Origin of the sequence: Streptomyces sp. NPDC048291 (assembly GCF_043201715.1) — a bacterium.
Lineage (GTDB): Bacteria > Actinomycetota > Actinomycetes > Streptomycetales > Streptomycetaceae > Streptomyces.
Genome location: NZ_JBICZC010000002.1, coordinates 603476 through 647640 on the forward strand (window position 1 = coordinate 603476; position 44165 = coordinate 647640).

General features: G+C 69.9%; 43 protein-coding genes and 2 pseudogenes (1 of these 45 cut by a window edge). 24 read left to right on the forward strand and 21 right to left on the reverse strand.

The features are described from left to right. Together ACGF5O_RS06995 and ACGF5O_RS07000 are read right to left on the reverse strand one after the other, a co-directional pair. A protein-coding gene (locus ACGF5O_RS06995) for a hypothetical protein (protein ID WP_393808850.1) crosses the window boundary here: on the reverse strand, nucleotides 1-335 show its 5' portion. The gene continues 700 nt to the left of window position 1, outside the view; only the first 335 of its 1035 coding nucleotides appear in the window; the start codon lies at nucleotides 333-335; the stop codon falls past the left edge of the window. A gap of 353 nt (nucleotides 336-688) precedes the next feature. Beyond that, nucleotides 689-1744 carry an ROK family protein gene (locus ACGF5O_RS07000; RefSeq protein WP_393808851.1) on the reverse strand — a complete coding sequence of 352 codons (1056 nt, stop codon included), beginning with the start codon at nucleotides 1742-1744 and terminating at the stop codon, nucleotides 689-691. 195 nt (nucleotides 1745-1939) lie between these two features. On the opposite strand from ACGF5O_RS07000, the gene ACGF5O_RS07005 reads away from it, so the two are divergent. Then, the gene (locus ACGF5O_RS07005) at nucleotides 1940-3019 is read left to right on the forward strand and encodes a Gfo/Idh/MocA family oxidoreductase (protein ID WP_393808852.1); all 1080 of its coding nucleotides are present in this window, start codon (nucleotides 1940-1942) and stop codon (nucleotides 3017-3019) included. After that, nucleotides 3019-3519, forward strand: a complete 501-nt coding sequence (locus tag ACGF5O_RS07010; protein ID WP_393808853.1) for a heme-degrading domain-containing protein — start codon at nucleotides 3019-3021, stop codon at nucleotides 3517-3519. The genes ACGF5O_RS07005 and ACGF5O_RS07010 overlap by 1 nt, the downstream gene beginning before the upstream one ends. Before the next feature lie 138 nt (nucleotides 3520-3657). Here ACGF5O_RS07010 and ACGF5O_RS07015 read toward each other — a convergent pair whose 3' ends face one another. The 6 genes and pseudogenes from ACGF5O_RS07015 to ACGF5O_RS07040 form a co-directional block, all read right to left on the reverse strand. Then, nucleotides 3658-4515 carry a fumarylacetoacetate hydrolase family protein gene (locus ACGF5O_RS07015; protein WP_393808854.1) on the reverse strand — a complete coding sequence of 286 codons (858 nt, stop codon included), beginning with the start codon at nucleotides 4513-4515 and terminating at the stop codon, nucleotides 3658-3660. A 133-nt stretch (nucleotides 4516-4648) separates the two neighbouring features. Next, nucleotides 4649-5380: a YidC/Oxa1 family membrane protein insertase gene (locus ACGF5O_RS07020; protein WP_393808855.1), complete on the reverse strand. Its 732-nt coding sequence runs from the start codon at nucleotides 5378-5380 to the stop codon at nucleotides 4649-4651. Between the two features lie 120 nt (nucleotides 5381-5500). After that, nucleotides 5501-5824, reverse strand: a complete 324-nt coding sequence (locus tag ACGF5O_RS07025) for a DUF6412 domain-containing protein (RefSeq protein ID WP_393808856.1) — start codon at nucleotides 5822-5824, stop codon at nucleotides 5501-5503. Nucleotides 5825-5882: 58 nt separating this feature from the next. Then, nucleotides 5883-6290: pseudogene (locus ACGF5O_RS07030) on the reverse strand (winged helix-turn-helix transcriptional regulator); the annotation flags it as partial. An 83-nt stretch (nucleotides 6291-6373) separates the two neighbouring features. Continuing rightward, nucleotides 6374-6658: a hypothetical protein gene (locus tag ACGF5O_RS07035; RefSeq protein WP_393808857.1), complete on the reverse strand. Its 285-nt coding sequence runs from the start codon at nucleotides 6656-6658 to the stop codon at nucleotides 6374-6376. A 189-nt stretch (nucleotides 6659-6847) separates the two neighbouring features. Further along, nucleotides 6848-7609 carry a class E sortase gene (locus ACGF5O_RS07040; protein ID WP_393808858.1) on the reverse strand — a complete coding sequence of 254 codons (762 nt, stop codon included), beginning with the start codon at nucleotides 7607-7609 and terminating at the stop codon, nucleotides 6848-6850. A 290-nt stretch (nucleotides 7610-7899) separates the two neighbouring features. On the opposite strand from ACGF5O_RS07040, the gene ACGF5O_RS07045 reads away from it, so the two are divergent. Then, the gene (locus ACGF5O_RS07045) at nucleotides 7900-9372 is read left to right on the forward strand and encodes a beta-1,6-galactanase (RefSeq protein ID WP_362586589.1); all 1473 of its coding nucleotides are present in this window, start codon (nucleotides 7900-7902) and stop codon (nucleotides 9370-9372) included. 133 nt (nucleotides 9373-9505) lie between these two features. Here ACGF5O_RS07045 and ACGF5O_RS07050 read toward each other — a convergent pair whose 3' ends face one another. Next, nucleotides 9506-9796: a DUF1905 domain-containing protein gene (locus tag ACGF5O_RS07050; protein ID WP_393808859.1), complete on the reverse strand. Its 291-nt coding sequence runs from the start codon at nucleotides 9794-9796 to the stop codon at nucleotides 9506-9508. Between the two features lie 95 nt (nucleotides 9797-9891). Between ACGF5O_RS07050 and ACGF5O_RS07055 the strand changes: the two genes are divergently transcribed. The 4 genes from ACGF5O_RS07055 (at nucleotide 9892) to ACGF5O_RS07070 (ending at nucleotide 13368) form a co-directional block, all read left to right on the forward strand. Further along, a complete protein-coding gene (locus tag ACGF5O_RS07055; RefSeq protein WP_393808860.1) occupies nucleotides 9892-10911 on the forward strand; it encodes a hypothetical protein in 1020 nt (339 codons plus the stop codon). Between the two features lie 126 nt (nucleotides 10912-11037). Next, a complete protein-coding gene (locus ACGF5O_RS07060; protein ID WP_393808861.1) occupies nucleotides 11038-11343 on the forward strand; it encodes a hypothetical protein in 306 nt (101 codons plus the stop codon). Between the two features lie 444 nt (nucleotides 11344-11787). Further along, entirely contained in the window at nucleotides 11788-12195 is a 408-nt protein-coding gene (locus ACGF5O_RS07065) for a very short patch repair endonuclease (protein ID WP_393808984.1), read from the forward strand. Between the two features lie 48 nt (nucleotides 12196-12243). Beyond that, the gene (locus tag ACGF5O_RS07070; protein ID WP_393808862.1) at nucleotides 12244-13368 is read left to right on the forward strand and encodes a hypothetical protein; all 1125 of its coding nucleotides are present in this window, start codon (nucleotides 12244-12246) and stop codon (nucleotides 13366-13368) included. On the opposite strand, the gene ACGF5O_RS07075 is transcribed toward ACGF5O_RS07070, so the two are convergent. After that, nucleotides 13365-14216 (reverse strand): DUF6602 domain-containing protein, encoded by an 852-nt coding sequence (locus tag ACGF5O_RS07075; RefSeq protein WP_393808863.1) that lies wholly within the window; start codon nucleotides 14214-14216, stop codon nucleotides 13365-13367. The two genes, ACGF5O_RS07070 and ACGF5O_RS07075, sit on opposite strands and share 4 nt — an antisense overlap. 123 nt (nucleotides 14217-14339) lie before the next feature. Between ACGF5O_RS07075 and ACGF5O_RS07080 the strand changes: the two genes are divergently transcribed. After that, a complete protein-coding gene (locus tag ACGF5O_RS07080) occupies nucleotides 14340-17498 on the forward strand; it encodes a DUF3427 domain-containing protein (protein ID WP_393808864.1) in 3159 nt (1052 codons plus the stop codon). Between the two features lie 4 nt (nucleotides 17499-17502). On the opposite strand, the gene ACGF5O_RS07085 is transcribed toward ACGF5O_RS07080, so the two are convergent. Further along, nucleotides 17503-18165, reverse strand: coding sequence for an ATP-binding protein (locus ACGF5O_RS07085; RefSeq protein WP_393808865.1), 663 nt, complete (start codon nucleotides 18163-18165; stop codon nucleotides 17503-17505). Nucleotides 18166-18363: 198 nt separating this feature from the next. Here ACGF5O_RS07085 and ACGF5O_RS07090 point away from each other — a divergent pair, with 198 nt between their 5' ends. The 3 genes from ACGF5O_RS07090 to ACGF5O_RS07100 all read left to right on the forward strand — a co-directional run bounded on the left by ACGF5O_RS07090 (nucleotide 18364) and on the right by ACGF5O_RS07100 (nucleotide 22333). Continuing rightward, a complete protein-coding gene (locus ACGF5O_RS07090) occupies nucleotides 18364-19212 on the forward strand; it encodes a helix-turn-helix domain-containing protein (RefSeq protein ID WP_393808866.1) in 849 nt (282 codons plus the stop codon). A gap of 32 nt (nucleotides 19213-19244) precedes the next feature. Further along, entirely contained in the window at nucleotides 19245-19424 is a 180-nt protein-coding gene (locus tag ACGF5O_RS07095) for a DUF397 domain-containing protein (RefSeq protein ID WP_393808985.1), read from the forward strand. A 986-nt stretch (nucleotides 19425-20410) separates the two neighbouring features. Then, nucleotides 20411-22333 carry an N-acetylmuramoyl-L-alanine amidase gene (locus ACGF5O_RS07100; RefSeq protein WP_393808867.1) on the forward strand — a complete coding sequence of 641 codons (1923 nt, stop codon included), beginning with the start codon at nucleotides 20411-20413 and terminating at the stop codon, nucleotides 22331-22333. Nucleotides 22334-22411: 78 nt separating this feature from the next. On the opposite strand, the gene ACGF5O_RS07105 is transcribed toward ACGF5O_RS07100, so the two are convergent. Next, nucleotides 22412-23116 carry a Clp protease N-terminal domain-containing protein gene (locus ACGF5O_RS07105; RefSeq protein WP_393808868.1) on the reverse strand — a complete coding sequence of 235 codons (705 nt, stop codon included), beginning with the start codon at nucleotides 23114-23116 and terminating at the stop codon, nucleotides 22412-22414. Between the two features lie 93 nt (nucleotides 23117-23209). Between ACGF5O_RS07105 and ACGF5O_RS07110 the strand changes: the two genes are divergently transcribed. Further along, nucleotides 23210-24379: a serine hydrolase domain-containing protein gene (locus ACGF5O_RS07110; protein ID WP_393808869.1), complete on the forward strand. Its 1170-nt coding sequence runs from the start codon at nucleotides 23210-23212 to the stop codon at nucleotides 24377-24379. A gap of 88 nt (nucleotides 24380-24467) precedes the next feature. On the opposite strand, the gene ACGF5O_RS07115 is transcribed toward ACGF5O_RS07110, so the two are convergent. Beyond that, nucleotides 24468-25334, reverse strand: coding sequence for an SDR family oxidoreductase (locus ACGF5O_RS07115; RefSeq protein WP_393808870.1), 867 nt, complete (start codon nucleotides 25332-25334; stop codon nucleotides 24468-24470). Between the two features lie 157 nt (nucleotides 25335-25491). Here ACGF5O_RS07115 and ACGF5O_RS07120 point away from each other — a divergent pair, with 157 nt between their 5' ends. The 4 genes from ACGF5O_RS07120 (at nucleotide 25492) to ACGF5O_RS07135 (ending at nucleotide 28378) form a co-directional block, all read left to right on the forward strand. Then, a complete protein-coding gene (locus ACGF5O_RS07120) occupies nucleotides 25492-26031 on the forward strand; it encodes a TetR/AcrR family transcriptional regulator (protein ID WP_393808986.1) in 540 nt (179 codons plus the stop codon). A 119-nt stretch (nucleotides 26032-26150) separates the two neighbouring features. Beyond that, a complete protein-coding gene (locus ACGF5O_RS07125) occupies nucleotides 26151-26672 on the forward strand; it encodes a SigE family RNA polymerase sigma factor (protein ID WP_393808871.1) in 522 nt (173 codons plus the stop codon). A gap of 29 nt (nucleotides 26673-26701) precedes the next feature. Further along, a complete protein-coding gene (locus ACGF5O_RS07130) occupies nucleotides 26702-28003 on the forward strand; it encodes a hypothetical protein (protein ID WP_393808872.1) in 1302 nt (433 codons plus the stop codon). A gap of 72 nt (nucleotides 28004-28075) precedes the next feature. Continuing rightward, nucleotides 28076-28378, forward strand: a complete 303-nt coding sequence (locus tag ACGF5O_RS07135) for a hypothetical protein (RefSeq protein ID WP_393808873.1) — start codon at nucleotides 28076-28078, stop codon at nucleotides 28376-28378. A gap of 81 nt (nucleotides 28379-28459) precedes the next feature. On the opposite strand, the gene ACGF5O_RS07140 is transcribed toward ACGF5O_RS07135, so the two are convergent. Then, nucleotides 28460-29119 carry a response regulator gene (locus ACGF5O_RS07140; protein ID WP_393808874.1) on the reverse strand — a complete coding sequence of 220 codons (660 nt, stop codon included), beginning with the start codon at nucleotides 29117-29119 and terminating at the stop codon, nucleotides 28460-28462. Further along, nucleotides 29116-30300 carry a sensor histidine kinase gene (locus ACGF5O_RS07145; RefSeq protein ID WP_393808875.1) on the reverse strand — a complete coding sequence of 395 codons (1185 nt, stop codon included), beginning with the start codon at nucleotides 30298-30300 and terminating at the stop codon, nucleotides 29116-29118. The genes ACGF5O_RS07140 and ACGF5O_RS07145 overlap by 4 nt, the downstream gene beginning before the upstream one ends. Before the next feature lie 306 nt (nucleotides 30301-30606). Between ACGF5O_RS07145 and ACGF5O_RS07150 the strand changes: the two genes are divergently transcribed. Beyond that, entirely contained in the window at nucleotides 30607-31107 is a 501-nt protein-coding gene (locus ACGF5O_RS07150; protein WP_393808876.1) for a hypothetical protein, read from the forward strand. Nucleotides 31108-31136: 29 nt separating this feature from the next. On the opposite strand, the gene ACGF5O_RS07155 is transcribed toward ACGF5O_RS07150, so the two are convergent. Continuing rightward, nucleotides 31137-32093 (reverse strand): GlxA family transcriptional regulator, encoded by a 957-nt coding sequence (locus ACGF5O_RS07155; protein ID WP_393808877.1) that lies wholly within the window; start codon nucleotides 32091-32093, stop codon nucleotides 31137-31139. Between the two features lie 155 nt (nucleotides 32094-32248). Here ACGF5O_RS07155 and ACGF5O_RS07160 point away from each other — a divergent pair, with 155 nt between their 5' ends. The 5 genes from ACGF5O_RS07160 to ACGF5O_RS07180 all read left to right on the forward strand — a co-directional run bounded on the left by ACGF5O_RS07160 (nucleotide 32249) and on the right by ACGF5O_RS07180 (nucleotide 36898). Beyond that, on the forward strand, nucleotides 32249-32707 hold the full coding sequence (locus ACGF5O_RS07160) for a hypothetical protein (protein WP_393808878.1): 459 nt from the start codon (nucleotides 32249-32251) through the stop codon (nucleotides 32705-32707). A gap of 68 nt (nucleotides 32708-32775) precedes the next feature. Next, entirely contained in the window at nucleotides 32776-34293 is a 1518-nt protein-coding gene (locus ACGF5O_RS07165; RefSeq protein WP_393808879.1) for an alginate lyase family protein, read from the forward strand. Nucleotides 34294-34497: 204 nt separating this feature from the next. After that, nucleotides 34498-35028: a hypothetical protein gene (locus ACGF5O_RS07170; protein WP_393808880.1), complete on the forward strand. Its 531-nt coding sequence runs from the start codon at nucleotides 34498-34500 to the stop codon at nucleotides 35026-35028. Nucleotides 35029-35129: 101 nt separating this feature from the next. Continuing rightward, complete coding sequence (locus ACGF5O_RS07175; protein ID WP_393808987.1) at nucleotides 35130-36236, forward strand: sensor histidine kinase; 1107 nt, start codon at nucleotides 35130-35132, stop codon at nucleotides 36234-36236. Then, complete coding sequence (locus tag ACGF5O_RS07180) at nucleotides 36233-36898, forward strand: response regulator (RefSeq protein WP_393808881.1); 666 nt, start codon at nucleotides 36233-36235, stop codon at nucleotides 36896-36898. The genes ACGF5O_RS07175 and ACGF5O_RS07180 overlap by 4 nt, the downstream gene beginning before the upstream one ends. An 11-nt stretch (nucleotides 36899-36909) precedes the next feature. Here the strand turns inward: ACGF5O_RS07180 and ACGF5O_RS07185 are convergent, their stop codons facing one another. The 3 genes from ACGF5O_RS07185 to ACGF5O_RS07195 all read right to left on the reverse strand — a co-directional run bounded on the left by ACGF5O_RS07185 (nucleotide 36910) and on the right by ACGF5O_RS07195 (nucleotide 38391). Then, the gene (locus ACGF5O_RS07185) at nucleotides 36910-37059 is read right to left on the reverse strand and encodes a hypothetical protein (protein WP_393808882.1); all 150 of its coding nucleotides are present in this window, start codon (nucleotides 37057-37059) and stop codon (nucleotides 36910-36912) included. A gap of 41 nt (nucleotides 37060-37100) precedes the next feature. Continuing rightward, on the reverse strand, nucleotides 37101-37496 hold the full coding sequence (locus ACGF5O_RS07190; RefSeq protein WP_393808883.1) for an acetyl-CoA synthetase: 396 nt from the start codon (nucleotides 37494-37496) through the stop codon (nucleotides 37101-37103). Between the two features lie 274 nt (nucleotides 37497-37770). Then, the gene (locus tag ACGF5O_RS07195; RefSeq protein ID WP_393808884.1) at nucleotides 37771-38391 is read right to left on the reverse strand and encodes a DedA family protein; all 621 of its coding nucleotides are present in this window, start codon (nucleotides 38389-38391) and stop codon (nucleotides 37771-37773) included. A 204-nt stretch (nucleotides 38392-38595) separates the two neighbouring features. Here ACGF5O_RS07195 and ctaD point away from each other — a divergent pair, with 204 nt between their 5' ends. Then, nucleotides 38596-40290, forward strand: a complete 1695-nt coding sequence (ctaD, locus tag ACGF5O_RS07200; protein ID WP_393808885.1) for a cytochrome c oxidase subunit I — start codon at nucleotides 38596-38598, stop codon at nucleotides 40288-40290. Next, nucleotides 40287-40673, forward strand: coding sequence for a cytochrome C oxidase subunit I (locus ACGF5O_RS07205; protein WP_393808886.1), 387 nt, complete (start codon nucleotides 40287-40289; stop codon nucleotides 40671-40673). The genes ctaD and ACGF5O_RS07205 overlap by 4 nt, the downstream gene beginning before the upstream one ends. A gap of 77 nt (nucleotides 40674-40750) precedes the next feature. Here ACGF5O_RS07205 and ACGF5O_RS07210 read toward each other — a convergent pair. Together ACGF5O_RS07210 and ACGF5O_RS07215 are read right to left on the reverse strand one after the other, a co-directional pair. Next, a pseudogene (locus ACGF5O_RS07210) lies at nucleotides 40751-42261 on the reverse strand (MFS transporter). A gap of 61 nt (nucleotides 42262-42322) precedes the next feature. Beyond that, nucleotides 42323-43642 (reverse strand): DUF445 domain-containing protein, encoded by a 1320-nt coding sequence (locus tag ACGF5O_RS07215; protein ID WP_393808988.1) that lies wholly within the window; start codon nucleotides 43640-43642, stop codon nucleotides 42323-42325. Between the last annotated feature and the right edge of the window lie 523 nt (nucleotides 43643-44165).

Here is a 44165-nt window from a genome sequence, read left to right on the forward strand (position 1 = left end):
GGCCGGGTGCGCGGACCGTCGTAGAACTCCAGCTCGGTCTGGGACGGCTTGAGGGCCTTCTTGTCGTCGACGAGGACGACGACCGGGTGGATGGCGGCGCAGGTGCGGCCGGTGGTGTTGGTGAGGTCGAGGTACCAGGTGCCGAAGCCGCCGCCGGGCTCGTAGGACGAGGGGCCGTCGTGGAGGCGGGTGGTGAGGGGGAAGCCCTGCTGGTCGGCGCCCGCGCAGGACGCCTCGGCGACGGCGGGGGCGGCCGTCGCCAGTGGGGCGGGGACGAGTACGGCGGCTGCGGCGGCCAGGCAGAGGGACAGGGGAGTGCTCAGTCGCATGCGCATGGACAGGTGACTCTGCCGCCCGGAAGCGGGGTCCGCCGAACGCCACTCCGCGCCCGAACCAATAGTCCGCCCGATCAGCCGTCGCCCCGCACCCCGCACCCCGCACCCCGCACCCCGCACCCCGCACCCCGCACCCGGTTCACCGTCGCCTGCGCGCCGAACCCACCGCTCCTCCTCGCCCCGTCGCTCTTCCTCACCCCGCCGCGGCGGCGATCAACCACGACGGTGGATTTCGGCGGTGCCGGACGGCCGGTGGGCACCTGCGGGCCGGTGGGGGCTGGTCGCGCAGTTCCCCGCGCCCCTGGGGGGACTGCGCCACCTGCGCTCACAACGCACCCCGTCCCTCTCCCTCGTCAGCCGTCGGCGCGACCGAACAGCGGGGCGAGGAGCAGTTGGGCCGCGCCCTCCGCGACGCCCCGGCCACCGCCGGGAGCGAGGCGGACGGGGACGGCCGTGCGCAGGCTGCCCTCCCGCCGGGTGTGGGCGTCGAGGACGGCGGCGACCCCCCGTACGAAGGGCTCGGGCGCGGCGGCGATCGTGCGGCCGCCGAGCAGCACGAGGTCGATGTCGAGCAGGCCGGCCAGGTTCGCGGCGCCGACGCCGAGGACGCGCGCCGCCTCGGCCACGTCGCCGCGGGCCACCGCCGCCAGGCACAGCGCCTCGATGCAGCCGCGGTTGCCGCAGTGGCAGGGCGGCCCGTCGAGCTGGACGACCTGGTGCCCGAACTCCCCGGCCCCGGTCCGCGCCCCCCGGTGCACGGTGTCGCCGATCACCAGGCCGGCGCCCAGCCCCGTACCGAGGAGCAGGCAGGCGAAGGAGCCGCCCTCGCCGCCGACGGCGAGTCCGAGGGCCGCCGCGTTGCTGTCCTTGTCGACGACGACCGGCACGCCGAGCCGCTCCGCGAGCGCGTCCCGCAGCGGGAAGCCGTCCCACTCGGGGAACCCGGTGACCCGGTGCAGCACCCCGTGGCTGTGGTCGAGCGGCCCCGGCGCCCCGACCCCGACCCCGAGCAGGGTGTCGCCGCCGCGCTCGGCCAGTTCCCCGGCCAGCTCCACGACCGCGCCGAGGACGGCGTCCGACCCGGCCCCCAGGTCCACCGCCTCCTGCCGCTCCGCGACCACCGTGCCGTCGAGGTCGACGAGCACCGCCCGCAGTTCGTCCCGGTCGAGCTGGATCCCCACCGCGTGCCCGGCATCCGGCACCAGCCGCAGCACGGTGGCCGGCTTGCCGCCGGTGGACGCGCGCCGCCCGGCCTCCACGGCGAGGCCGTCCTCCCGCAGCCGGGCGGTGATCTTGCTGACCGCCTGCGGGGTGAGCCCGGTCCGCTCGGCCAGTTCGAGCCGGCTGATGCCGTCCTCCCCCGCCGTACGCAGCAGGTCCAGCACCAGCGCGCTGTTGTGGCTGCGCATGGCCGGCAGGTTCGCCCCGACCGCCCCCGGCCGACCGCCGCCCGCACCGGGCCGACCGCCGGCCACACCCGGCCGACCGCCGGCCACACCCGCGCGCCCGTCGGCCACACCCGGCCGCCCGCTCCTCGTCCTGTTCACGCCACTCATTCTCCCTCCCACTTGCACTTTGGCAACAGCGTTGCCAAAGTAGGACGCATGACAGCTGCTGCCACTCCCCTCCGCGTCGGCCTCATCGGCTACGGCCTCGCGGGATCCGTCTTCCACGCCCCCCTGATCGCCGCCGCCGAGGGCCTCGCCCTGGACACGGTGGTCACCTCGAACCCCGAGCGGCAGGCGCAGGCCGAGGCGGAGTTCCCGGACGTCCGGACGGTCGCCACCCCCGAGGAGCTGTTCGACCGGACCGCCGAGCTCGACCTGGTCGTCATCGCGTCCCCGAACCGGACGCACGTCCCGCTGGCGACGACCGCACTCAAGGCGGGCCTCCCGGTCGTGGTCGACAAGCCGGTCGCCGGCACCGCGGCCGAGGCGCGCGAGCTGGCCGCCCTCGCCGAGGAGCGCGGTCTGCTGCTCTCGGTCTTCCAGAACCGCCGCTGGGACAACGACTTCCTGACGCTCCGCAAGCTGCTGGCGGACGGCGAGCTCGGCGACGCCTGGCGCTTCGAGTCCCGCTTCGAGCGCTGGCGTCCGCAGCCCAAGGGCGGCTGGCGCGAGTCCGGCGACCCGGCAGAGATCGGAGGTCTCCTCTACGACCTCGGCAGCCACGTCGTCGACCAGGCCCTGGTCCTCTTCGGCCCCGCCACCGCGGTGTACGCCGAGGCGGTGATCCGCCGGGCCGGCGCCGAGACGGACGACGACACCTTCATCGCCGTCACGCACGCGAACGGCGTCCGCTCCCACCTCTACGCCTCGGCGACGACGGCCCAACTCGGCCCGCGCTTCAGGGTGCTGGGCTCGAAGGCCGGTTACGTCAAGTACGGCCTGGACCCGCAGGAGGACGCCCTGCGCAAGGGCGAGCGCCCGGGCACCTCGGCCGCCTGGGGCGAGGAGCCCGAGTCGCTGTACGGCCGGATCGGCGCCGGGGAGTCCCCGGTCACCGGCGGCGGCCGTACCGTCCCCACCCTCCCCGGCGACTACCCCGCGTACTACGCGGCCGTGGCCCGGGCCCTGCGGGGCGAGGGCCCCAACCCGGTGACCGCGCTGGAGGCGGCCGCCGCCCTGGACGTCCTGGAAGCAGCCCGCCGTTCGGCACGAGACAAGGTGACGGTGACCCTCTGATGCACCACCCGCAGCTCACCCCGAGGACCGCTCCCGAACTCACTCCGCCCGTGGAGGAGTTGGAGAAGCAGGAACGCCGCCTGGTGTTCCGGCAGTTCACCTACGACGACGCGTGGGCGCTCGGCTCCCTGCTGGTGGAGATGGCCCGGGAGCGGCAGGCCCCCGTCGCCATCGACATCCACCGCGGCGGCCAGCAGCTCTTCCACGCGGCCCTGCCCGGCTCCACCCCCGACAACGACGCCTGGATCACCCGCAAGCGCCGCGTCGTCGAGCGCTACGGCTCGGCCTCCTACCTGGTCGGCGCCCGCTGCCGCGCCAAGGGCACGACCTTCGAGGAGTCCTCCCGCCTCGACCCGGACGAGTACGCGGCCCACGGCGGCTCCTTCCCGATCACCGTGGAGAACGCCGGCGTCATCGGCTCGGTGACGGTCTCGGGCCTCCCCCAACTCCAGGACCACCGCCTCGTGGTGGAAGCACTGGAGAAGTTCCTGAAGCTGTAAACGCCGCCGACTACAGCGCCCCGTCAGGGGCGCTGGGGGTACCCCCGGTCGAAGACTGGGGGAGGAACTGCGCGACCAGCCACATCCGGCCCGCAGCCGACCGACCGGCGCAGTTCCCCGACCCTCGCAGCGGAGCGCCTACGCGTCCTTGAACTCCTGCCGCTGACGACCGAGCCCCGCGATCTCCAGCTCCACCACATCCCCGGCCCGCAGGAACGGCTTCGGCTCAGGCGCACCCAGCGCCACCCCCGCCGGAGTCCCGGTGTTGATGACATCACCCGGGTACAGCACCATGAACCGGCTGACGTAGCGCACGACTTCGGCGACCGGGAAGATCTGCTCGGCGGTGGTCCCGTCCTGCTTCAGCTCGCCGTTCACCCAGAGCCTGAGCGACAGGTCCTGCGGGTCGCCGACCTCGTCGGCCGTCACCAGCCACGGCCCGAGCGGGTTGAACGTCTCGCAGTTCTTCCCCTTGTCCCAGGTCCCGCCCCGCTCGATCTGGAACTCCCGCTCGGACACGTCGTGCGCGACGGCGTACCCGGCGACGTAGGCCAGCGGATCCTCGTCGTCGGCCACATAGCGGGCCGTACGCCCGATGACCACCGCCAGCTCCACCTCCCAGTCGGTCTTCACCGACCCGCGCGGCACCAGCACGGTGTCGTTCGGCCCCACGACCGTGTCCGCGGCCTTGAAGAAGACGACCGGCTCGGCCGGCGGCTCGGCCCCCGTCTCGCGGGCGTGGTCGTGGTAGTTGAGCCCGATGCACACGACCTTCCCGATCCGCCCCAGCGGCGGCCCGATCCGCAGCCCGGTCGCGTCGAGCGCGGGCAGCTCCCCCGCCTCGGCGGCGGCCCGGACCCGCCCGAGCGCCGCGGCGTCGGCGAGCAGCGCCCCGTCGATGTCGTCGACGATCCCCGTCAGGTCCCGCAGGACACCCTCGGCGTCGAGCAGCGCGGGCCGCTCCGCACCCTCTGTACCGACTCGCAGCAGCTTCATGGTCGTCACCATCTCCCTTGACAGCAGTCGCCCGGCCGATGGGTGCAGCCATCGGAGGACTGGTCGATCCTCCAAGATGAACGTGCAGCGGGCAAGAGCCTGTTCATGTACTGGACCGTAGGCACCGAGGTCCTCACCTGTACAGCACGGCGCGCTCCACCGCGCTCCACGTCGTGCTGGTCACCACGTACAGCGCGGCGGCCAGCGGCACCACGGCCACGGTGATCAGCGTGAAGTACGACAGGTACGGCATCACCTTGGTGACCGCGCCCATCCCCGGCACCTGCTGGTCCCCCTCGCCCGGCACCCCCACCGGCACCGCTGCCGCCGTCGTCCGCCGGGCGCGCCGGAAGTTGAAGGTGGCGACGGCGGCGACCACCGCGAACAGCGCCAGATAGACCAGCCCGGCGCCGCTCCCGAACCCGCCGTCGGCGAGGACGTCGCTCCACCGCCCGCCGAGCGGAGCACCCAGCAGCGCATGGGACAGCAGACCGTTGCCGTGACCGCCGACGGTCGAGTTGGAGAAGAGGTGGTAGAGCACGAAGAACGCGGGCAGTTGCAGCAGTCCCGGCAGGCAGCCGGAGAGCGGCGACACCTTCTCCGCCGCGTGGAGTTCCAGCACCGCCTTCTGCAGGGCCTCCTGGTTCTTCCCGTGCTTCTCGCGCAGCTCGGCGATTCTCGGCTGGAGCGCGGCCCGGGCGCGCTGGCCTCGGGCGGCGGCCCGGGACAGGGGATGCACGAGCAGTCGTACGAGCGCGGTGAACAGGACGATCGCGGCGGCGGCCGAGGAGGCGTGGCAGAGCGGCTGGAGCAGATCGGCGAGCTGCTCGACCAGCCCCGCGAACACGGACATCAAATCGGACATGAAAGCGGACATGGGTGGGAGCCCTCCGGGGGTCTCGTCGTGCCGTGCGTGCCGTGGTGAAGAGGTGGAACGGCATGACGACGCACGCGAGGTCACCCGGGGCCAGGGGACCGGGGTGGTCTACGCGGGGGTCGCCGGGAGGGCGTGTCCGGGTGCTCGCGGGCGGCTGCGGCCCTTCGCGTCCGGGTCGCGTTGCGGCAGGAAGGCCGTACGCCGGGCCCGGTCGCGTATCGCCGTACGGACCCGGGTGGGCGGCACGGCGGGCGCGGAGCGGGCGGCGAGGACCGAGCAGAGGGCGAGGGCCGAGCCGGCGGCGGCGGTCGCGGCGAGCGCGACGGTGGTGAAGAGGCTGCCGGAGTCGAGCAGCAGCAGGTCGAACAGCAGGAGCAGCAGGAGCGTGAGGGCGACAGGACGGGGCGACGGCACGGCCCAGCGGCGATTCACGTGCGCCCCTCCCCCCTTCACTCTCACTGCTCTCACTTCAACCGGTCACACATGATCGTTATACCTGATCGGTCTCCAGCGGCTCCAGGAGCCTCTTGGGCTCCAGGACCGCCCGGCTGACCGGGTCCGCCGGGTCGGGGTCGAGTCCCGGGCCCGGCGTGATGAGGACGTCCGCGACGGGGACGACGGTTCCGCAGGCGGGACATTCGCCGTACAAGCCGAGTTCGGTCCCGCACGTCACGTGACGGAAGTAGCGCAGCCGGCGGTCCATGAGGTGTTCGCGCCCCCAGACGGCGAGGGTGCGCAGGACGGGAAAGAGCTCGATGCCGCGCTCGGTGATGACGTACTCGTCCCGCGGCGGCGACTCCTGGTACCTGCGCTTCTCCAGGATCCCCTCCTCGGTGAGCGTCTTCAGGCGGGCCGACAGGACGGCGCGCGGGATGCCGAGGTGGACGAGGAAGTCGTTTTGACTTGCACCTCGGGCCGAAGCCCGAGGATTCCGGCCTTCTCGACTGGAGGCTGTGCCGCTACGCGGGGCGTGAACCGCCGCTACCCGGCGGCCACGACCTGGCCGGCCGTGACCTGGGGAGGGTTGGGCAGCAGCGACGCGAGCTGGTCCCGTACGAAGTCCGCCGCCCTGCGCACCGACTCCTCGGCCCCGGCCTGGTCGTCGTACACGCTGGTGGAGAGCATCACCCCGCCCCCGGCGTCGACCCAGTAGTAGGCCACGAAGCCGGGGACCTGGCGGAGGAGGGGGACGAATCCCTCGGCCACCCGGCGTCCCGCCTCGGCGGGGTCCGTCACCCCTTCGTACCGCCGTACCACTGCGTACATAGCCGATCTCCTCACGGATCCCGAGGCCTGCGGGGGCCTCCAGGGGCTTCAAGGGCTCCCAGGGACTCCCAGGGACCACCCTTCTCGAAACGGACATACCCCTCGAAGCGCGTCCCCCGCTCGCGGCATGTCCGGAAGCCCCTCGGATAGCCGCACGGACCGGCGGCCCCGGGACGTCCGCACCCGGCGCTACGCCCGCGGCCTCATCGACACCAGCTTCCCCCACACCACCATCCGGTACCGGGACGTGAACTCCGGCGTGCAGGTGGTGAGCGTGATGTAGTACCCCGGCTCCTTGTACCCGTACGACGGCTTCACGATCGAACGCGGTACGGCCCGTACGACCCCCGAATCACGCGCCGACGTCTGCGGCAGGATCTGGTCCACGACGTACGTGTAGGTCGCCGACGCCGTCTCGACCTCGATCGGATCCCGGAGCCGGAGCCGGGGCAGGTAGCGGAACGGCTCGCCGTGCGTGTTCCGGTGCCCGGCGAGCGCGAAGTTCCCGGCCTGGCCCGGCTGTTGGGTGCCGGGGTAGTGGCCGACGTACCCGTGGTTGAGCACCTTCGGCTTGCTGACGCCCTCGGCGACCGGGACACGGAGCCCGAGCCGCGGGACGACGAGGACGGCGTACGCCTGGGAGGCGACGACACGCGTGGTGTACGACGTCTGCCGCCGCCCGCCGCCGGGCCCCTGGGCCTCTGCCGCACCGGACCCCTCCTTCTCCCCACCACCGCCCGATCCCCCGGAGCCGTTCACCGCCCCTCCGCCGCCCCACTGCCGCTCCAGGGCCGCCACCTTCCGCGCGGCCCCCTGTTTCGCCTCCCGGTTGGTCCACCACAACTGGTGCACGACGAGCAGCATGAGCACCACGCCCACCGTGACGAGGAGTTCGCCCCCGGTCCACAGCGCCCGCCGCCGGGCCCGCCACCGCCGCTCACCGTGCCCCACGACCCGCACCGCACACCTCCCACCGCCCCGGCCCCGTGTCGGTCCCGCACGATAAGGCGCCCGCCGCCAACTCACCAGAGCCGCACGGCCTCCCGTCACCGCACCTCCCCACGCACCTCCCCACCACCTCTTCCTCCACTGGTTTTAGAAACCACTGTCAGAAACCGCTGTCGCAACCCTCGACAACCTCGCGCACCACACCTGATGCTTCGTGTTGGCATGCGGGGGGACGAGTCGACGCCGGTCCGGGAACCGGTGTTTGAGCCGCACGGAGAGGTTGAGAGACAGCCATGATCCGACGCAGAACACTCCTGGCCGCCGCGGGAGGCGGCCTCCTGGGCAGCGCCCTGGCCACCGGCACGGCCCACGCCGACGCGACGATAGCCGTCAGCCCGTCGACCTCGTGGGGCACCTGGGAGGGCTGGGGCACCTCCCTGGCCTGGTGGGGCAACGTCTTCGGCACCCGCGACGACTTCGCCGACATCTTCTTCACCACCAAGTCGACGACCTACAACAGCACTTCGCTGCCCGGCCTCGGCCTGAACATCGCCCGCTACAACCTGGGCGCGTGCAGCTGGAACAGCGTGAGCGGCGAGTCGATGGTCGCCTCCGCGAACATCCCCGCGTTCAAGCAGATCGAGGGCTACTGGCAGGACTGGAACAACGAGGACCCCACCTCCTCGGCCTGGGACTGGACGGCGGACGCCACCCAGCGCGCCATGCTCGTCAAAGCCGTCAACCGGGGCGCGACGGCCGAGCTCTTCGCCAACTCCCCCATGTGGTGGATGTGCCTGAACCACAACCCGTCCGGCGCCTCCGACGGCGGCAACAACCTCCAGTCCTGGAACTACCGCCAGCACGCCTCGCACCTCGCCTCCGTCGCCCTGTACGCCAAGAACAACTGGGGCGTGAACTTCGCGACGGTGGAGGCCTTCAACGAGCCGTCCTCCGCCTGGTGGACGGCGACCGGCACCCAAGAGGGCTGCCACATGGACTCGACCGTCCAGTCGGCCGTACTCCCCTATCTGCGCAGCGAGTTGAACAGCCGGGGCCTGACCAGCACCAAGATCTCCGCCTCGGACGAGACCAGTTACGACCTGGCCCGCACCACCTGGAGCGCCTTCTCCTCCACCACGAAGGGCTACGTGGACCGCGTCAACGTCCACGGCTACCAGGGCTCGGGCGGCCGCCGCGACCTCCTCTACACCGACGTCGTCACGACGGCCGGCAAGGCCCTCTGGAACTCCGAGACCGGCGACAACGACGGCACCGGCTACACCCTTGCCTTCAACCTGCTCTACGACTTCCGCTGGCTGCACCCCACCGCCTGGGTCTACTGGCAGGTCATGGACCCGTCCTCGAACTGGGCGATGATCGCGTACGACGCGGACACCCTGGCGGCCGGCGCGGTCACCACCAAGTACTACGTGATGGCCCAGTTCAGCCGCCACATCCGCCCCGGCATGAAGATCCTGGACACGGGCGTGAGCAACGCGGTGGCCGCCTACGACAGTTCGGCCAAGCGCCTGGTGATAGTGGCCCTCAACACCGCCACCTCCGCCCAGACCTTCACCTTCAACCTCTCCGGCTTCACGACGGTGACGGGCGGCACGAACGGCCTGGTCCCGCGCTGGAACACGGTGACGACGGGCGGCGACGCGTACAAGTCGTACTCGGACACCTACCTGTCCGGGAAGACGGTGGCGGTGTCGGTCGCGGCGAAGGCCGTCCAGACCCTCCAGATCGACGGCGTGACGATCTGACCCGAACGGCCCGTTCCGGCCCGCCCGAACCGGCCCGGACCGGGCCCCGGCGGCGGGGCCACGGAGCTCACCGTGCCCCCGCCGCCACCTCCACCTCCACCCCCGCTGCCACCTCCACCCCCACCGCCACCGCCTACTGCACCCGAACCCGCATCTCGACCCGCACCTCGTCCCCGGCCTCCAGCCCCTGCGGCTTCCGCACCGCACTCTTCAACGGCAGCAGATACCCCCCGTCCTTCGGAAACAGGGACGTCTCGAACACCACCCCGCCCAAGGTCACCTCGACGGGAACGACCCCCCACCCGTACGAGGCCATGCCCGCCACGGCCCGCACCTCCTCGCACTCCTCCTCCGGCACCGGCAGGAAGTAGTACGGAGCGGGCCCCCGCCACTCCACGACGCACCCGTCGAACTCGAACCGCACCGGACGACTCCCCTCGCCACCGACTGCACAGACTGCACCGACTACCCCCCATCTCTATCTCTTCTTTGTCACCGCCGGGCAGTACGGTGTCGTTCATGCGCCCCGACACGCCTGCCGAGAACGTCGACCACACCGCCGAAGCGGCACGCCTGGAGCGGACCGCCGACCGCTACCCCGAGGACGCGGAAGCACTGCTGCTGCAGGCCGCGGCCCACCTGGAACTGGCCGACGACCGCCCCGCCGCCACCGCGCTCTACGACCGCCTCCTCGCCACCCCGGACACCCTGGAGGACGCACCCCTCGTCCGGGCCCTCAAGGCGTCGAACCTGTGGGAGTACGACCACGAGGCAGAGGCCAGGGCGATCATCGACGGCATCCGCACCACGGCCCCCCGGGACCCGGCCCCCTGGGTCATCGTCGCGGAGTCCCTCGAATCCCACGACGAGCTGGAAGCGGCGCACGACACCTTCACGGAGGCGGCCACCCTCCTCCTGACGGACATCGCCGAACCCCCCTACGCCACGCACCCGCTCCTCTTCGGCCGCCACCGGGTCCGCCGCATGCTCGGCCTCCCCCACGACGACTGGGACGCCCGCGCCGACACCCTCCACTCCTCCCCGGTCTCCCTGGACGAGCTCCACGACCCCAAGCGCGTCTGGTCCCTGGGCTCCGACAACCCGGAGGAGCTGGAGGCCGAGATCTCCCGCCTCCGAGCCGAACTCGGCACCTACCGAGAGGCCCTCTCCCGCCCCTTCCCGGTAGCGGTCCTGCACTGGCCGGCGAACGAACTCTCGGAACTCCTCTCCGCCTACCCGGACCTGGCCACGGAGTACCCCTCCCACCCCGAACACCTCTCGACCATAGAGTCCTCCCTCCGCGAACTGTCCGTCTCCGGCACCGGCAACCTCGGCATCGTCACCGCCACCGTCCCCTCCTACGAGGCCTTCGCCGCCTCCGAGGGCGCACCCCCGTCCGACACGACCCTGCTCCCGCAGTACGCGACGACGCTGGCGGCACGGGGCCGCGCGGTGGCCTGGCCGCCACAGCAGCGCTCGGAATGCTGGTGCGGGGTGGAGACGGCATACGCGGAGTGCCATGGAAGCCCCACCACCTGAGTCGCTCTCCTCGCCGACGACGTCAGTGACTCCTGAACAGTCGTGACGAAACCCGACAGGCGGTAAGGAGCCCTGGTGTCGGAACAGCGGTGGGCGCGAGAGGAATCCCGCGTCACGTGGGAGTCGATGAGCAGAAGCGAACACGCAGCCGTCTTCCGAGCCGTCCGCAAGGGTGAACCGGCACAGGACCCTGCCACCGCACTGCTGGCGTTGCACTGGGCCTGGGCCGTCATCGGCCCGCCCGGTGCACGCAGGCGCTACCCCTGGCAGGACGTCTTCCTCGACATCAGGCCCACCGCCTTCCTCACCGACATCTACGACGGCAACCCCCGGAACGACGTCCGCGCCTACGTCCGCTGCGACGCCCGGCGGGTCGAGGCGGCGTGCCTGCCGTTTCTGGAGTCCCTTGGCGTAGAAACGGGTCGATCATGACGATCGGCAGGACAGTGCAGACCGGATCGCCGACTTCACAGTCGAACGACGCCTTCCGCAGCTCCCAAGCCGCCCAAGCACCCGGCGTGCCCCCACCCACCAGACGCGCCCCCACCCCGGCCGCAATCGCAGCCCACCCGAGGCACACCCCGGAAAGCCGCCCGCTTTCCCTGGGCCGCCCGCTCGCTTCTACCCCGTGCCGGAGCGGCCCGGGTCAAGGGTGGCCCGCAGGGCCATCGGCGCAGCCGACGCGGACGCGGAGCGGGAGCGCCCTTGAGGCGGGGCGCGTAGGAACGACAATGGCCAAGAAGCGGGCGACCTCTGTGCCGATAATGCCCACTCCAGTGAGGCAGGCCTTTCGTCGACTACACGCCCATCCGCCCACGCTAGAAGGATGCTCCCGTGCCAGAAGTCGCCCCCAACTCTCTTGCCGTCTCCGCCCGCATGAGCAGGCAGGCGAGCAAAGACACGAATGTTGGGCTGACCGTGCGACGGCTGTTGCACGCGGCCGGACTGCGTTATCGCGTGGAGTATCCCGTGCCGGGCATGCCCCGGCGACGGATCGACGTGGCCTTCACTCGGGCCAAGGTCGCGGTCCTCATCGATGGCTGCTTCTGGCACGGCTGTCCCCAGCACGCCACTCGCCCGAAGGCCAACGCGGACTGGTGGCGCAGCAAGCTGGATCAAAACATCGCCCGTGATCAGAAGACGACCGAGCATCTGATCGCGGAAGGCTGGACGGTGCTGCGATTCTGGGAGCACGAAGATCCAGCCCAAATAGCCACCAAAGTGGCTCGACTTCTCGACATAAAGCTGCCCAAACAGGACGAGACCGACCCGTCAATCACTTAAGGCTCACCCGCAAGGAAGTCTGAAATCCTGCAATGACATCATCCAAGTATGACAAGCAGACCGGATGATGCGGCGATAAATCCAGGCGACGTTGTCACCAGGGCCGAGATCTCTAAGGTGTTCGGAAACAGTGGACAGGGCGGCATCTGCGCGTCCATAAAAAAGCGGTCCGTCAACCTGTTTTCCGACCCGAGCGTGGGCGAGAGGTTGGGCTACTACGACGGCTGGATTGCAGAGGATGACGACCTGGGACCAGTCTTCGAGTACACGGGCGCCGGGAAGAATGGGAACCAGACCTTCGAAGGCGTCCTCGGCGCCGGGAACAGGGCGGTTCTGCAGCATGCCATACAAGAGCGAATACTGAGAGTATTCGTACAATTCGGCAAAATGCCGCACAGTGACACAAAGACGCATGAATACCTTGGGGAGTTCACGCTCGATCAACTGCAGCCGTACGTCTGGCGCCGAGCACCCAGCGAGGACGGCCCCGATCGGGACGTAATTGTCTTTCGATTGCGCCCGGAATCGGACAGCAACATGGGTCGCACATCGAGAACCGTGATTCCGGTCGCCGAAAAAACCATCGCAGAACTTGTAGATATACCAGTCACGGCGGCACTGCTTCAGTCAGATCCAACTACCAGCGGCGCACTGGGAACGCCAAAGCAGCACCGAAGGAATTTGAAATCACAAAAGAGGCTCCTCAATGCCGCAACTGAAGGCACCTTCGTGGTCCCAGAAGCATTTAACACGAAAATGAGCCTGCGTTCCGCATCCGCTTCTTTCATAGCAGTACGCCGCGAAGCAGAACTAACTCAACAATACATTGCGCATCTCCGGTCTCTGGGTCACTCGGTAGGCGCGTTTCAGATAAAGGTGAAGGGCCTAAGTTCAACACTCCGAACCGACCTGTACGACGCCACAGAACACCGACTCTATGAAGTAAAAGGGGCCAACGCTCGAGAGGATGTGAGGATGGCCCTTGGTCAACTCCTGGACTATAGTCGCTATGTCAGCACGGACCAGAATCCCAGTGCCCCGACGTGCACCATTCTGCTCCCCGCGCAACCCGATGCGGATATGTACGACCTCTGCAAAATATACGAGGTCGAAATAATTCACCGCACAGAAGACGGCACCTTCGCCCATGGCACCGGCACGACACTCGGCTAGGGATTCTTCAGCGCCTTGGTTTGCGAATAATGCTTCACACCAACCCCAGACCATCGACGCGTCATCGAACCCAACAGGGATGCTCCGGAGTACGGGACAAGGTCCAGAGGGTTCATCCATGCATCCGAGAAGCGAATATTGAGGTGCAGTGCAAGGGCTAGCAAGACGTCTTGAGCAGGTATCGCTTCTATCTGCACAAGCGATGCCCCAGGGACCGGTGACGCGTCAATGAGCCCAGTCTCCGGATTCTGCCATTGCAGTTGTCCCTTACCGAGCACCCAAACACTATCTGGCCACTCAGCAACATCTCGCTCATTACACCATTCAACGAGATGCGAGCCAATAGTCTCCAACTTCAGACTATCGAAAGCAATGACGATCCCGGACGTCGGAAAAAAGTCATGAATTTTACCGTACGCCGACGTAGATCTTGGAATCATCCCGGGAGTGGGGCGATACGACTTCTTGGGTAAGCCACGCAGCTTACTGATCTTATTGCAGGCATCTTCCAGTTGAATGCCATCCAATTTGGTCTTGACCTCGATCATCCCGTATACGCATTCGTTGGGGATGATCCGATATCCAGCCAGATGGGTAAATGGAGGGGTGCCCCGGTCAGTCAAAACGATGTCACACTGCGGAGATGTTTCTCCGCTAGCGGTCACAACCTCTGCATTGTGTACGGCTTCGACATGGGACGGGAGATAGTTGGCCAGGAACTCGCGGACGAGCAGCTCGCGCGAAGTTCCAGCTTCACCGCTGTGCTTAAAATTCTTGGACTGCTCAAAATCGGCTCGCATTTTCATTGCGACAGAGCTGAGGATTTTGCCAAGCTTCTCCTGAGTCATACAAGGATCGTAGATCATTCGGCCTAGCGCCCGCGCGAAGTCGGCACTCTCGATCCTGCGTGCCCCTGTGTCAGTGGCCTCTGTTACACATGACACAGCGTCTGAGTGATCGAGGGAGCTGACGTGCCAGAGTCGGAAGAGTCGTTGCGCCCCATCGCAGGCGTGTACGAGGAGTTGATCACCCTCCGGGTTGAGCAACGACTCAAGGAACTCAGTAATCTCGGCTGGCGAGCGCTGGTCGACCAGGTAGGGGCCGAATCAGTTCCTCACGTCTTGGCAACCCATGTCGCCGGAACCGTACGGCGGGTCCTCCACGCTCTGCCGGCCGAGGAGCGGGTCCATGCCGCCAACCACATCTTGGAGTCCATCAGCACGCTTGAGGGAGCCAAGGAGTGGGTCGACCTTGTATCAGAGGGGCCGCGCCAACTACTAGCGCTCACTCGCCAGGAGGCTCGAGGTGTCTTCGCGATCCGTCCTGCTACACCGCTCTCCGACACAGCACTCCTGACAAACGCACCGGAGGACCCGAGCCTCGGCTTCGAGCTGCGCGCTGAACTAGCCACCGCTGACCGTGTCGACCTGCTCTGCGCCTTCGTGAAGTGGCATGGCCTGCGCATCATCGAGCCATCGCTGAGGGCCGCCCATGAGCGAGGTGTGCCGATACGGGTCATCACGACCACCTACATCGGGGCTACTGAACGCCGCGCGTTGGACCGACTGGTGACAGAATTCAACGCTGAGGTCAGGGTCAACTACGAGACCCGATCCACACGACTGCATGCCAAGGCTTGGTTGTTCCGCCGTGCGAGCGGCTACGACACGGCATACGTGGGCAGCTCCAACCTGTCCAAGACTGCGCTCCTCGACGGCTTGGAGTGGAACGTACGCTTGTCCTCCATCGCCACGCCCGACGTACTGCGGAAGTTTGAGGCCACTTTCGAGGCCTATTGGAGTGATCCTTCCTTCGAGATTTATGACCCGGAAGCGGACGGCGTTCGTCTTCAGGAGGCGCTAGCCATCGCAGGCGGCGCATCATCGGCAGCTGCTGTGCGTCGAATTACTCTGTCTGGTCTGGAAGTGCGTCCCTACCCGCACCAGCGCGACATGTTGGAGCGGTTGGAGGTTGAGCGAGAGGTACACGGCAGGCACGGGAATCTCCTGGTCGCCGCTACCGGTACCGGCAAGACGGTCATGGCTGCCCTCGACTACAAGCAACTGCGGAAGAAGTACGGCCGCGACCTGCGTCTACTGTTCGTGGCTCATCGCAAGGAGATCTTGCAGCAGTCTCTGAGGACCTATCAAGACGTCTTGGTCGATCCGAACTTCGGTGAGTCACTTCATAGCGGTGAGATCCCGGAGCGGTGGGCGCATGTGTTCGCCAGCGTGCAGTCTTTGAGCGCGCGAACGCTAGATAAAATCTCGCCCGATCACTTCGATGTGATCGTGATCGACGAGTTCCATCACGGGACCTCTCCGACCTATCGAAAGATCCTCGATCACTTCGAGCCGTTGGAGTTGCTTGGGCTGACAGCGACACCTGAGCGCATGGATGGCAAGAACATCCAGGACGAGTTCTTCGATGGTCGAATCGCCGCTGAGATGCGGCTATGGGAGGCTCTGGAGAATACTCTCCTCAGCCCCTTCCACTACTTCGGTATCACTGACAACACTGATTTCAGTGCTGTGGAGTGGAAACGCGGTGCGTATGACCCCAGCGCGTTGAGCAAGACGGTGTCGAGAGATGAACCCCGGGCAAGGCTGATCCTCAAAGCAGTCCAGGAAAAGGTCGTCGAGCCAAGCGCTATGCGGGCGCTTGGTTTCTGTGTGTCGGTGCAGCACGCGAGATTCATGGCGGAGGCATTTCGTACAGCCGGACTCAATGCTACCGCGCTGTCGGGCGAAACCTCCGCAGATGAGCGCGCGCGGGCACTGACCGACCTGAAGTCAGGTGTGCTGCAGGTGATCTTCTCGGTCGACCTGTTCAATGAGGGGCTCGACATCCCTGACGTAGACACGTTGCTGCTGCTGCGTCCGACATCCAGCGCCACTGTCTTCTTGCAACAGCTCGGCCGCGGGCTGCGTCGCACGGAGGACAAGGCCGTACTCACGGTGCTCGATTTCATCGGGCAACACCGCAAGGAGTTCCGCTTCGAGAACCAGTTCCGGGCACTCACCAATCTCAGCCGCAAGCGTCTGCTGGACCATATCGAACATGACTTCCCGCAGTTGCCCTCCGGTTGCCAGATCATCCTTGAGGAGAAGGCGAAGAACACCATCATCGCCAACATTAAGGAGCAGATTGGCATCAACGTCACAGCGCTGGCGCGCGAGGTCGCCGACTACGCGGAGCCAATGCTTGACCGCTATCTGGACGAGAGCGGTCGCGACCTCAAGGAGTTGTACCGAGGGAGCGGCAACTCCTGGACGGGGCTGCTTCGCCGCTCCGGCCTCCTCAAGGGGGAGGCGCCAGAGGGGGAAACGGCGCTTCTTAGGCGCATCTCCTCATTCCTTCACGTCGACGACCCCTTGCGTGTCGCCGCCTACACGCGGCTGTTGAGTGATGGCGCCCCTGCTTACAATGAGCTCGACGAACAGGAACAGGCATACGCTCGCATGCTCTTCTTCCAGCTCTGGCCGCTCGGTGGCGTAACGAGGAAAGGATTTGCGCATTACGACGCTGGCTTCGCCACACTGCGTAAGCAGCCCGCGGTGCGGAGTGAGTTGCGTCAGGTCCTGGAGTACAACCTGGCTCATACGGAACATGTTCCGATCCCGCTCCTGGGGGGCGGCAACCATGCAGGTGTCCCCCTGACCGTGCACGCTTCCTATACCCGCGAGGAGATCCTACCCGCTCTTGGCCAGTCCACTATCGGCGGCTTCATGCCGGGCGACTTCCGTGAGGGGGTGAAGTGGTGCGAGTCAATCAAGACCGATGCGCTTCTCATCACCCTGGACAAGGACGAGAAGGACTTCTCGCCGCAGACCCGATACCACGACTATGCGCTGAGCGAGACCCTTTTCCATTGGGAGTCCCAGAACCAGACGTCGGAGACCTCGCCCACCGGCCTGCGCTATCAGCACCACACGGTGCACGGGACTCACGTGCTGCTCTTTGTTCGCCGGTACAAGAGCACGGACATCGGCGGTGCACAGCCATGGATGCTGCTGGGTCCAGCTGAGTACGTGGAGCACACCGGGAGTAAGCCTATGGCGATCACTTGGAAACTGAAGCACGAGATCCCAGCTGACGTCTGGACGTACTCCGCGATCGCATCCGGCTGACGCGTTACCGTGAGTGGCTCCCAGCATCGACCTCGACCTCGAAGTGCATCTGAGCACGGTCCAAGGTGTCCTCCGTGTCGCAGCCGTGGGCCCGAAGCCAGTGCAGAAGATCGGCAATGACATCAATCGCCACCTCCTCTGCTACGGCCGTGGTCAACTTGCTCGGAGCCACCGACTGCGGTCGCTGGGTCGCCCCATAGAGCCCGAGCAGCATCTCGGCCCTGGTCACGCGTGGACTGTCGCAATGCCCGGTTGCGGAGGACAACCCGGTGGCCAGCTCACACCAGGTCACCTTCCTGTTGGGGTGGAGCTGGACACCCCAGCGGTCAGCCAGTCCATCAACGAGCGTCATGCCGCGCCCAGCCTCCGAGTCCAGGCCGGCTTCGATCAGAGTGGGGAGGGCGCGGGTGTCGGGGTCGTGGACCTCGATGCGTAGATGGCTGCCGCTCATGGATACGGCGAGAGTGGCTGGTGTCCCGTGGCCAACGTGTGTAATCACATTGGCCACCAGCTCACTCATGCACAGCTGAGCTTCGTTGGCGATGTCTTGCAATCCCCAAATTCCCAGGTGGATCCGCAAGATACGCCGCAAGGCCGCCACTTCCGTGGGCTCGGCAGTGAAGGCCAAGTCCCACGGCTTGCGTGACATGCATGCCTCCTGGCTCATGAAAGCTCTCCTTTCGATGCAACCGACCGTGGCGACGGCGGAGCGTCACGAGATCTCACCGTGCGTTTCCTTGTCGACTACAGTGCTGCCTGCACATCCCTTCCTGCAATGTGCAGGGCGGGATTCCCACTTCTGAGTGATTGGCAAGCTCACCCCTTGGCGCAAGACTGAACACCCGCTATCGGAAAGGTGTTTGAGATGGCCGGTTCACCGACCGCTCGCCGTCGCCGCCTCTCGATCGAGCTGAAGCAGCTTCGCGAGAAGAGCGCGCTGACCTGCGCACAGGTCGGCGAGGCCTTGGACTGGAGCGGTTCCAAAGTCAACCGAATGGAGACCGGGAGCGGCCGAGTCCAGCCTTCCGACCTCGACGCCCTGTGCCGGTTCTACGGCACCAGCGACGAACTGCGCGAGTTCCTCAAGGCACTGGCCCGACAGGCCAGGACACGCGGCTGGTGGCAGGTGCACGGCACGGCCATTCCCGAGTGGTTCAACATCTACATCGGCCTCGAACAGGACGCATCCGCGATCCGCCAGTACCAGTGCGAACTCGTGCCGGGACTCATGCAGACCGAGGCGTACGCCGGCGAGCTCCACATGACGGGGGCGCACATGTCTGTTGAGGACATCGAAAGGGCCGTACGCGTACGGCTGGAGCGCCAGGCCATACTGAGGGAACCCAGCGGGCCCGACGCCTGGTTCGTGGTGGGCGAGGGCGCCTTGCGTAACATCATCGGAGACCGCGCGGTGATGCGCGAACAGCTCGAACGCGTTCTGGACGCAGCCGACCTGCCCACCGTGACCCTGCAAGTCCTCGCGTTCGACTCAGGGACATATCCAGCCACGGGCCCCTTCACCATGCTGAGCTTCCCTGCCCAGGAAGACCCCGACCTCGTGTATCGGGATGGCATCACTGATGCCGTGTACCTGGAGGGCGAGCATCATGTGCGTGAGTACACGAGGGCATTCGACGGTCTGAGGGCCGCAGCTTTGAGTCCTCAACGCTCCGCCCAGTTGATCAAGACAGTGTTGAAGGAATATTCACGGTGAGCACTACAGAGTCGAGCGGCTCAAAGAGTCAGGTGTGGCACAAGTCGTCGTTCAGCAACGGTGCCGGAGGTGAGTGTGTTGAGTGCACCTCGGGTAGAGAAGGTGTTCTGGTCCGCGATTCCAAGAGAAGCGAAGGACCCATCATCGCCGTAGGCGGCGAGGCTTGGGACTCCTTCATACGCACCTTTCCCCATGCTCAACCTCCGCACTGACCAACACGCCTCCAGCGAAGATAAAGTCCCGCCTCTCCGGCATCACTGCAGGGCATCAATGGCGCCGGTGTACAAGGCGATCTCCGTGATCGCTCGCCAGTGCGGAACGCGGAAGCCCGCGTCACCTTGGGTATGACGGCAGCGCGTGAAGGCGACCTGGAACAGGCACTCATGATGGGGGATCGGGCACTAGCGGGCGACTGCCAATCGCCGCGCGGGACTACCTCGCACGGCTGCAGTCCGAGGGGTGACGGGGTCAAGGCGGTGGGTTGGTGCCCTGGAGGGTCTGGGAGCTGGGGGGGGGAGGGCGGTTGGCTTGAGGTGGTGGACGCCTTGACCTCGGAGGGTCACGAAGGCGGTGAGGCCGGTGTCGAGTGCTGGTACTCGGTGCCCGTAGACGAGGGCCTGGGTCAGGGTCAGGTCGAGGGCTTGTGCTGAGCCGTTGAGGCGGTTGAAGCGTGCGCCGCGGTGGACCGGTCCCCGGAGGCAGCGCACGTGGACGGTGGCCTGTTCGAGGGACGCCACGATCACCCGCTCGATCTGCAGTTCCACGCCGCTATGGCAGGTGTCGGGGTTCGGGATCTCGTTCACACGGTCGCCTCCTTTCGCCGGCCGGCACTGCGAGCGTGGGCACGGTGAAGTGATCTTCACAGGGTCGTTCAGGGACAGTACGCCTTCCCTGCGGTCAGGTCCTCCCGGAGGCTCGTCGGGCAGGTTTGTGAAGGGTTCCGCGGTGGCTGCGGCCGTGCGCCCGGAGGTGGCGCGGCGTTGTGCAGGGTTCTCCTTCGGGCGTTCAAGTGCCGTTTGAAGTGGTGGAGTTGACTCGGCTTCGCGCAGAGGGGGATCATCCGCTTCCAGGCGAGGGCGGACAGAACCCCGCGTAGGGCGCGGAGTTGTGCGCGTACCGGGGCGGTCGGTGAACCGATGGGCCGTCGTATGCATCCTCCATTCCGCCATTTGATCCTCCGAGGTTCGGGGACTTTTTCATGAGCACAAGCAATTCCAGACGTGGGGACGACGCGCCGAGGCGTCGGCGTCCCGCTCTGTTGACCGCTGTCGCCGCGCTCGCCGTTGCGGGTGGGGCGGCCGTGCCGGTGCCGGCTCTGGCCGACGGCGGGTCCGGGGACGCCGCGACCACGCTGCAGCAGGACTTCGCTGCCGCCGCCGACGCGTACGACGTACCGCTCCAGGTGCTGCTGGCGGTGGGGTACCAGGAGTCGGCGTGGGACACGCACGCCGGGCAGCACAGCACCGACGGCGGGTTCGGGCCGATGCATCTCACGGACGTGACTCCGGCGATGATGGCCGGGGGTGACGCGGGGGCGGCGGGGCGCAGTGATGTGAAGCAGATGGCGGCCAGTCCGGCTCTGCACACCGTTCAGGCGGCGGCGAAGCTGACCGGGCTGACCGAAGACGAACTGCGCAAGGACCCCGCGGCCAACATCCGTGGGGGTGCGGCGCTGCTCGCCTCGTATCAGAAGGCCGTTACCGGTTCCGTGTCCGCCGATCCCGGTGACTGGTACGGGGCCGTGGCCCGTTACAGCCAGGCCACCGACCGGCAGGGTGCCGCTTCCTTCGCCGGGCGCGTGTTCGCCAGCATCAAGAAGGGTGTCGGGCGCACGACGGCCGACGGTGAGCATGTAAAGCTGGCGGCTGACAGCGATGTCGCCCCGGACAGCGGGCAGTTGAAGGCCCTGGACCTGAAGTCGGCCGCGACCACCGACACCGAGTGCCCGGCCACCGTCGCGTGCACGTTCGTGCCGGCTTCGCCGTCCAACGGCCAGGTGTCCAACCGGCCCGCCAACGGCATCCGGATCGACAGCATCGTCATCCACGACACGGAGACGTCGTACGACGCGGCCGTCAACCTCTTCACGCAGCCGGGCGGGTCCGCCGCGCACTACGTCATGCGGTCCTCGGACGGCGCGGTGACGCAGATGGTGCCGACGAAGGACCTCGCCTTCCACGCGGGCAACTACTCGACCAACATGCACTCGATCGGCATCGAGCACGAAGGCTACGCCGCACACGGTGCCACCTGGTACACCGAGGCGCAGTACGAGGCCACGGCCGACCTGGTGAAGTACCTCGCCGACCGGTTCGACATACCCCTGGACCGGCAGCACATCATCGGCCACGACAACGTCGCCGGGCCGAAGTCGTCCCTCGTCTCCGGCATGCACTGGGATCCGGGCCCGTCCTGGGACTGGAACCACCTCATGGACCTGCTCGGAGTGCACACCGGGCGGCACGGGGTCGGTCCCGTCGGCTCGGTGGTCACCATCGCCCCCCGGTTCGAGAAGAACCTGCAGACCGTGCAGATCTGCCCCTCCGACGACCCGACCGGCGCCACCACCGCGTGCACCGAGACGCAGCAGCCGTCGGACTTCGTGTACCTGCGGACCGAGCCGAGCGAGACCGCTCCCCTCTTCGGGGACCAGGCGCTGCACCCGGGTGCGGCCGGCACCGACCGGATCAACGACTGGGGCAGCACGGCCGCGGCCGGGCAGCAGTTCGTGGTCGCGGACCGGGACGGTGACTGGACCGCCGTCTGGTACAGCGGCTCGAAGGTGTGGTTCTACAACCCGCACGGCTGCAACACCGCGCCCGCCCACGGCGTGAAGGTGATCTCGGCGGCCGGGACCTCCCCAGTCGCGGTGTACGGCTCCAGCTACCCGGACGCCGCCGAGTACCCCGCGGGTCTGTCGCCCTCCACGCAGGCCGCGTTGAGCATGTACACCGTGCCGGCCGGCCAGGCGTACGTGGCCACCACGGCGCCGTCGCTCACGGACGACTTCTTCCCGTCCAGCGGCACGGTCGTCACCGGCGCCAAGGCGATGTACACCATCCAGTACAACCACCGGGTCGCCCTGGTGTACGCCTCCGACGTCACGGCGGCGGACAACTGACGGCTGACGGCTGACGGCCGACGGCTGAAGAAGGCAGTGCCCAGGAGGTTCCGGCCTCCTGGGCACTTTTCGTGCGCGTCAGCGGTCGTCGCGCTCGGCGAGCCGCCTGGTGGTCTCGGTCCTGACGGTCTCGTGCAACTCCTCCGACGTGAAGCCGAGGTTGCGGAGGGTCCGCGCGGCCGGGCTCTCCGCGACGCGGATCAGGCCCAGCAGTGTGTGCTCCGTGCCGACCCAGTCGTGGCCGAGGTCGGCCGCTGCCCGGCGGGCCTGGCCGATGACCTCCTTGCTCTCCTCGTGGAACGGGATGTGGCCGCGCGGCGCCTTCCTGCCGGCCGGGGGCAGCGCTTCCCGGACCGCGTCGCGGACGCGCTGTTCCGACCCGGTCTTCGCGACCAGCACCTCGTACGCCAGGCCCTGCGGTTCGCCGAGCAGGCCGAGCAGGAGGTGTTCGGTGCCGATGGAGTCGTGCCGGTGGGTTCGGGCGGCCTCCTGGGCCAGCACGATGCCGTGCCGGTTCAGGTTGGTGAACCGCTCGAACGCGGCGGGTGCGTGGCGTTGCTGGGCGGCCTGCTTGGACACACCGATGGCGTCGCCGATCTCGGTCCAGGACGCGCCGCGCTGCTTGGCCTTGCTGACGTAGTGGTCGATGAGCTGGTCACCGAGGTCGGACAGGGTCTGGGCGCGCAGCCGGGCCTCGCTGATGCGGGCCAGTTCACCGGCTTCGGGGAGTTCCTCGTCGAGTCGGGCGATCAGGTCGGCAAGACTGATGTCGAGTGGGCTCATGCGTCAACTTTAAATTGACGATCTCCAGTCGTCAACTTGTAATTGACGATCGCTTTCGCCGCCCCCGCGCCGGCTCTTCTGCAGGATGGGGACATGACGACCATCCACGGGGAAGTGGCCGACGGGTTCGAAGGCGTGCGGGACGCGTTCCGCACCAACTTTGCGGAGCGGGGGGATGTCGGGGCCGCCGTCTGCGTGTACCGGGACGGGCGGCCCGTGGTGGATCTGTGGGGTGGGGTGGCGGACCCGGAGACCGGGCGGGCGTGGGAGCGGGACACCTTGCAGCTGGTGTACTCCGCGACCAAGGGCGCCACCGCCACCGTGGCCCATCTCCTGGCCCAGCGCGGGGAGTTGGACCTCGACGCTCCGGTGGCCGACTACTGGCCGGAGTTCGGGGCGGCGGGGAAGGCGGAGATCCCGGTGCGCTGGCTGCTGTCGCACCGGGCCGGAGTGGTCACCGTCCAGCCGCCCGTGCCGTTGGCGGATGCGCTGCGCTGGCAGCCGATGGCCGACGCGCTCGCCGCGCAGCGGCCGGAGTGGGAGCCGGGGACCGCGCACGGGTACCACGGGCGGACCTTCGGGTGGCTGGTCGGGGAGGTCGTACGACGGGTCTCCGGGCGCACCCCGGGGCGGTTCTTCGCCGAGGAGGTCGCCGGGCCGCTGGGCCTCGACTTCTTCATCGGGCTGCCGGCGGCCGAGCGCGGGCGGGTCAGCCGGATGGTGTACCCGAAGCCGGAGGTCGATCTCGCCGCCGTACCGCTGGACCTGGTGCCGCCGGAGGTGCGGGAGTTCGTCGCCGCGTTGCAGGATCCGGAGTCGTTGAGCAACCGGGCGTTCGCCGTCACCGACCCCGCCGAGATCGACTTCAACTCGGCCGAGGTGCAGGCCGCGGAGCTGCCCGCCTCCAACGGGATCGGCACCGCGCGCGGCCTCGCCCGGATGTACGCGGCGCTGATCGGGGAGGTGGACGGGGTACGGCTGTTCAGCCCGGAGACGCTCGCGTCTGCGACCGCAGAGCGGGCCGGCGGGGTGGACAAGGTCATCATGTTCCCGGTCCGGTTCGCCTCCGGGTACATGCTGCCCGTCGAGACCAACCCGCTCACCGGCCCCCGCGCCTTCGGGCATCCCGGCCGCGGCGGCTCGCTGGGCTTCGCCGACCCCGAGCACGGCATCGCCTTCGGATACGTCATGAACAGCATCGTCGAAGGTGCGGACGACGCACGGGCGTCGGCACTCGTCGAGGCGGTGCGGGCCGCGCTGTGACCGGCCCTGCGTGAGTTCGCGGAGGCAGAGAGGAAGGCCGTCCTGGCCGCACACGGAATCGCGTGCGGCCAGGACGCCTTCCGTCCGGCTACCGGAACGCCGCCAGGTTGCGCCCGGCCCATCCCGCGAACCCGCCTGCCGGGCGGCCCAGCACGGTGGCCACGTCCGTGCTGACTTTCGACTCCGCCGGAAGCGGTGCGCCCAGGACGTCCAGCGTGCCCGCGACGGCCTCCTCCGGCATGAAGCGGGCCAGGGCCGCGTGCGCCTCCTCGCGCGAAAGCTCGACGAACGTCACCTCCTCGCCCAGCGCCGCGGAGATGACCGCCGCCTGCCGACGGGGACTGATCGGTTCGGGGCCGGTCAGCTCGTAGACGCGGCTCCCACGGCCTCCGCTGCCGCCCTCGGGGAGCGGGCGCAGCGCCTTCGCCGCCACCGCCGCGATGTCCGCCGGGTCCACGACCGGGAGGGCCACGTCGGCGAAGGGCGCGAAGACCGTGCGCTTGGTGCGGATCGTGTCGGCCCATGCGAAGGCGTTGGAGGCGAAGCCGCCGGGGCGCAGGATCGTGGAGTCGAGGCCCGACGCGCGTACCGCCGCCTCGAACTCGCGCAGGCGGGCGTGCGAGGGTGCCTCCGGGCGGGTGCCGCTGACCTGGGAGGAGACCAGGACGACCCGTTCGACGCCGGCGTCCGAGGCTGCCCGGAGCAACAGCTCGGGGTTCTCGCCGAAGGCGTTGAGTTCGCCGCCCAGGACGATGAACAGAGCCCGGGCGCCGGTCAGGGGCGCCCGCATGCTCGCCGCGTCCCCGACATGGCCCTCGGCCCACCGGACGCCGGGGACGGCGGACGAGCCCTGCCGAGGGCGCCGGGACACCGCCACCACCTCCTCGCCCGCCTCGGTCAGCAGGTCCACCAACGTCCGGCCGATGGTGCCGGTCGCGCCCGTCACAGTGATCATCAGTTCCCCCTACGGGTCTCACCCGAGTTAGTTAGCTGACTGACTTAGTCGGCTGACGCAGACGCTAGCACGGGCGACTCCCCCGCTGTCTATAGTTAGTTGGGTGACCAACTCAGTGGACCGGCGGGTGCGGGCGTCGCAGAAGCGGCAGCGGCTGATGGCGGCGGCGGCCCGGGTCCTGCACGAGCAGGGCGTCGAGCGCACCACCCTCGCGGACATCGCGCGGGAGGCCGACGTCCCGGTCGGGAACGTCTACTACTACTTCAAGACCAAGGACGAGCTGGTCCGGGCCGCGCTCGACGAACACACCGCGCACCTGGACGAACTCACCGCCCGCCTCGACCAGTTGCCCGACCCGCGCGACCGGCTCAAGGCGCTGGTCGAGGCGTGGGTCGGGCAGCGTGACGTCGCCGCCCGGTACGGCTGCCCCACCGGCACCCTGGCCGCCGAGCTCGGCAAGCGCGGCGAGGGGACCCTCGACTCGGAGGCCGGCGCGGTGATCCGGCGGCTGCTGGAGTGGGCGGCACGCCAGTTCCGCGAGATGCGGCTGTCCGGCGCGGACGACCCGGACGACCTGGCCCTCAGCCTCGTCTCGGGCTACCAGGGCATGTCGCTGCTGGCCAACGCCCTGCGCGACCCGGGCGTCATGACCCGCGAAGGCGCCCGGCTCCTGACCTGGCTCGACTCGCTCCGGTGAGCCTCCTCTGAGAATCCTTTGAAACATTTTCCCGGGTCCACCGCATCAACAAGGTGAGCGGCAGAGCGCCGGGGCGGTTACGGGGACGGTGACAGGGACGTGGACGGGGGAGCCTGCGGATGAGTCAGAGGGCTGGGGAGGACTACGCCGAGTTCGCATCGGCGCGGGCCGGGCATCTGTACCGGTCCGCCTGTCTGCTCACCGCCGGGGACACCCACCTCGCGGAGGACCTGGTGCAGGAGGCCCTCGGGCGGATCTACGTCCGCTGGGGCCGGGTCTCCCGCGCCGAGAACCCCGCCGGGTACGCGCAGACCGTCCTCACCCGGACCTTCCTCGCCCACCGGCGGCGGTTCAGCAGCAGGGAGCGGGCCAGGTACTCGTTCCCCGAACTGGCCGACACCGGGGCGGATCCCGGTGGCGCCGATCCCTCGCTGCGGCTGACCCTCCTCGACGCGCTGGCGCGGCTGCCGGCCAAGGACCGGGCCGTCGTCGTCCTGCGGTACTGGGAGGACCGGTCGGTGCACGAGACCGCGGACGCGCTGAACATGAGCTCGGCCGCGGTCCGTACGCGGTGCGTGCGCGCCCTCGGGCGGTTGCGCGAGCTGCTCGGCGAGGACCTCGCCGAGTACGCCCGCCCCTGACATCAACCTTGTGGAGACGGTGGTTCGTCATGCCCGTGGAGCGGCAGTACAACGACAGCGACAGCGCCGGCGACGGCGGGATCACCCACGACGACGGCTTCGAGGTGCGGCTCTCCGCCGCCCTGCACGACGCCGGGGACACCTTCGACGCCGACCGGGGCGCGCTCGTCGCCGGCGGTGCGGTGCGCGGGCGGCGGCTCCGGCTGCGGCGCCGGACGACCGTGCTGGGCGGCGCCGCCGGGGTCGCGCTCGCCGGGGTCGGCGGGGCGCTGCTGGTGCCCTGGGGCGGGTCGCCGTCCGGACAGCCGCGGCCACCCTCCTCCGTGAGCGACAACCCGCGTCCCAGCTCCTCCCCCACCGCCCGCGCCGTCACCTCGGACGACATGATCAGCATGCTGGAGAAGCTGCTGCCCGAGGGGAAGTTCGGCAAGGCGGAGGGGCGGGGCGTCGACCCGAGCGAGCCGCTCGCGGCGCCGTACGCGCAGGTCGTGTTCGACGACGGGCACGGCCCCGGCGCCGTCAGCGTCGCCGTCAACCGGGTGCTGCCGGGCGGGTCCGACGCCCGGCAGGCCGTCCGGTGCCCGGACAAGCTCTACACGCCGTACGACAGTTGCCGCACCAGCCATCTGCCGGACGCGTCCGTCGTCACCGTCGTCAAGGGCTACGAGTATCCCGACAAGCGGGTGGACACCAAGCTCTGGACGGCGAACCTCGTCACCCCGGACGGCCATCACGTCTCCGTCAGCGAGTGGAACGCCGCCGCCGAGAAGGACGCGCCGGTCAGCCGGGACGAACCTCCGCTGTCCGCCGCGCAGTTGACGAAGCTGGCGGCCGCGGAGGAGTGGCGCGGGGTCGTCGACGCCATCCCGGAGGATCCCCGGGGGACCCAGGAACCGTCCATGCCGCAGGAGGACGGCAAGGCGATCCGGCAGACCCTCGCCTCGCTCGTTCCGAAGGGGCTGAAGGTGGTGGCGCACGCGAGCGACGACGAGGACCAGTTCACCTATGTCGTGGTCGACGACGGCAAGGGGCGGAGTCTCGTCCAGGTCAATGTGCAGCCGGACATGTCCGATGTCGCGGACCAGCTGTTCGGGGCCGGGTCCGAGACGCTCGCCGACGGGACCCGGGTCGCCGAGCGGAAGCAGCCCGGGGAGAAGGGCGGCGCCGGGGTCGTCATGTGGACCGTCGACACCCTGCGCACCGACGGTTTCCGGGTGGTGGTCAGCGCCTTCAACTCCGGCTCCCAGCAGACCGCCGCGACCCGCACCGCCCCGGCCCCGACCATGAAGCAGCTCCGCGCCATCGCGCTCAGCCCGAAGTGGCGGTCTTAGAGCCCTGCGGAACCTCCGGAGCGAGGTGGGGGTTAGCCTCGGGGGATCACGGCAGACCAGCAGGAGGCAGGCATGGCCAGGGTTCCCAGTTCGGTGATCGCCGCGGGCGGGCTCGTCGGGGGTTACGGCGTGGCCCGGTGGACGAAGAAGCGCCCGCTGGGCGGGGCCGTGCTGGCCGTCGCCGGGGCCGCTGCCGCGCAGCAGTGGCGGCAGCGGGCGGGCGGGAAGGCGGCCGGGGCGCTGTCCGCCGCGTATGTCGTCGCGTTCGCCGGGTCGCATCCGCTGGCCAGGAAGGTCGGCGCCTGGCCGTCCGTGCTCGGGGTGGCGGGCGCGGTGGCACTGGCCTCCTGGGCCGTCGCGGACCGGCGGGCCTGACCCGGACGCCCTCCTGACCGCGCCGGTCGTCAAGACCGACGACGGAATCGGAGAGGCCCGGTGGCCGGGGCGGCCGCCGCTTCACGGGTAGAGACCGGCCCGGAAGGTGAAGGAGACCAGCTGGGCCCGGTCGCGGGCGCCGACCTTCGTCATGGCCCGGACCGCGTGCGTCTTCACGGTGAGCGGTGACACGGACAGCCGGGCCGCGATCTCGTCGTTGCCGAGACCGCCTGCGACCAGGACGACCACGTCCCGCTCCCTGGGGGTCAGAGCGCTGAAGCGGCGCAGCAGCTCCTTGTCGATCAGCGGGGGCGGGCTGTCGGTCATGTGGCCGATGAGCGCGGCCGTCGCGGCGGCCGACAGCGCGCCGCCGCCGTTCACGACCTCGGTGATTCCGGCGACGAGCTCAGCAGGGCTCACGGTCTTGCTCAGGAAGCCGTTGGCGCCCGCGCGCAGGGCGGCGAGGACGATGTCGTCCTGGTCGAACGTGGTCAGCACGATCACCCGCGTCTCCTCGGGCGGATGCTCCGCGCGGATCCGGCGGGTGGCTTCGACACCGTCGATGCCGGGCATCCGGATGTCCATCAGCACCAGGTCGACGGGGTGGTCCCGGAGGAAGGGGACGGCCTGGAGCCCGTCGGAGAGATCCCCCACGACGACGAGCCCCGGGTCGAGCCGGAGCATCGTCCGGATCCCGGCCCTGATCTCGTCCTGGTCGTCGACGATCAGGATCCGTGTCATCGGACCGCCTCTCCCAGCGGGCTGAACTCCGCGTGGACCCGGAACCGCCCGTTGTGACGGTCGATCGTCAGCCGCCCGCTGGAGGACTCGACGCGTTCGCGCATCCCCACGAGTCCGAGTCCGCTGCCCGGGTCGGAACCGTGCGGTGAGTGGGCGACGCGGTTCTCCACGGTGACGCGGATCCTGCCGTCGTGCTCGCGCACCTCCACCGTCGCCGTCCCCTCTCCGTGCCGGTAGGCGTTCGTGAGCGCTTCCTGGACGACCCGGTAGACCGTCACGCCGACGCTCGGCTCCACGAAGCCGGCCGGGATGTCGATGGAGGGCCGGACGTCGAGGCCGATGCTCTCGAAGGAGGCGACGAGTCCTTCCAGGCCGCTCAGCGCCGGGGTCGGCCGGAGCGCCTCGTCGCCGGACACGTCGTCCCCGAGGCGGAGGAGCGCGAGGATGCGTTGCGTCTCGACGACGACGGTACGGGCGCTGGACCTGGCCGAGACGAGGGCCTGACGGGAGGACTCGGCGCCCTCGGGCAGCCCGATCTCCGCCGCACCGAGGTGCATGCTCAGCATCGCGACCTGGTGGCCGATGACGTCATGGAGGTCCCGGGCGATCCGGAGACGTTCCTCGGTCACCCGTCGGGTGGCTTCGATCTCGCGGGTGGCGATGGCGGTCTCGGCCCGTTCCTCCAGGGTCCACCAGTGTTCCCGATGGATACGGAGGGCGGCCCCCGTCGCGCCTCCCGCCAGGGCCGAGAAGAGGGCGGCGGCTCCGACGACCGCACCGCCGCGGAATCCTCCGACCGTCATGAACGCCCCCAGGAAGAAAGCGGCCACGATGCCGGTCCCGGCCAGCGGCTGCTTTCCCCGGAGGGTGACGGAGAACAGCACGAGCACCGCCATCATCCACACCGACAGGGGGTCGTCGCCTGTCGCCGTGACGGCGAAGGACGCCGCACTCGTCACGACCAGGCCTGCCCACGGCCTCCACCACGAGAGGGCGACGCCGCCGCCGGCGAGGAGCACGGACAGGATCGTCGGCCAGTCCGACCCCCGCACCGCCGCCGCCACGAGCTGCCCGGTGAACACCAGCCCCGCCAGCGCGTAGGCGACCCGGTGCAGGGCCTCGGGGTGGCGGACCCACAGCGGTGCGGCCGGCCCGTCCTGACTGTTCTGCGCCTTGGCCATGAGCCGATTCTCGTTCACGTGTGAGGCGGCCGTGTACTTCGAACGATGTAGACGAGGGACGAGGTGGACGACCGGGCCGCTCCGGTCGGCGGAGACGGCAGAAGTACTTCGTTCGAAGTACGCGGCCCCTCCCGAGGCCGCCGAGACTCCTCGTCGAGGCGACCGTCTCGCACCGTCACGACCACCACGGGACACCCGATGACTCAGACCACCGCACCTTCGACCGCTTCAGCCGCTTCGGCCACGACGGCGTCTTCCGGGCTCCGATCGCTCCACCTGGTCCGAGTCGCCTTCTCCCTGATCTGGGTGGCACTCGTCCTCACGACCTCCGCCTCGCTCGGGTCGGCGGACGAGCCCACGGTGATCGCGGCCGTGCTGCTCGTCGTCTACCCCCTGTGGGACGCCGTCGCCACGCTCGTCGAGCGCCGCCTGACCGGCACCGGCGCCGGCGCCACGAACAGCGTCGGCGTCGTCAACATGGCGCTCGGCCTCGCGGCCACCGCCGGGATGACCGCCGCCGTCTTCTCCACCATCGGGCGGGCCCTTCTCGTGTTCGGCGTCTGGGCCCTCCTCTCCGGAGCCGTCCAGCTCGTCGTGGCGCTCCGGCGCCGGCGCACCGTCGGCGCCCAGTGGCCCATGGCCGTCAGCGGCGGACAGTCCGTCCTCGCCGGTGCCACCATCGCCGCCACGTCCGCCTCGGCGACGAGCAGCCTGTCCACCGTGGCCGGATACTCGGCGTTCGGCGCCTTCTGGTTCCTCGTCTCCGCCGTCGCCCTGAGCATCCGCAGCCGCCGCGCCCAGCGTTGACCACCGCCGCCGGCGCCACCGCACAGCCCCTAGACGTCCGAGGTGCGAAACGCCCTGCGGTAGGCCTGGGGGCTGGTGCCGACCACTCTTCTGAAGCGTTCGCGGAAGGCCGTCGGGGAGCCGAAGCCCGACTGGGTCGCGATGCGTTCGACGGGGTGGGCGGTGGTCTCCAGCAGGTGCTGGGCCCTGCGCACCCGGGCCCGGTGCAGCCACTGCAGCGGGGTCGTGCCGGTCTGGTCGCGGAAGCGGCGGTTGAGGGTACGGGTGCTCATGCCGGCCTGTGCCGCGACCTCGTCCAGGGTGAGGTCCCGGTCGCAGTTCTCCTCCAGCCAGGCCAGGAGCGGCTCCAGGGTGGCACCGGCCGGGGCCGGTGGCTGGTCGTGGACGATGAACTGGGCCTGGCCGCCCTCCCGCTCCAGCGGCATGACCGACATCCGGGCCGCGTGTGCGGCGACCGCGGAGCCGTGGTCCTTGCGGATCATGTGCAGGCACACGTCCATGGCCGCCGCCGCGCCCGCCGAGGTCAGGAACTGGCCGTTGTCGACGTACAGGACGTTCGGGTCGACGTCGACGCGCGGGTGCAGCGCGGCCAGGGTGTCGGCCGCGGCCCAGTGCGTGGTGGCGCGCAGGCCGTCCAGCAGGCCGGTGGCCGCGAGGACGAACGCCCCGACGCAGACCGACGCGATCCGCGTGCCGTTCGCCGCCGCCGCGCGCAGGGCGTCGGCGACCTCGGTCGGCAGCACCCAGGCGGGATCCGCGACGCCGGGCACGATGACCGTGTCCGCCTCGGCCAGCGCGTCCAGCCCGTACGGCGCCTTGATCGTGAACGCGCCGCCCGCCGCCGTCACCTCGCCCGCCGGCCCGCACACCCGCACCCGGTAGGCGTCCCGGCCGTCGGGCAGCCGGGCCCAGCCGAAGGTGTCGATCGGCACGGTGAAGTCGGACGGGATGACCTGGTCCAGGACGAGTACGGCGACGGTGTGCATGGCAGGAAAGTAACCGTTCGACGGGTTGCCGCCAACCGTGGGTGCGTTTCTCGGTTGCCTCGCAGGTCTCGGCACCCGTCGCCTGGCGAGAATCCGTCGAAGGGTGGCAGTACTGCCGCTTCTGCGCGATCACCGGGCCGCCTACGGTCGTCGCCGTGACCAAGTTCCTCCTCGCCGTCCATGTCCTCGCGGCGATCGTCGCGATCGGTCCCGTCACCGTCGCCGCCAGCATGTTCCCGCCGGCCGCCCGCCGCGCCATCGAGGCACCGGACGACGTCCGGGCCGCCGAGACCGTCCAGCTGCTGCACCGGATATGCCGGGTGTACGCCGTCGTCGGCGTCGTCGTCCCCGTGTTCGGGTTCGCCACGGCAAGCAACATGCATGTGCTGGGCAGCGCCTGGCTGATCACGTCGATCGCGCTCACCGCACTCGCCGCACTCGTCCTCGCCGCGCTGGTCCTGCCCCGGCAGAGCGCACTGGTGGAGGCCGGCGCGGGTGCCGGTACCCGGCAGATGACCGTCCAACTGGCCATGTTCACCGGGGTGTTCAACCTCCTGTGGGCCGTCGTGACGGTGCTGATGATCGTGCGGCCGGGGTCGACGACCGGCGCCTGAGCCCGCGGATCGGACAGCCGGGTTTCTGTTATCGGGAGGCGGGCGGGTCCGTCTCCCGGTGCATGCACATGACTCGACAGATCAGCCGCCGGAGCATGTTGAAGGCCTCGGGCGCGGCCGTGGGGATCGCCGCGGTGGGCGCGGCCGCTCCCGCGGCCGCCGCCGGAACCGCAGCCGCCGCCGGGACCGGAGCCGGGGCCTTCGCCCACCCCGGCCTGCTGCACACCCGTACCGACCTCGACCGGATGGCCGCCAAGGTGAAGGCGGGCGCCGCGCCCTATGCGGCCGGGTTCGCCAGGCTCACCGCCAACCGGCATGCGCAGAGCGGCTGGCAGGCCCGGCCGCAGGCCGTGGTGTACCGGGGGTCGGGCACCCCGGAGAACTACTCGCTGCTCTACAACGACATCCACGCCGCCTACCAGAACGCCCTGCGCTACCACGTGACCGGCGAGAGCGCCTACGCCGACACCGCGGTCGCCGTCCTCAACGCCTGGTCCGCCACCCTCACCGCGGTCAACGGTTCCGCCGACCGGTTCCTGGCCGCCGGGCTGTACGGCTACCAGTTCGCCAACGCCGCCGAACTCGTCCGGGACCACGGGGACTTCGAGCTGGCCCGCTTCCAGGAGATGCTCAGCAAGAACTTCGGCGCGATGAGCGACGACTTCCTCGTCCGGCACAACAACGCCGTCGTCTCCAACTACTGGACCAACTGGGACCTCGCCAACATGGCCTGCACCCTCGCCACCGGCGTCTTCTGCGACGACCGCGCGCAAGTCGCCCGCGCGGTCGACTACTTCAAGAACGGCGCGGGGCTCGGGGCGATCAGGAACGCGATTCCCGTGGTCTACGACGACGGGCTCGGCGAGTGGCTGGAGGCGGGGCGCGACCAGGGGCACGCGCTGCTCGGGGTGGGCCTGATGGGCACGCTCTGCGAGATGGCGTGGAACCAGGGGATCGACCTGTACGGCTACGACGACAGCCGGTTCCTCAAGGGGGCGCAGTACGTCGCCAGGTGGAGCCTGGGCGGGCAGGTGCCGTTCACCGCGAGCACGCGGCGGAAGGGGGCGATCGGAGGGTGGTCCGGGAGTGAGACGGTGACGGCCGCGGCGGGCGTCGATCCGTCGATGATCCGTCCCATCTGGGCCATGATCGCCAACCACTACACCAAGCGGCGGGGCATGTCGGCGACGTATGTCACCCGCATCGCGGCGAAGGCGGCGCCGGAGGGCGGGGGCGGCGACTACGGACCGAACAGCGGAGGGTACGACCAACTGGGCTTCGGGACACTGGCGTTCACGCGGGACCGGGTGAGCGCGGGGAGCGGGGACACGGCGGGGGGTGCGACGCCTTCCGCGACGGGTACGACGGCGTCCGCGTCGGGCTCGGCCGCCGCCTCGGCCTCGGCCTCCACGTCCGCGTCCGCGTCCGCAGCCAGACCCGCGTCGGCCCCCTCCGCCCTGGGCAAGGGCGACGATCTCGCCGCCACCGGGTCCGGGGACGTCGTCGGGTGGGCCGCGGCCACGGGGATCACCGCGCTGGCGGGCGGGCTGCTGTTGCTCCGCAGGCGAGGGCGCCAGAACGGCTAGGTCCCGCCTCTTCGGCCGGCGCCGGACCGCACGCGCGTTTCCCGACTCCGGACCGCCCGGTCTCCGGACCGCCCGGTCTCCGGACCGCCGCCCGGGACCGGAGGAGCGACTCGGCCGACCGCGACAACCGGCGCGTGCTTCTCCACCCCGGGTTCCACCCATGGGTCCAGGCGTCGCGGGCCCCGCGACAGCAGGCTTGGAGGCATGACAACGACCGAGTGGATCACCGACATCGCTCTCATCCTCGTCGTCTTCCGGCAGCTGCGGGAAGGCCGGCTGGACCTCAAGACCTTCCTGATCCCGCTGGGGATCGTGGCCTACGTGGCCCACACGTACCTGGACTCCGTTCCCACCGCGGGCAACGACCTGGTACTGGTCGGAGCGCTCATGGCCGCGGGCGCCGTCCTCGGCATCGCCGGCGGCGTCTGCACCCGGGTCAGGACCGCGGGCGAGCACATCCTGATCAAGGCGGGCGCGGTCTCCGCGATCCTGTGGGTGCTCGGCATGGGTGCCCGGATGGGCTTCCAGCTGTGGACCGAGCACGGCGGCGCCGACGACGTCGCCCGGTTCAGCCTTGCCCACCACATCACCAGCGACCAGGCATGGGTGGCGGCCTTCGTCCTGATGGCACTCACCGAGGTCGTCACCCGGCTGGCCACGATCTTCGTCCGGGGCCGGATGCTGACCGCCGGGCAGCCCGCTCCCGCCTCGAACCGCGTCGCGGTCCGACCGTGAGCTATGGTCTGGCCGTGCCCACCGACGAGACCGCCGCCGCCCCCGGACAGGTCCCGCCCCCGTCGGCCGCGCCCCGGCCGATCCCGGGCCGGGACCCCCGGGTGCAGTGGGCCCTCACCCTGGCGGTCATCGTCAGCGGGGCCCTGACGATCCGGCCGATGGGCGTCAGCGGGCGGGGGCTGGTGGTCGCGGTCCTGTTCGTACTGAACTGCGCGGCGCTGCTGGCCCGGGGCCTGCCCCCGGGCAGGGTCCCGCCGCGTGCCGCCGTCGTCTGGCTGTCGCTGGGCGTCCTCGCGGCGGCCGCGCTGATCGGCGCCGGCCGCAGCGGATCGGGTTACCTCTTCGCCTTCTTCCTCTCCGGTCACATCGGATACCGGCTGCCGGCCAGACCGGCCCTCGTCCTGGCCCTGGCCTGCAGCCTGCTCTGCGGCGGCGTCCTGTACTTCCAGCTCGGACCCGGTCACCATCTGCTGCCCTGGGCCGTCGGGCTCACCACCGGCGCACCGGTCCTGATCGGGATACTCAACCGCGCCCAGCACCAGGCCGTGGAGGCCGCGCTGTCGGCGGCCGAGAGCGCGGAACGCGCCGCCCGGGCCGAGGCGCAGGCCGCCGCGCTCACCGAACGCGGCCGGATCGCCCGGGACGTGCACGACGTCCTGGCGCACACGCTGGCCGGGATCAACATGCAGCTGGAACTGGCCGACGCGCTGCTCGACACCGGCGACCTGGAGAAGGTCAGGGCGGTCAACGACAAGGCCCACAGCCTCGTCAGGGAGAGCCTGAAGCAGGCGCAGTGGACCGTCCACGCGCTCCGCGAGGACGCGCTGCCGCTGGTGGAGACCCTCACCGCGATGCTGGAGTCGTCCGGCCACCGCGACGCCCTGACCGTCCGCGGCACCCCCGTGGAGGTACCGGCCAAGGTGACCCAGAACCTGCTGCGGATCGCCCAGGAATCCCTGACCAACGCCGCGCGGCACGCCCCGGGCGGTGCGGTGCGGGTGGAGCTGGCCTTCGCGGCTTCCTCGACGGCGCTGACGATCCGCAACCGGCAGGCCACCCGTACGGTGAACGCGGGGGGCGGCAGCGGAATGGGGCTGATCGGAATGCGCGAACGCGTCGCCCTGCTGGGCGGCACCCTCACCGCGGGACCGGTCACCGAGGGACCGGACCAGGGCGGCTGGCAAGTGGAGGCAGTGATCCCGCGATGAGTGAACCCACCGAGAGCTCCCGGCCGTTGCGCGTGGTCGTCGCCGACGACCAGGCCGCCGTCCGCGAACCGCTCGCCGCGGTGCTGGGTCTGACCGAGGACATCGACGTCGTCGCGGCGGCCGCGGACGGCAACGGCGTACTGGAGGCGGTCGCCGCCGGTCCGGTGGACGTCGTGCTGATGGACCTGCGCATGCCCGTGCTCGACGGGATCGAGGCCACCCGCAGGCTGAGCGGCGAACACCCGGAGGTGGCCGTCGTCGTGCTCACCACGTTCGCCGACGACGACTCGATCCTGGCCGCCCTCGGCGCGGGCGCCCGCGGCTATCTGACGAAGAACGCCGGACGCCAGGACATCGTCCGCGCGATCCGCGCCGCCGCCGCGGGCCAGTCCGTCCTGGACCGCGAGGTCCAGGACCGGCTGCTGGCCACCGTCCGCGCCAGGCCGACGGCGTCCGCACAGCAGCTGCCCGCGGATCTCACGCCCCGCGAACGCGAGGTACTCACCCTGATCGGCCGGGGGCTGCCCAACCGCGCGATCGCCGAGAAGCTCTTCGTGAGCGAGGCAACCGTCAAGACGCACATCAACAACCTCTTCGCCAAGGCCGGCATCCGGGACCGGGCCGACGCCGTGCGCCGCGCCATCGCGGCCGGCCTGGCCTGATCTCCCTGCCCCTAGGGGCGGCCGCACAGCAGGTGGCGGCCGCCGTCCACGTCGAGTGCGCGGCCGGTGGCGAAACGGGCCCCCGGCGGCAGCACCCTGTACGCGGCCACCCACGGCCGCGGCATCTGCGCCGTCAGGGTGCGCGATCTCCGCTGACGCACGCCGCACGCGAACGGTGAGGGGTGGTCCCGGTACGCCGGGGTCACCCCTCTTGCGGGTACGGCACCACGCTCACGTCCAGCATGAACGCGCCGCGCGCCGCGCCCGCCACGTCCGGCGCCTTCGCCAGAGCCGTGATCGTGGCGGTGCCGCCCCGGGTGCCCGCACAGCGCAACGCGGCGTGCGCGGTGCCGTCCGTATCCACCCGCCATCCGGAGACCAGGACCGAGGCCGGCGCGGAACTGCGCACCGCGGTCCACCTCCGGTCGTCCGTCCGGGGCTCCAGGACGAGGGACACCACCGTCCCCGGCCGCACGCACAGCCGCTCCCGGACCGCCCCACCGGGCGCGACGGTGACCACCACCTGCCCGGCGGCACAGGCCCGCGCCGACGAGGACGGGCGCGCCGACTCCCCGTCCGACGCCCCGGCCGACGGCACCGCGGAACCGCTGCCCGTCCCGCTCCCTCCCGATGCACCGCCTGCCGTTGTACCGCCTCCCGACGTACCGCACGCCACCAGCGCGGCCGCCCCGACGACCGCCCAGACCCCGACCCGACACCACCGCATCCCAGCACCTCCCGGCCGGCCCGTACCGAAGCCAGCATGCCCCGCAGGAGCAGGCGGGGAGAACGGTCCGGACCGCTGTTCAGCCGCGGCGCGCTCGCGGCCCTGGTCGGGCAGGGCGCGGTGGTCGCGCTGGGCGGATCCCGGGTCAGGCCCGGTGCCGACGGCGCAGCAGGTGCCGCAGGACGAGTGCGGCGACGAGGGCGCCCAGGGCGATGAGGGCGTAGAGCTGGTAGCGGCTGATCTCGTCGTAGACGGCGGTGATGTGGGTGCCCGTCACATAGGCCAGGCTCGTCCACAGGCCGACCCACAGCGCGGCGCCGAGGGCGTTGAAGACGAGGAAGCGGGGCCAGGGCATGCCGCTGGTGCCCGCGATGATGCCGTTGACCTGGCGCAGCCCTTCGACGAAGCGGGCCACGACGACGATCTTGCCGCCGTGGCGGGCGAAGAACTCCTCGGCCTTCCGGAAGCGTTCCGGGGTGACGAAGACGTACCGGCCCCAGCGGTGCACGAAGGCCCGTCCCCCGGTGTGGCCGATCAGATAGCCGATGTTGTCCCCGACCACGGCGGCGGCGAACGCGATGACCGCCACGGCGACGACGTTCAGCTCTCCCGCCCCCGCGTAGACCCCGGCGGCGATCAGGATGGTCTCGCCCGGCGCGGGGACCCCGAAGTCCTCCACGAGGACCACGGCACCGACGGCCCAGTAGCCGTAGTGGGTGAGCAGCGGGGCCAGGTGGGCCAGCGGGCCCGGAAGCGGCGGCGCCATGCCCCCACCGTACGCGGCGAGGGGCGCCGGCGTGTGCGCGGCCGGGCGGGCGGGCCCCGCTTGCTCCACCCGGGCCCCGCTTGCTCCACCCGTGGGTCCTGGCCGCTCGTTCGGCCGTATGCGGGCGCTCAGCGCCATCTGTCGCGGTTCCCAGCCGCGAGGATGGCCGGAGGGTGAACCGCGAGCGTCTGGAGACACACACCGGTGACCGTTCTCAACGAGCCCGAGCCCTCGGCCGTCCCCCATTACGACAGCGAGGTCCCGCTGCGGGGCCGGCAGCCCGGCAACGTCGTGGTGAAGTGGATGACCACCACCGACCACAAGACGATCGGCACGCTGTACCTGGCGACGTCGTTCGCGTTCTTCCTGATCGGTGGCGTGATGGCGCTGCTGATGCGCGCCGAGCTCGCCCGGCCGGGCCTGCAGATCGTCTCGAACGAGCAGTTCAACCAGGCGTTCACGATGCACGGCACGATCATGCTGCTGATGTTCGCGACCCCGCTGTTCGCCGGCTTCACGAACTGGATCATGCCGCTCCAGATCGGCGCCCCCGACGTCGCGTTCCCCCGCCTGAACATGTTCGCCTACTGGCTCTACCTGTTCGGCTCGACCATCGCGGTCGGCGGCTTCCTCACCCCGCAGGGTGCCGCGGACTTCGGCTGGTTCGCCTACTCCCCGCTGTCGGACGCGGTCCGCTCGCCGGGCCTCGGCTCCGACCTGTGGATCATGGGTCTTGCCTTCTCCGGCTTCGGCACCATCCTCGGCGCCGTCAACTTCATCACCACGATCATCTGCATGCGCGCCCCCGGCATGACCATGTTCCGGATGCCGATCTTCACCTGGAACGTGCTGCTGACCGCGACCCTGGTCCTCTTCGCCTTCCCCGTCCTCGCGGCCGCGCTGTTCGCCCTGGAGGCGGACCGCAAGTTCGGCGCCCACGTCTTCGACGCGTCCAACGGCGGAGCACTGCTCTGGCAGCACCTCTTCTGGTTCTTCGGCCATCCGGAGGTGTACATCATCGCCCTGCCGTTCTTCGGCATCGTGACCGAGGTGTTCCCGGTCTTCGCCCGCAAGCCGGTCTTCGGCTACATGGGCCTGGTGGCGGCGACCATCGCGATCGCCGGTCTCTCCGTGACCGTGTGGGCGCACCACATGTACGTCACCGGCGGCGTCCTCCTCCCCTTCTTCTCCTTCATGACCTTCCTGATCGCGGTCCCGACCGGGGTGAAGTTCTTCAACTGGATCGGCACCCTGTGGAAGGGCTCGGTGTCGTTCGAGACCCCGATGCTGTGGGCGGCGGGCTTCCTCGTGACGTTCCTCTTCGGCGGTCTGACCGGCGTCATCCTGGCCTCGCCGCCGATGGACTTCCACGTCTCCGACTCGTACTTCGTCGTCGCCCACTTCCACTACGTGGTCTTCGGCACGGTCGTCTTCGCGATGTTCTCCGGCTTCCACTTCTGGTGGCCCAAGTTCACCGGCAAGATGCTGGACGAACGCCTCGGCAAGATCACCTTCTGGACGCTGTTCACCGGCTTCCACGGCACCTTCCTGGTCCAGCACTGGCTGGGCGCCGAGGGCATGCCGCGCCGGTACGCCGACTACCTCGCGAGCGACGGCTTCACCGCCCTGAACACGGTCTCGTCGATCGGTTCGTTCCTGCTCGGCCTGTCGATCCTGCCGTTCCTCTACAACGTGTGGAAGACCGCCAGGTACGGCAAGCCGGTCGGCGTCGACGACCCGTGGGGCTACGGCCGCTCCCTGGAGTGGGCGACCTCCTGCCCGCCGCCGCGGCACAACTTCGTCACCCTGCCGCGGATCCGCAGCGAGTCCCCCGCCTTCGACCTGCACCACCCCGACATCGCCCTGGCGGAGGCCGAGGCCCACGGCGTCCACTCATGACCGACCCGGGGCACCGGGTGGGCGGCGGGCCGCGGCCGGGAGGCGGCGGAGACCTCGGCAACGAGGTGGAGGGATACCTGCTGTGGCGGGCCAGGATCACGGAGGCCGAGCAGCGGGCGCGGGAGTTCACCGGGCGCATGGACTGGCTGACCACGGGCCAGCGCGACGAGGTCGAGCGCCACTACGTCGAGGACAGCCTGCGGCGCGCCCGGCAGGACCTCGAACGGATCGCCGCCCGGTGTGTGTCCCTGCGGGACGAGTACGAGCGGCGCTACCGCGGGCTGCGGGCGCGCTGCGTGGGATGGGCGGTGGCCGTGTGCGGGGGCGTCGCCCTGGTGGCGACGGCGGTGTCGGCGGTGACCGCCGTGACCCTGAGCCGCTGAGCCGGTGAGCCGGTGAGCCGGTGAGCCGGTGAGCCGGTGAGCCGGTGAGCCGGTGAGCCGGTGAGCCGGTGAGCCGTTCAATCCCCTGGCTGTCGAGCCGCCGCGGCCGTCAGCGGACGTGCGACGTCCTCCAGGGGCCGGCGCTCCGCGTTCACCGCGCACGCCACCGCCACCAGCCCCGCCGCGCACATCAGGCCCGCCCCGATCTGGAACGCCAGCACCGTGTCGGCCACCTTCCCGGTCCCCGTGAGGTCGGCGAAGAGCAGGGGGCCGCTGATGCCGCCGGCGGCCGTGCCCAGGGCGTAGAAGAACGCGATGGACATCGCCCGCGTCTCCATCGGGAAGATCTCGGAGACGGTCAGGTAGGCGCTGGACGCTCCCGCCGAGGCGAAGAAGAGGACCGCGCACCAGCACGCCGTCAGGGTTCCCGCCGACAGCACACCCCGGCCGAACAGGAAGGCCGTGAGGAAGAGCAGCAGCCCCGAGAGGATGTACGTCGACGAGATCATCACCCTCCTGCCCACCGTGTCGAAGAGCTTGCCCAGGAGCAGCGGGCCGAGGAAGTTGCCGACGGCGATGACCACGAAGTAGTAGCCCGTGTCCCCCGTCGGCACGTCGAAGAAGGTCGTGAGGATGGCGCCGAAGCCGAAGGTGATCGCGTTGTAGAGGAACGCCTGGCCGATGAAGAGGGAGAGCCGAGGACGGACCTGCGGCGGTAGTCGCGGAAGAGCGTGCGGGCGATCTCGCCGAAGGTGACGCTCCCGCGCTGGTGGATCACCAGTTCGCCGGCCGGTTCGGGGAGCGGCCCGCCCTTCTCGGCCGCCACCCGGCGCTCGATCGAGGAGACGATCTCCTCCGCCTCCCGTTCCCTGCCGTGGATCAGCAGCCAGCGCGGGCTCTCCGGGACGTTCCGCCGTACCAGCAGGATGACCAGGCCGAGGACGACGCCCAGCGCGAAGGTCAGCCGCCAGCCGACGTCCTTGGCCAGGAAGTCCGTGTTCAGCGCGACGATCGAGAGCAGCGAGCCGCCCACCGCGCCCACCCAGAAGCTGCCGTTGATGACCAGGTCGACGCGGCCCCGGTGGTACGCCGGGATCAGCTCGTCGATCGCCGAGTTGATCGCCGCGTACTCGCCGCCGATGCCGAAGCCGGTCAGGAAGCGGAAGGTGAAGAACCACCAGGGGGCGAAGGAGAGCGAGGTCAGGGCGGTGGCGGCCAGGTAGACCGCCAGGGTGATCATGAAGAGTTTCCGTCGGCCGTGGCGGTCGGTGAGGCGGCCCCAGAAGAGGGCGCCGACGCAGGCGCCGGCCACGTAGAGGGCCGCGGCGGTGCCGGTGACCTGGGAGGAGGAGATCGCGAGGCCGCTGCCCGGCTCGGAGAGGCGGCTCGCGATGTTGCCGACGACCGTGACCTCCAGGCCGTCCAGGATCCAGACGGTGCCGAGGCCGATGACGATCGTCCAGTGCCAGCGGGACCAGGGCAGCCGGTCCAGGCGGGCCGGGATCCGGGTGGTGATCGTCCGGCCGCCGCCCGCGCCCGGCCGCGGGCCGGTGCCGTCCGCGCCCACGCCGGCGGCAGCCGTACCCATCGCGCCTCCTCGGCCGGGAGAAGTACCGGAACCCGCGGCCGAGTGCCCGGCTCCGGGAGCCCTACGCCCCCAGCGCGCGCGACACCGTGAAGATCAGTACGCCGGCCAGCGACCCCACCACCGTGCCATTGATACGGATGAACTGCAGGTCTCGGCCGATGTGCGCCTCGATCTTCCGGGTGGTGTGCTCGGCGTCCCAGCCGGCCACCGTGTCGGTGATCAGGGAGGTGATCTCCTTGCGGTAGGTCGACACGACGTGCACGGCCGCGCCCTCGACCCAGCTGTCGACCTTGTCCTGGACCTTGGGTTCGGAGGCCATCCGGGCGCCCAGGGACATCAGGGAGGCCCGCACGCGCAGCCGCAGCTCGCTCCGCTCGTCCTCGGCCGCCGAGACGATCATGGAGCGTACGGCCGTCCAGGCGGACGCGATCAGGTCCTGCACCTCGCCGCGGCCGAGGACCTCGCCCTTGAGACGCTCGACGCGGGCGCGGGTGTCGGTGTCGGACTGGAGGTCGTTCGCGAAGTCGGAGAGGAAGCGGTCGAGGGCGCCGCGGGCCGGGTGGGAGGGCATGTCCCGCATCTCGGAGCAGAAGCGGAGCAGCTCCTTGTAGACGCGCTCGCCTACGCGGCGGTCGACGAACCGGGGGGTCCAGCCGGGGGCGCCGCCCTGGACGGCGTCCATCACGGAGTCGCCGTGCAGCACCAGCCAGTCGTACGCGCGGGTGACGACGAGGTCCACGACGCGCTTGTGGCCGCCGTCGGCGACGACCCGCTCCAGCATCTTGCCGATGCCGGGGGCGATCTCCTGGGCGTCGGCGCGCCGGGTGATGGCCTCGCCGACGACCGCCTGGACGTCGGAGTCGCGCAGCACGGTGAGCGCGCCGCGGAGCGCCGTCGCGAGCTCGGCGGTGACCCGGTCGGCGTTCTTCGGCTCGGCCAGCCAGGCGCCGAGGCGGCTGCCGATGCCTACGGCGCGCAGGCGCTGGCGTACGACGTCCTGGGAGAGGAAGTTCTCGCCGACGAACTCGCCGAGCGAGACGCCGAGCTGGTCCTTCTTGGTCGGGATGATCGCGGTGTGCGGGATGGGCAGGCCGAGGGGGTGGCGGAAGAGGGCGGTCACCGCGAACCAGTCGGCGAGGGCGCCGACCATGCCGGCCTCGGCGGCGGCGGCGACGTAGTCCGCCCAGACGCCGGCGCCGGCGGCGGACGCCCACTTCGCCAGGGCGTACACCAGGGCGACGAGGAGCAGCAGGCCGGTCGCCGTGGTCTTCATGCGGCGGACGCCGCGCTGGCGCTCCTCGTCGGCCGGCGTGAAGGCGTTCATGGACTTGTACGACGGGGCGGGCGTCTGCCCGTCCGCCGCTTCCGCGCGTTCCTCCATCTGCTCCACCCGTTCGCACCCGGCACCACCCTCACGGTGATCCCGCACCCATTGTCCCTACCTGACCTACTCCCGGGACGAAACAGGAGTTCCCAACCACCGACACCCGCCTGCGCGCCACCGCCCCCTACGCCTCGCCGCTCCCCTCACCCACGTCGGCTGCTGCACCGCCGCTCCCCCACAACCCGCCGCCACGGCGTTCAGCCACGACGGCGGTACCCGGCGGTGCCGAACCGGCCGGTGGGCGCCTGCGGGCCGGTGGGGGCTCGCCGCGCAGTTCCCCGCGCCCCTTTGGGGCGGCTGCTCCACCGCCGCTCGAAACACCCCGCCGCTCCCCTCACCCACGTCGGCTGCTGCACCGCCGCTCCCCCACAACCCGCCGCCACGGCGCTCAGCCACGACGGCGGTACCCGGCGGTGCCGAAGCGGCCGGTGGGCGCCTGCGGGCCGGTGGGGGCTCGCCGCGCAGTTCCCCGCGCCCCTTTGGGGCGGCTGCTCCACCGCCGCTCGAAACACCCCGCCGC

What these genes read in the sequence shown, in the direction of transcription:
- ACGF5O_RS07115 (WP_393808870.1), bottom strand. Translation starts at nt 25,334, where the DNA reads ATGATCACTGTGACGGGCGCGACCGGCACCATCGGCCGGACGTTGGTG.
- ACGF5O_RS07145 (WP_393808875.1), bottom strand. Translation starts at nt 30,300, where the DNA reads ATGGCCAAGGCGCAGAACAGTCAGGACGGGCCGGCCGCACCGCTGTGG.
- ACGF5O_RS07110 (WP_393808869.1), top strand. Translation starts at nt 23,210, where the DNA reads ATGACGACCATCCACGGGGAAGTGGCCGACGGGTTCGAAGGCGTGCGG.
- ACGF5O_RS07105 (WP_393808868.1), bottom strand. Translation starts at nt 23,116, where the DNA reads ATGAGCCCACTCGACATCAGTCTTGCCGACCTGATCGCCCGACTCGAC.
- ACGF5O_RS07195 (WP_393808884.1), bottom strand. Translation starts at nt 38,391, where the DNA reads ATGGCGCCGCCGCTTCCGGGCCCGCTGGCCCACCTGGCCCCGCTGCTC.
- ACGF5O_RS07125 (WP_393808871.1), top strand. Translation starts at nt 26,151, where the DNA reads ATGAGTCAGAGGGCTGGGGAGGACTACGCCGAGTTCGCATCGGCGCGG.
- ACGF5O_RS07020 (WP_393808855.1), bottom strand. Translation starts at nt 5,380, where the DNA reads ATGTCCGATTTGATGTCCGTGTTCGCGGGGCTGGTCGAGCAGCTCGCC.
- ACGF5O_RS07065 (WP_393808984.1), top strand. Translation starts at nt 11,788, where the DNA reads ATGAGCAGGCAGGCGAGCAAAGACACGAATGTTGGGCTGACCGTGCGA.
- ACGF5O_RS07130 (WP_393808872.1), top strand. Translation starts at nt 26,702, where the DNA reads ATGCCCGTGGAGCGGCAGTACAACGACAGCGACAGCGCCGGCGACGGC.
- ACGF5O_RS07135 (WP_393808873.1), top strand. Translation starts at nt 28,076, where the DNA reads ATGGCCAGGGTTCCCAGTTCGGTGATCGCCGCGGGCGGGCTCGTCGGG.
- ACGF5O_RS07165 (WP_393808879.1), top strand. Translation starts at nt 32,776, where the DNA reads ATGACTCGACAGATCAGCCGCCGGAGCATGTTGAAGGCCTCGGGCGCG.
- ACGF5O_RS07035 (WP_393808857.1), bottom strand. Translation starts at nt 6,658, where the DNA reads ATGTACGCAGTGGTACGGCGGTACGAAGGGGTGACGGACCCCGCCGAG.
- ACGF5O_RS07045 (WP_362586589.1), top strand. Translation starts at nt 7,900, where the DNA reads ATGATCCGACGCAGAACACTCCTGGCCGCCGCGGGAGGCGGCCTCCTG.
- ACGF5O_RS07005 (WP_393808852.1), top strand. Translation starts at nt 1,940, where the DNA reads ATGACAGCTGCTGCCACTCCCCTCCGCGTCGGCCTCATCGGCTACGGC.
- ACGF5O_RS07075 (WP_393808863.1), bottom strand. Translation starts at nt 14,216, where the DNA reads ATGACTCAGGAGAAGCTTGGCAAAATCCTCAGCTCTGTCGCAATGAAA.
- ACGF5O_RS07015 (WP_393808854.1), bottom strand. Translation starts at nt 4,515, where the DNA reads ATGAAGCTGCTGCGAGTCGGTACAGAGGGTGCGGAGCGGCCCGCGCTG.
- ACGF5O_RS07180 (WP_393808881.1), top strand. Translation starts at nt 36,233, where the DNA reads ATGAGTGAACCCACCGAGAGCTCCCGGCCGTTGCGCGTGGTCGTCGCC.
- ACGF5O_RS07140 (WP_393808874.1), bottom strand. Translation starts at nt 29,119, where the DNA reads ATGACACGGATCCTGATCGTCGACGACCAGGACGAGATCAGGGCCGGG.
- ACGF5O_RS07085 (WP_393808865.1), bottom strand. Translation starts at nt 18,165, where the DNA reads ATGAGCCAGGAGGCATGCATGTCACGCAAGCCGTGGGACTTGGCCTTC.
- ACGF5O_RS07170 (WP_393808880.1), top strand. Translation starts at nt 34,498, where the DNA reads ATGACAACGACCGAGTGGATCACCGACATCGCTCTCATCCTCGTCGTC.
- ACGF5O_RS07000 (WP_393808851.1), bottom strand. Translation starts at nt 1,744, where the DNA reads ATGCGCAGCCACAACAGCGCGCTGGTGCTGGACCTGCTGCGTACGGCG.
- ACGF5O_RS07060 (WP_393808861.1), top strand. Translation starts at nt 11,038, where the DNA reads ATGAGCAGAAGCGAACACGCAGCCGTCTTCCGAGCCGTCCGCAAGGGT.
- ACGF5O_RS07055 (WP_393808860.1), top strand. Translation starts at nt 9,892, where the DNA reads ATGCGCCCCGACACGCCTGCCGAGAACGTCGACCACACCGCCGAAGCG.
- ACGF5O_RS07090 (WP_393808866.1), top strand. Translation starts at nt 18,364, where the DNA reads ATGGCCGGTTCACCGACCGCTCGCCGTCGCCGCCTCTCGATCGAGCTG.
- ACGF5O_RS07215 (WP_393808988.1), bottom strand. Translation starts at nt 43,642, where the DNA reads ATGGAGGAACGCGCGGAAGCGGCGGACGGGCAGACGCCCGCCCCGTCG.
- ACGF5O_RS07205 (WP_393808886.1), top strand. Translation starts at nt 40,287, where the DNA reads ATGACCGACCCGGGGCACCGGGTGGGCGGCGGGCCGCGGCCGGGAGGC.
- ACGF5O_RS07100 (WP_393808867.1), top strand. Translation starts at nt 20,411, where the DNA reads ATGAGCACAAGCAATTCCAGACGTGGGGACGACGCGCCGAGGCGTCGG.
- ACGF5O_RS07070 (WP_393808862.1), top strand. Translation starts at nt 12,244, where the DNA reads ATGACAAGCAGACCGGATGATGCGGCGATAAATCCAGGCGACGTTGTC.
- ACGF5O_RS07155 (WP_393808877.1), bottom strand. Translation starts at nt 32,093, where the DNA reads ATGCACACCGTCGCCGTACTCGTCCTGGACCAGGTCATCCCGTCCGAC.
- ACGF5O_RS07010 (WP_393808853.1), top strand. Translation starts at nt 3,019, where the DNA reads ATGCACCACCCGCAGCTCACCCCGAGGACCGCTCCCGAACTCACTCCG.
- ACGF5O_RS07120 (WP_393808986.1), top strand. Translation starts at nt 25,492, where the DNA reads ATGGCGGCGGCGGCCCGGGTCCTGCACGAGCAGGGCGTCGAGCGCACC.